Origin of the sequence: Nitrospirillum iridis (assembly GCF_014205765.1) — a bacterium.
GTDB classification, from domain to species: Bacteria; Pseudomonadota; Alphaproteobacteria; order Azospirillales; family Azospirillaceae; genus Nitrospirillum; species Nitrospirillum iridis.
The window spans coordinates 56,906-114,576 of the sequence record NZ_JACIIZ010000010.1 but is presented as its reverse complement, the minus strand read 5'-3'; the positions used below and the strand labels follow the sequence as shown (position 1 = coordinate 114,576).

Annotated in this window: 44 protein-coding genes and 1 riboswitch (2 of these 45 running past the window's edge); of the genes, 19 read left to right on the top strand and 25 right to left on the bottom strand. The window is 64.5% G+C overall.

The genetic code is table 11. The annotated features are described in order from the left end of the window. The 10 genes from FHS74_RS17800 to FHS74_RS17755 form a co-directional block, all read right to left on the bottom strand. Window positions 1-1,291, bottom strand: partial view of a terminase large subunit gene (locus FHS74_RS17800; RefSeq protein ID WP_184803028.1) — the 5' portion only. Its footprint begins 308 nt before the window's first position; only the first 1,291 of its 1,599 coding nucleotides appear in the window; its start codon is at window positions 1,289-1,291; its stop codon lies off the left edge, out of view. A 1-nt stretch (window position 1,292) separates the two neighbouring features. Beyond that, window positions 1,293-1,757 carry a hypothetical protein gene (locus tag FHS74_RS17795; protein WP_184803026.1) on the bottom strand — a complete coding sequence of 155 codons (465 nt, stop codon included), beginning with the start codon at window positions 1,755-1,757 and terminating at the stop codon, window positions 1,293-1,295. Window positions 1,758-1,952: 195 nt separating this feature from the next. Then, window positions 1,953-4,361 carry a hypothetical protein gene (locus FHS74_RS17790; RefSeq protein WP_184803025.1) on the bottom strand — a complete coding sequence of 803 codons (2,409 nt, stop codon included), beginning with the start codon at window positions 4,359-4,361 and terminating at the stop codon, window positions 1,953-1,955. Between the two features lie 7 nt (window positions 4,362-4,368). After that, window positions 4,369-5,841, bottom strand: coding sequence for a hypothetical protein (locus tag FHS74_RS17785; RefSeq protein WP_184803023.1), 1,473 nt, complete (start codon window positions 5,839-5,841; stop codon window positions 4,369-4,371). Further along, the gene (locus FHS74_RS17780) at window positions 5,841-6,980 is read right to left on the bottom strand and encodes a hypothetical protein (protein WP_184803021.1); all 1,140 of its coding nucleotides are present in this window, start codon (window positions 6,978-6,980) and stop codon (window positions 5,841-5,843) included. Before FHS74_RS17780 ends, FHS74_RS17785 begins: the two co-directional genes overlap by 1 nt. Before the next feature lies 1 nt (window position 6,981). Further along, window positions 6,982-7,425 carry a GNAT family N-acetyltransferase gene (locus FHS74_RS17775; RefSeq protein ID WP_184803019.1) on the bottom strand — a complete coding sequence of 148 codons (444 nt, stop codon included), beginning with the start codon at window positions 7,423-7,425 and terminating at the stop codon, window positions 6,982-6,984. Continuing rightward, window positions 7,422-7,820 carry a phage tail assembly chaperone gene (locus FHS74_RS31310; RefSeq protein ID WP_184803017.1) on the bottom strand — a complete coding sequence of 133 codons (399 nt, stop codon included), beginning with the start codon at window positions 7,818-7,820 and terminating at the stop codon, window positions 7,422-7,424. The genes FHS74_RS17775 and FHS74_RS31310 overlap by 4 nt, the downstream gene beginning before the upstream one ends. Further along, window positions 7,817-10,885, bottom strand: a complete 3,069-nt coding sequence (locus tag FHS74_RS17765) for a hypothetical protein (RefSeq protein ID WP_184803015.1) — start codon at window positions 10,883-10,885, stop codon at window positions 7,817-7,819. The genes FHS74_RS31310 and FHS74_RS17765 overlap by 4 nt, the downstream gene beginning before the upstream one ends. A gap of 2 nt (window positions 10,886-10,887) precedes the next feature. Then, window positions 10,888-12,039, bottom strand: a complete 1,152-nt coding sequence (locus FHS74_RS17760; protein ID WP_184803013.1) for a hypothetical protein — start codon at window positions 12,037-12,039, stop codon at window positions 10,888-10,890. Between the two features lie 471 nt (window positions 12,040-12,510). After that, complete coding sequence (locus tag FHS74_RS17755) at window positions 12,511-13,314, bottom strand: tail fiber protein (RefSeq protein ID WP_184803011.1); 804 nt, start codon at window positions 13,312-13,314, stop codon at window positions 12,511-12,513. Window positions 13,315-14,416: 1,102 nt separating this feature from the next. On the opposite strand from FHS74_RS17755, the gene FHS74_RS17750 reads away from it, so the two are divergent. The 10 genes from FHS74_RS17750 to FHS74_RS17705 all read left to right on the top strand — a co-directional run bounded on the left by FHS74_RS17750 (window position 14,417) and on the right by FHS74_RS17705 (window position 19,925). After that, window positions 14,417-14,782, top strand: coding sequence for a helix-turn-helix domain-containing protein (locus tag FHS74_RS17750; protein ID WP_184803009.1), 366 nt, complete (start codon window positions 14,417-14,419; stop codon window positions 14,780-14,782). 519 nt (window positions 14,783-15,301) lie between these two features. Continuing rightward, complete coding sequence (locus FHS74_RS17745; protein ID WP_184803007.1) at window positions 15,302-16,414, top strand: tyrosine-type recombinase/integrase; 1,113 nt, start codon at window positions 15,302-15,304, stop codon at window positions 16,412-16,414. Window positions 16,415-16,567: 153 nt separating this feature from the next. Beyond that, window positions 16,568-16,894 carry a hypothetical protein gene (locus FHS74_RS17740; RefSeq protein WP_184803005.1) on the top strand — a complete coding sequence of 109 codons (327 nt, stop codon included), beginning with the start codon at window positions 16,568-16,570 and terminating at the stop codon, window positions 16,892-16,894. 265 nt (window positions 16,895-17,159) lie between these two features. After that, window positions 17,160-17,363, top strand: a complete 204-nt coding sequence (locus tag FHS74_RS17735) for a hypothetical protein (RefSeq protein WP_184803003.1) — start codon at window positions 17,160-17,162, stop codon at window positions 17,361-17,363. Further along, complete coding sequence (locus FHS74_RS17730; RefSeq protein ID WP_184803001.1) at window positions 17,360-17,563, top strand: hypothetical protein; 204 nt, start codon at window positions 17,360-17,362, stop codon at window positions 17,561-17,563. The genes FHS74_RS17735 and FHS74_RS17730 overlap by 4 nt, the downstream gene beginning before the upstream one ends. Then, on the top strand, window positions 17,560-17,775 hold the full coding sequence (locus FHS74_RS17725) for a hypothetical protein (RefSeq protein ID WP_184802999.1): 216 nt from the start codon (window positions 17,560-17,562) through the stop codon (window positions 17,773-17,775). Before FHS74_RS17730 ends, FHS74_RS17725 begins: the two co-directional genes overlap by 4 nt. Before the next feature lie 10 nt (window positions 17,776-17,785). Continuing rightward, window positions 17,786-17,935 (top strand): hypothetical protein, encoded by a 150-nt coding sequence (locus tag FHS74_RS17720; RefSeq protein ID WP_184802997.1) that lies wholly within the window; start codon window positions 17,786-17,788, stop codon window positions 17,933-17,935. Between the two features lie 17 nt (window positions 17,936-17,952). Further along, on the top strand, window positions 17,953-18,438 hold the full coding sequence (locus FHS74_RS17715; RefSeq protein ID WP_184802995.1) for a M48 family metalloprotease: 486 nt from the start codon (window positions 17,953-17,955) through the stop codon (window positions 18,436-18,438). 254 nt (window positions 18,439-18,692) lie between these two features. Next, on the top strand, window positions 18,693-18,968 hold the full coding sequence (locus FHS74_RS17710; protein ID WP_184802993.1) for a helix-turn-helix domain-containing protein: 276 nt from the start codon (window positions 18,693-18,695) through the stop codon (window positions 18,966-18,968). 387 nt (window positions 18,969-19,355) lie between these two features. Beyond that, window positions 19,356-19,925 (top strand): MFS transporter, encoded by a 570-nt coding sequence (locus tag FHS74_RS17705; protein ID WP_211106376.1) that lies wholly within the window; start codon window positions 19,356-19,358, stop codon window positions 19,923-19,925. 32 nt (window positions 19,926-19,957) lie between these two features. Here the strand turns inward: FHS74_RS17705 and FHS74_RS17700 are convergent, their stop codons facing one another. The 3 genes from FHS74_RS17700 to FHS74_RS17690 all read right to left on the bottom strand — a co-directional run bounded on the left by FHS74_RS17700 (window position 19,958) and on the right by FHS74_RS17690 (window position 24,051). Beyond that, on the bottom strand, window positions 19,958-21,511 hold the full coding sequence (locus FHS74_RS17700; protein WP_211106375.1) for a carboxylesterase/lipase family protein: 1,554 nt from the start codon (window positions 21,509-21,511) through the stop codon (window positions 19,958-19,960). Between the two features lie 95 nt (window positions 21,512-21,606). Continuing rightward, window positions 21,607-22,830: an ROK family protein gene (locus tag FHS74_RS17695; RefSeq protein ID WP_184802989.1), complete on the bottom strand. Its 1,224-nt coding sequence runs from the start codon at window positions 22,828-22,830 to the stop codon at window positions 21,607-21,609. Window positions 22,831-22,968: 138 nt separating this feature from the next. Beyond that, a complete protein-coding gene (locus FHS74_RS17690; RefSeq protein WP_184802987.1) occupies window positions 22,969-24,051 on the bottom strand; it encodes a putative zinc-binding metallopeptidase in 1,083 nt (360 codons plus the stop codon). 122 nt (window positions 24,052-24,173) lie between these two features. Between FHS74_RS17690 and ku (FHS74_RS17685) the strand changes: the two genes are divergently transcribed. From ku (FHS74_RS17685) to FHS74_RS17675, 3 genes are all read left to right on the top strand, one after another. Next, on the top strand, window positions 24,174-25,001 hold the full coding sequence (gene ku, locus FHS74_RS17685) for a non-homologous end joining protein Ku (protein WP_184802985.1): 828 nt from the start codon (window positions 24,174-24,176) through the stop codon (window positions 24,999-25,001). A 3-nt stretch (window positions 25,002-25,004) separates the two neighbouring features. After that, on the top strand, window positions 25,005-27,560 hold the full coding sequence (gene ligD, locus FHS74_RS17680) for a DNA ligase D (protein ID WP_184802982.1): 2,556 nt from the start codon (window positions 25,005-25,007) through the stop codon (window positions 27,558-27,560). A gap of 63 nt (window positions 27,561-27,623) precedes the next feature. Further along, window positions 27,624-28,238 carry a glutathione S-transferase family protein gene (locus tag FHS74_RS17675; RefSeq protein ID WP_184802980.1) on the top strand — a complete coding sequence of 205 codons (615 nt, stop codon included), beginning with the start codon at window positions 27,624-27,626 and terminating at the stop codon, window positions 28,236-28,238. A gap of 6 nt (window positions 28,239-28,244) precedes the next feature. Here the strand turns inward: FHS74_RS17675 and ku (FHS74_RS17670) are convergent, their stop codons facing one another. The 5 genes from ku (FHS74_RS17670) to FHS74_RS17650 form a co-directional block, all read right to left on the bottom strand. Beyond that, window positions 28,245-29,060, bottom strand: coding sequence for a non-homologous end joining protein Ku (gene ku, locus FHS74_RS17670; protein WP_184802978.1), 816 nt, complete (start codon window positions 29,058-29,060; stop codon window positions 28,245-28,247). Between the two features lie 60 nt (window positions 29,061-29,120). After that, entirely contained in the window at window positions 29,121-32,360 is a 3,240-nt protein-coding gene (locus FHS74_RS17665) for an efflux RND transporter permease subunit (protein WP_184802976.1), read from the bottom strand. 11 nt (window positions 32,361-32,371) lie between these two features. Continuing rightward, the gene (locus FHS74_RS17660; protein ID WP_184802974.1) at window positions 32,372-33,553 is read right to left on the bottom strand and encodes an efflux RND transporter periplasmic adaptor subunit; all 1,182 of its coding nucleotides are present in this window, start codon (window positions 33,551-33,553) and stop codon (window positions 32,372-32,374) included. Beyond that, entirely contained in the window at window positions 33,550-34,785 is a 1,236-nt protein-coding gene (locus FHS74_RS17655) for a TolC family protein (protein ID WP_184802972.1), read from the bottom strand. Before FHS74_RS17655 ends, FHS74_RS17660 begins: the two co-directional genes overlap by 4 nt. A 77-nt stretch (window positions 34,786-34,862) precedes the next feature. Continuing rightward, complete coding sequence (locus FHS74_RS17650; RefSeq protein ID WP_184802970.1) at window positions 34,863-35,195, bottom strand: hypothetical protein; 333 nt, start codon at window positions 35,193-35,195, stop codon at window positions 34,863-34,865. A 142-nt stretch (window positions 35,196-35,337) separates the two neighbouring features. Here FHS74_RS17650 and FHS74_RS17645 point away from each other — a divergent pair, with 142 nt between their 5' ends. The 3 genes from FHS74_RS17645 (at window position 35,338) to FHS74_RS17635 (ending at window position 42,631) form a co-directional block, all read left to right on the top strand. Further along, window positions 35,338-36,876 (top strand): tryptophan halogenase family protein, encoded by a 1,539-nt coding sequence (locus tag FHS74_RS17645; protein ID WP_184802968.1) that lies wholly within the window; start codon window positions 35,338-35,340, stop codon window positions 36,874-36,876. 403 nt (window positions 36,877-37,279) lie between these two features. Next, window positions 37,280-40,918 (top strand): glycosyltransferase, encoded by a 3,639-nt coding sequence (locus tag FHS74_RS17640; RefSeq protein WP_184802966.1) that lies wholly within the window; start codon window positions 37,280-37,282, stop codon window positions 40,916-40,918. A gap of 75 nt (window positions 40,919-40,993) precedes the next feature. After that, entirely contained in the window at window positions 40,994-42,631 is a 1,638-nt protein-coding gene (locus FHS74_RS17635; protein WP_184802964.1) for a hypothetical protein, read from the top strand. 281 nt (window positions 42,632-42,912) lie between these two features. Here FHS74_RS17635 and FHS74_RS17630 read toward each other — a convergent pair whose 3' ends face one another. The 4 genes from FHS74_RS17630 to FHS74_RS17615 form a co-directional block, all read right to left on the bottom strand. Further along, the gene (locus tag FHS74_RS17630; protein ID WP_184802962.1) at window positions 42,913-43,920 is read right to left on the bottom strand and encodes a cupin-like domain-containing protein; all 1,008 of its coding nucleotides are present in this window, start codon (window positions 43,918-43,920) and stop codon (window positions 42,913-42,915) included. A 12-nt stretch (window positions 43,921-43,932) separates the two neighbouring features. Further along, window positions 43,933-44,646: a SapC family protein gene (locus FHS74_RS17625; RefSeq protein WP_184802959.1), complete on the bottom strand. Its 714-nt coding sequence runs from the start codon at window positions 44,644-44,646 to the stop codon at window positions 43,933-43,935. Between the two features lie 15 nt (window positions 44,647-44,661). After that, window positions 44,662-46,197, bottom strand: a complete 1,536-nt coding sequence (locus FHS74_RS17620) for a tryptophan halogenase family protein (RefSeq protein ID WP_184802957.1) — start codon at window positions 46,195-46,197, stop codon at window positions 44,662-44,664. Window positions 46,198-46,382: 185 nt separating this feature from the next. Then, window positions 46,383-49,265, bottom strand: coding sequence for a TonB-dependent receptor (locus FHS74_RS17615; protein ID WP_184802955.1), 2,883 nt, complete (start codon window positions 49,263-49,265; stop codon window positions 46,383-46,385). 722 nt (window positions 49,266-49,987) lie between these two features. Between FHS74_RS17615 and FHS74_RS17610 the strand changes: the two genes are divergently transcribed. Next, on the top strand, window positions 49,988-51,115 hold the full coding sequence (locus tag FHS74_RS17610) for a GDSL-type esterase/lipase family protein (protein WP_211106374.1): 1,128 nt from the start codon (window positions 49,988-49,990) through the stop codon (window positions 51,113-51,115). A 71-nt stretch (window positions 51,116-51,186) separates the two neighbouring features. Then, window positions 51,187-51,375, top strand: a riboswitch (cobalamin riboswitch). A 156-nt stretch (window positions 51,376-51,531) separates the two neighbouring features. Further along, entirely contained in the window at window positions 51,532-53,457 is a 1,926-nt protein-coding gene (locus FHS74_RS17605; protein WP_184802953.1) for a TonB-dependent receptor plug domain-containing protein, read from the top strand. A 33-nt stretch (window positions 53,458-53,490) separates the two neighbouring features. Here FHS74_RS17605 and FHS74_RS17600 read toward each other — a convergent pair whose 3' ends face one another. Continuing rightward, complete coding sequence (locus FHS74_RS17600; protein ID WP_184802951.1) at window positions 53,491-55,305, bottom strand: PHA/PHB synthase family protein; 1,815 nt, start codon at window positions 55,303-55,305, stop codon at window positions 53,491-53,493. A 115-nt stretch (window positions 55,306-55,420) separates the two neighbouring features. Further along, window positions 55,421-56,146 carry an acetoacetyl-CoA reductase gene (gene phbB, locus FHS74_RS17595; RefSeq protein ID WP_184802949.1) on the bottom strand — a complete coding sequence of 242 codons (726 nt, stop codon included), beginning with the start codon at window positions 56,144-56,146 and terminating at the stop codon, window positions 55,421-55,423. A 204-nt stretch (window positions 56,147-56,350) separates the two neighbouring features. Here phbB and FHS74_RS17590 point away from each other — a divergent pair, with 204 nt between their 5' ends. Further along, window positions 56,351-57,334: a zinc-dependent alcohol dehydrogenase family protein gene (locus tag FHS74_RS17590; RefSeq protein WP_184802946.1), complete on the top strand. Its 984-nt coding sequence runs from the start codon at window positions 56,351-56,353 to the stop codon at window positions 57,332-57,334. Between the two features lie 35 nt (window positions 57,335-57,369). Here FHS74_RS17590 and FHS74_RS17585 read toward each other — a convergent pair whose 3' ends face one another. After that, window positions 57,370-57,671: the 3' portion of a zinc-dependent alcohol dehydrogenase family protein gene (locus tag FHS74_RS17585; protein ID WP_184802944.1), read on the bottom strand. 736 nt of this gene lie beyond the right edge of the window; only the last 302 of its 1,038 coding nucleotides appear in the window; its start codon lies beyond the right edge, outside the window — the gene reads right to left on this strand; the stop codon is at window positions 57,370-57,372.

The window sequence follows — 57,671 nt, the reverse complement described above, 5'->3', positions numbered from 1 at the left end:
TGTAGAAGTTCGGATACGCTAAATCTTTACCCAACCGGGTACAGGTCAGCAGGCCGTGATTGTTGTTCTCAACGATAATTCGGGCTTCATTGAAGAAGCGGCCGATGGCGTTGAGGACTTCCGCGAAGTGATCGGGATGGACCCGATCACGATACACCGCGACTTGGCGGTGTTGGCTGTCCAGAACCTGGGCAACGCTGTAGTCCTGGGAAAACACGCCCGTGGCGCCCCCGGGGTCCGCACCCACATAGTAGGTCTCGCCCTCATCAAAGGGCAGGTAACAGGTCAGTGGCCCCCTTGAATGCGGTATCAGCGTATCCCCCTCGACCATCATGCGGCCATGGGGTTCCTCAGGGGCATCGTCCTGCATGTCCCGGATCACTTCCGGTTCAAAGACCGGCCGACCGCTGGTGATAAAGGCGTCCTCGGCGCACGCGGGGTATTCCTGGTTGAACAGGTCGATACCGACAGCAGCCACCTTCCGGCGGCGCCAGAACAATTGGGCGTCGTCCAGTTTGAACCCTGAGACCTTCAGGACCCGTGCGGCTTCGTCGTCTTCGGCCGGGGTACGGCTAAAGCCTTCGGGCGGTTCCTCACGGTATTCACCCATGATGAACCAGGGGATAAACACAGGCAGAAGGCCGTTGGTCCCGGCCACGGCGCCTTGCCACAGTTCATAGAACAGGCCGCTTACGCCGTCCGCAGTGGACTCGATAAACAGGCTGGTGTCGGGGGCTTTGGGGATGGCCTGGTCAAGGCCGTTGTAGATTTCCCGGGCCTTGTTCTTCGGCCAAAAGGCCACCTCGGATAGGTGGGCCTGCTGGATCGTATCGCCGCGCGACACGCTGTCAGACCCGGCGGTGGCGATCTTGTAAGCGCTATCCAAGCGGTCGAAAACCAACTCTTTCTTGGACGAATAGCTTGTGCTGGGGCGTAGGATGTCCGGCACGTTCTCGTGATACCGCCGGGTCATAGTGAAGAGCGTCTGGGTGGCTTCCGCTTCGTGGGTTACCACCAACGCCTTTTGGCCGCGCTTCTGGGACGTTTTGAAATAGATATAGCCGCCCACCATCGTTGATAGACCCTGTTGACGGGCCTTCAGAATGATGATCCGGATCATGCCGGTTTCCCGCAGCTGCTTTTCAATCGCAGCCATCAGGATTTCTTGTGCGGCATTCAGGCGAAGGTTGACAATCTCGCCCGTCTTGGTGCGAATTTTCAGCGCCTTCGCGGCGTAAAACCTGAATTCGTCCCGAAGCCGTTGTCGGATTACTTCGGGTGGTGTCTTCATGTTAGGTGGGGCTGGTGTCTTCCTCGGCGGCCAGCTGGTCCAGCCAGTCTTCGGCGCGCTTCACCTCAACCTTGCTGTCCACGATGCTGGGCGCGCGGCTGTGGGTGTAAGCCGCCAGTTCCTTCAGGGCCTGAAGGCGCTCCCGTGCCCCCAGGGCGTCCGCCCGCACCATCAATTCCATCTCGTAAAGGGGATTGATGGTCAGGCCTGTGCGTTCCTGGATATCGGCAGGTAGCTGTTTGCTCGCCTGGACCAACGGGGCGGCGTCGAACATGGCTTGTTCCGTCTCGACGCGGGTTGAACCGTTGCGCACCCCCTTACGACTGCCGCCGCCGCACTGCGCGCTTCCTTCCGCCGTCTTCACCGCCCTCAGGGCCTTCGCCGTCGCTGTCGTGAACCGGCCCGCCGGGTTCTTGCTGCGCCACTTCTTTACGCGGGCCTTCGGCCGTTCCGCCGGTACTTCCATGGTCTTCCTTAAGTGCTTCTTCGAGGACCCCCAGGACGACACCGCGCAGGGACATGGCCGAAGCGTGGTCGTATCGGCTGGGGAGGTTGGTGCGTAGGTCCCGAAGGACCGCGCGGCGTTGCTCGGGGGTGAGGTTGGGGTTGTCCCGCACGCTCAAGGCCGCGTTCAGGTGGTCCAGTAGGATCAGGGTTGGGGTCATTTCTTCCGGGCTGCTTCAGCCTTCTCAGGGGTATCGTGTCGTATCTGCGCCACGAGGGGCGCAAGGTACTGCTGGGCGGCTTGCAAGGCCTCGGGGGTGACCTGGCCGCTTAAGCCGTCAAGCACGGCCTGGGCGTCCGCCTTGTTATTGCTGGCGCCGATGCGCAACGCCGCGACCTTCAGGGCCGCTAGGTCAGTGCTGGGCAGCTGTACGCCGTCCAGTGCGGCCGAGGCCTGGGTTACCCGCGCCTGGTTGGCATTGGCCTGGGCCATGGCGGGGCTGTAGGGGTCCCCTGCGGTCGCTTTCGGGGGCGGTGGGGCGAACTGCTGGCGTTCGTCCGGGCTGTAGCGGGGCTGGACACCGGCCTTCGTAGCGGCCAGCGGAATCAGGTTCTGCAAGGCATAGAAATCGCCTTGAGGCAGACTCTGCGCGGTGCTGAAGCGATCCATGAGGGACCCCAAGGCGGCCTGGTCCTCAGGGGTTCCGCCATGGGCCACGATGTGATCCCGCAAGTCCCGCACCTGGGCGGGGCTGAAGCCCAGCCGGTGGGCAATCTCGCGGTCCACACCATTAGCCGGGGTGTCGGCGTCAATGGTCGCCTTGCGGCCAATGGCGTACACGTCAACGGGTTTGGGCGGGCCTGTCGTAGCGGGCGCGGCTGGGCCGGGCATCTGGGGCGCCGTTCCGGCCGTGGGTGTCGCAACGGTTGGCATGGGGGGACCACCCACGGCCCACGGGGGGATTGACCCGCCAGGCCAACCACCGGATGCGGGTGCAGCGGCGCCCCCATAGAGGCCCTGAGAGAGGGCCGCAAGGTTGTCGTCCAGCGATCCGGGGTCAATGCCACGGCGCTCAAGGAACGCGGCATTACGGTCCTTGTTCCGAAGTGCGGGTGGCCCGCTTTGTCCGGTCATGCGATCGGTGATAGCGCCCAGGGCCGGGAGAATGGCCCCAGCGGTCCCGCCAACCACGTTTCCGGTGATACCACCGGCCCACCCACCCATCACGCTTCCGGCACCGGTACCTATGGCCCGGCCAAGAGCGGGGGCGAACTTCGCGGCGGCCCGTTCAACAGGCCCCACCGCGTTCTTCTGAAGCCCGGAATAAGTCATGGTGTTCAGGTCAACGACGGACGATTTTAGGGCCGCCACTTGATCCCCAGGGAGATTCAGACCGTCGATAAACGATAGGTCATCCTTGGTGATCGCGCGTTGCCCGGAACCCGCCCGGCGTACGATTTGAGACAGCTGACCGGCTTCCCCGTCGTCAACGACGCCCTGCGAGCGAAGCCCCTCAACCGCCGTGTTCAGCTGAGCCCGCGTGTTGTCCGCCATGGTCCGGAAAAGAACGGACGGGGCTGTGTCAGCACCAGGGGCGCCAGGAATGGCGGTGGGGTTGTAATCGCTGTATGCTTGACCAACGCGGTTGGCGCTTTCAAAGGCCTCGGGGGACGTGGCGTAATCCTTGGCGGCCCGGTGGTTCGCGGGGAAGGCCGCAGCGGCACGGACGGCGCCGACACCCGCAGCTGTAGCGCCTGAACCAACCGCGTCTGCCAGCATGTCGCCAGGATCAACGCTAAGGCCGTCCGCGGTCCCGGCCGTGGAACCGGCCTGGGTTACTGCCGAGGACGCCGCACCGCCGATGACACCGGCCGCGCTGGACTTCGCGATGCCTATGGCGCTGGACCCGGCGACATCGCCCAGGCCCGGAATGAACTTCAGGGCCGCCGCACTGATCAGCCCGGAGGCCGCAGCGGTGACGGCGGCTTGCTTCAGGTCGTCGCGGGACACCTGGTCCCGCCCGTCATGGGCCGCAATGCTCTTGGCGATAGGCCCCAGGGTTTCCATCACGTTGAGGGCGGCGGGGGCAACGATAGCCCCAGCAATGGCGCCACCAGAAGCCCCAGTGGCGGCACCTGCCGCGTTCCCGAGACCGGGCACAACGGAACCCACGACACCACCAGCAGCACCGCCAAGGGCGCCACCGGCCACGGCCCCCGCACCTCGCGCGGCCAGGTCACCAGCCATAGCACCCGCGTTCTCCGCAACCATGCGCGGCACCGCGCCGACACCATAGCCGAATAACGTGGCGTCCCCGTCCCGGGGATGAAGGAACTGTTCCTTGGCCGGTTCGTAGTTCGACGGCGCGGGAACCCCCTGCATCACCTTGCCCCACTCGGGGGCCAGGCCGGTGACTTCAAGGGTCGTGCCGATGCCCTTTACGGGTCCCGCGACCCCAGACATGAGCGCTGAACCCCAGGACCGGTCAGGTTCGGGGCCAGCGGGGGCATCGGTGCCGGTGGGTAGGCTCTTGATGTACTCAGCCAGACGGCGGGCGTCCTCAGTGTTGCCTGCCGCGTCTGCGGCCCGGAGTGCTTGATAGAGCCGCGTCAAATCGTCAGGCATATTGCTGCTACTTCGTGTACTTGTTTATGAGATTTGGGATGTCTGCGAAATCATCGGGCGTCTTACCAGGGGGGCTGGCACCAGGGGACTTTCCGCCGCCCAGAAGATCGCCGTACGTTTGCTGATAGTATTGCTGATCTTTGTCCGCAGCATCGCGATAGACCTTCGCTTGGTATTCCGCGAAGGACCCGCGCGTTGACGGATCAGCGCCTTGGTAACTTGCGGTGGCGTCAATCTCACGTTGGATACCTCTGCGGCGCACGTCCAAGAGGAACTGAAGGGCCTTGGGGTTGGTATCGATGGACGCCATGGCCTGGCTTGCCAACTTGCGCTCGTAGTCGCTGACGGCGCCTTGGCCCTTGAAGAAGGCCGCGCCGGAACTGAGGCCCAGCTGTTTGAACAAGGCGCTTGCGGTCCCCAACGAAGCCGGGTCCACGTCGCCCCATGGAATGCCGGTCATACCGACCAATCCGCGTGTCAGCCTTTCGTCCAGCCTGTTGCCGATGCCGGCGGCAGGATTTAACGCCAGTTGCTGAAGTGTCTCAGTCTGTTCCCGTTGAGCTAACAGGTTCCCGGTGTTCTTAAGGGCCGCGTTGTAGTCCTTGGCGCTCAGATTGTTCGTCGCGCCTGCGCCTGACTGGTAAGCCAGCGCGGCCCCCGCAGGTAGGTGATCAGTCGTGTCCCCGGTCGTCAGGTTCTGGAATGCCGTCTTCCCCTGAAGGGGCAAATAGGACGCCTGAAACATCGTGCCGTCTGGCGCGGTGTAGACCTGCCCGGCCTGGGCGGGGTGTGACAGTGACGCTGTAGACCCTGCCATGGCGCGCTTCATCGCTAAGGCCGCTTGGAACCCCGGGGACGACAGAATAGAGGCCATAGGGGACCCGGAGGCCGCCGGACTGACACCAGGGGCTGAGCCTGAGGTTGGCGCGGGGGTAGTAGCCTGAGGGCCGCCGGAGGCACCCACAGTGCCCCCAGACGCGCCCGCCTTGGTGAACTGCTGGGTAAAGCTGTTGTAGGTCCCTAGGGTCCCATCGCTCCCCATGATGAAAATGTTGCCGTAGTCGTCCTGACCAACGACCTTGCCTTGTTTGGCCTGATCCTGGGCAAGCTGAAGGCCACCCCGGGCCACTTCAGCCGCCGCGTCCTTGTTTCGGCCTTCTGCGGCCTTATAGTCGGCGTCCGCTTGGTTCTTCCCGACTTCCTGACCGTAGTTCAGGGCTGACAGGGTATTCGTGAAAGCCTGCTGTTGGTCCTGCTGCGCCTGCTGCTGCTGCTGTCGTTGCGTCTGCTGGAAAGCCTGATTAGCGCCCGCCGCCGCCTGCCCAAAGGACTGACGGGAACTTAGACCAGCCCCCAGCGCCGACAAGGCGGCACTAAGGGATTGGTACGGGTCCGGCGAGGCTTGCGCCTGGTTAAGCGCGTCGGGGTTCCCCGCGATGATTTGTGAGATCACCGAGGGGTCTAGGAACTGCGAGGCCACTACTTCTTTTCCTTGTCCGCGTCATTGAAGGCTTTACCGATGGACAGGCCCAGGCCCGCGCCCGAAGACGCACCGCCAAGCACACTCGCCAAGGTGCCAGCGCCCGGCGTGGTGCCCGTGGTGGTCGATTGGCTTTGCGTATTGCTGTTGCTGGTGCCGTTGTTGGTGGTGGTCGTGCTGCTGCCGTAGTTTCCGCCGATAAGGCCCTGGTACTGCGCCAGAATCCCAAGGTCGCGAAGGTCGTTGTTGTTGTATTTCGTAACGTTCGCGTCGAGGGTGTTCTGTTCCTGCTGATTTTGCAGTGCGCCAGCACTGTAGATACCACCAGCAGAACTAAGCGCATTGTTCGTGCCTGCCGTTGTGGCGTTTACGCCAGCACCATAAAGTCCTCCCATGCCCGCCGCTGCGGTCGCCTGGGCGGTCATGTTGGTAGAGCGTGCTTGCTCAGCCAGGCTCAAGCCCTGCTGATAGGCCTGCCCCCGAAGATTAGCGGACTGCTGTGCAAGCTGATCCTGGGCGCCCCGTTGGGCGATGCCCTGGGCGATGGCCGTACGGGTACTGTTGGTGTTGCCGGTAGCCGTGGCGCCGCGTTGGATGCCGGGTAAGGTGTTCTCGTTAAAGTTCCGGCTGATATCCGCGCCGATGGCGTCAATCTGCCCGTTCAGCACATCATTGTTGACGTACTGGCCCGCGTCCGCGACGTTCTGCGCCGTGGGGTTCGTCGTGGCGGCCCCATACAGTCCATTGTATTGGTTTGTCGCCGTCTGCCCGTTCGCCAGCAGGCCCGTTCCGCTGTTGATCGTGGACGTTGCCGCTGCGCCACCTTGCGTACCAGCGCTCACAAGGGCGTCAGCCCCGTTCTGCTGGTTGGTGTTCCAACTTGCCGTCATCTGGCCGGGGTCCCAAGTGGACCCTAGAGCGTCATTCGTCGCCGTCTGGGCTTTGCCAAACAGATCAGTCAAGTAGGGCGACTGAGCCGCCCATGGGTTGGTGACTGAACTGCCGTTGCTGCTGGTGCTGGCGTTGGTGCTGGAATTGCTGTTCGTGTTGGTGGTGCTGGTCTGGTCACCGCCACCGAACAGGCCAGCCAGCCCACCGATTGCGGAAGCACCGAGGGCCGCTGCGCCTGTAGAAATCATGTCAGGTACTCTTGATGTAATGAGTTTCCGCCGGGCGGTACCCCATCCGTCTAAAGAGCATCCCCACGGCTTCCGGGCGGATTTCCATGGTGTTGGCCATAATGACCGTCTGGGCGCCCTTCGTGATCAACTCGCGTTCAAGGTCACGAAACAGGGCGACACCCTGGCCGCGATAGGAGGGGTCCACCCAAACAAATGCCTCTTGGCCGATGCGGTGGGAGGCGTTGAAGATGCAGGGGAACAGGACACCCCCCGCCATGCCGACAGGTAAGCCACTGTCGGAAACGAGGACACGCAAGGCGCCGTCCGGGCTGGCGGATAGGTACGTCAGGGTGCGGGTGATGGTTTCTGGATCGGGATCGATCCCCCAGCGGGCGGCCTTAATGAACCGGTCGGCCATTGCGGACAGCTTGGGGAAATCGTCCGGGATGGCGTCACGGATCATGGGGAGAGGGGCCAGATTGGATTGAAGGGGTCAGTGCAGGTTTCGGGAAGGTCCCTGAGGGCTTGTCGGTAGGTTGCCCACGCTTCTTGCCGGGCGGGCGTCATCAGCTGCCAACGGTCGCCCGCCACCTCGATATCCGAGGACGCTAAGCGCCGGAAACGTTCAGCGCGTAGCGCGTGCCAAGCCGTGCTGAGCGCGTCCGCGTCCAGGTCGGCTTGCGGCCGGAGCACCCAGGCGCCATCAACGAGCCGGTGTTGTGGCCCGGGTTCATCCGTGCCGGTGAATTCGACACATGAGAGGCCAAGCGGGGTCACAGCCTCGCTTTGACATGCAAGGGCGCGCACCAGCCACCGGAAGTCACCGGAAGCGGTGTCATAGACAATGAAAGTCTTCATTTGTATTGAGCCCAGACGGCCAGAGATAAGCCGCTTGCTTGTACGCTGCCCTCGGTCTTCCAATACAAGACAGCTTGGTGACTTCCGGCGCCGAGATTCATAGCGTAACTGTAGGTTGGCGTATCGTTGACCGCGCCCATTGTCCTGCTGATCTTCGCGGCCGAATCAACATGAAGCTGTGCATCAACGTTTTTCTGACCGCTGGAATAACTCTGCTGCCAGTTCGCGATGATCAAGCAGTTTGCCGGATGATCCAAAGTGAATTGAAACACAGTCAGCGTCTGGTACTGGTTGTTTCCGGACCATGGCCCGGGGGCCGACACAAACTGAGGGGCTGAGGCGGAGTTTTGGGCAAGGGACTTCCATTTGACAACCTCGACACCCATTCCGTCCACGTCCATGATGGTATTTCCACCATGGTCTGAGAATCGAAATCTAAAGGTATCGTCGTTGCTGTTGAATGGGTCTTGTCCAAGGTAAGCAATCACGCTGCTTCCATCGTATAGGGCGATGTAACAGTGATTGTTTACGGAGGTATTATTGCCGTTGACACTGATCCAGCCGGTACCATTCTTTAGCTGAAGGTCGGCGTTGAACTGTCCGGTAGTCAGGGCGCTGGCGTTGATCGCGCCGTTGAAATAGTATCGGCCGTCAGAGAATGAGACGATCGGCGTCTTTTCAGCCTTTCCGGGCTTTACCATGTACAGATTATCCACGGTAAAGATCATGTTGCCCGTCTGACCATTGTTGTTGGTCTCCCAACCGGTCAGGTAACCGTCACCGTCCAGGCGTAGCGCAGCGCGGGCCAACAAGGTGCCGTCCATGTTAACGCGGGCCTGTGTCTCTGAATCCACCCGGGCGTTGACGGAACCGACATCCTGGTTTGTGCTGTCCACCCGGCCGTTGACGCCGCTGATGGCGTCGTTCGCAGAGTTCACCCGGCCGTCCAGGTTCTGCCAGTTGGACGCGACGGAGGCCTGAACGCTGTCTATGCGGGTCCCTACGGCGCCCGTGGCGTCCGATGCGGCCTGAATAGCACTATCCACCCGGGAGTTGACGGCGGTAATGGCCTTCTGGCGATCCGACGATTCCTGACCGATCTTCCCATCAAGGGTGCCATAGTTCAGCGTGACGGTGCTGTTAACGGAGTCGATACGGGTGCTTAGGGCGCTAACGGCATCCGTACGGGCCCTAATCTCAGAGTCCACGCGGGCGTTGGTGTTTACGCTGTCCAACTGGCGAGTGGAAATCTCACTGTCCAGCTTCGCGCCCACGGTGCCCACCTGGTCGAATACGTCAGATATGCGGCCGTTAGCGCCCGTGATCTGCGTGCCGATTTGCCCAAGCTGGCCACTGATGCCGCCAATCTGGGAATTGATGTCCCGAACCTGGCCGCCAACGCTGCTGAACTGCGCATCCGTCGAGGCTGTCACGGAGTCGATACGGGATGCTAAGGCGGTCTGGGCTGTCGTCAGCGCCTGGGACACACTGTCCACGCGGGCGTTGGTCGCTACGGTGTCCGCCTTGCGGTCCTTAATCTCCTGTGTCAGGTCCCCGCTCAAGTCCGACAACTGACCGCCCACGTTGGAAAACTGCGTGGTCATAGAGGCGGTCAGGGTTTCCGCCTGCTTGGCCATGGCCGAATTGGTGTCGGCCACCGCCTGGGATACGCTGTCCACACGGGCGTTGGTGTTAACGCTGTCTATCCGGCGGTCGCTGGTTTCCTGCCCAATCTTGCTGCCCAAGTCAGCATAATTCTTGCTGACGGTTGCGCTGAGGGCCTTGTGGTCTTCTGCCAGTGCCGTATCAGCGGCGGCATAGGCAATCGCGATTTCATCAATGCGGGCGTTGGTGGCGGTGTCGGCGGTGTTGAAAGATACCTGAAGGGCGTCAGTCCGTTCCGCAAGCGCATGATTGGTGTCCGCCAGGGCCTTCGACACGCTATCGATGCGCGCGTTGGTCGTTACGTCTTTCGCTGTCACGGTGGCGCTGAGAGCCTGGGTAGCCTCGGCAAGGGCGCTATCGGCTGTCGCGTAGGCTGTCTGAACGTCATCGATACGGGCGTTTGTCGCCGCATCTTTGGCCTTAACGGTGGCCTCAATAGTGTCCTGCCGCTTGGTCAGGGCCGTGTCGGCCGTCGCATAGGCTATCTCGACATCATCAATTCGGGCGTTCGTCGCCGCGTTCTTGGTCGTGACGGTCGCTGAAAGGGTCCGCGTTGCTTCAGCAAGCGCGCTATCGGCTGTCGCGTAAGCAATCGCGATTTCATCAATGCGGGCGTTGGTCGTCGCGTTCTTGGTCGTAACGGTAGCTTCCATGCTATCCATCCGTTCCGCCAAGGCTTCGTCAGCGTCCGCGTAGGCTAATTCTATGTGGCTGATCCGCGCGAGCGATTTGGTATCCGCCGTGTTGAAGGCGGCTTGCAGCACGTCAACACGTTCAGCCATGGAATACGTGTCCGTCGCTACCGCTGTCACGGTGTCCCGCACGGCGGCGAAGCCGGAATCCATGCGGTCCCCAAGGTCCACGATGGTCTGTGTCACCCCGTCCGTGATGCTGTTCACGGCGGCGGCCACGCGGCCAAACTCGGTGTCCGTGTAGCGCTTCAGGCTGTCCACCAGCTGTGGCGCCTGCTGACGCTGATAGCGGATCACCGGCAGTAGGTCGGCGGTCGCGTATGTGGTGAACGTATAAGCCCCTTCGGCGGTGGTCCCATCACTGGCGGTGACGTTCAGGCTAAGGCTGGTTGCGGTGTCGGGCTCCAAAGGCGTGAATAGCATCGTCCGCAACGCTATGCGGGTCATCGTCAGCGAGGCTTTGATGGTAACGTGGTCACTTCCCGTGCCGGTGACGCCAAGGCCCCCACATTCGATATGGCCGTTCGTGGCCGTAATGGTGGTCGTGTAAGTCAGCGCACCGCCACCGATGACGGGAAGCTGGCCATCACCACCCGGGACGCTCACGGGCTTATCGGCTGGATTGTCGAAGTCTATCCCGGGGAAGAAGATCGGGACACCGGCCCTGACCTTCGATTCCACTTCGGGAAGGGTCAGGGTCGGCCCCATCGTTACCTTCTTCCTAGTATTACAACGTCGGCGTCAAAGCCGGAGAAATGAAAATCGCTCGGTTCATCGCAGTAGAGGCGATAAGATAGGAACCTGCCTGATGAGCGAAGGTCTATCTGATAGTCCGTATCGACATCGTAGGGTATCGGTGGGTCCCATGTGACTGATCCATTCGGAATATCGGACGTTCCGAATCGGAAATAAACCCTAACGCCGGTCTTTATTGCCGTGATTTCAGGCCACAGCTTGCGGGCATACTTGTAGCCGGTGAGGGCTGGCCCCACGACGGCATCAAGGTCCACATAGGTTCGCTCAACGAAAGCCCTGGGCATCACTGCCAAGTCCGCCGGGGCCGTCACCACGCCATCGTCAACGCGGTCACTGGCATACATGATGCCGGTCAGGCCCGCGTCTGATGTGTCGCCGTTCTTGCACAGAAAGACGCTATGGGCCTGATAGCCGTCGTCTTGGGATGCCCAAGAACCGCCCAGGTTATCCCAGGTTAGGTTCGCAGCGCTTTCCCATGTGTGAATGGTGTTGGTGTCCATGAACGCGGCCCCGGTGGCGTCGGGGAGGTCCACGAAGGACCATTGACCGGTGTTATAAGCGAACACCGCAGCGCGGTTACATCGGTCGGGGTTCTTGTAGGCGGTCTGCCCGTCACTGCTGGGATAGCAGAACCAAAGGAGGTTCATGGCCTGGTCGTGGTGGACGAAACACCGGTCAGCCTTGGACATGTTCAGGCTACTGAAGATGTACCGCCGGACCTTGTTGTCACACACCGACAACTTGGAAATCCCGTCGTGGGTATAGATATCCGTGGGGCCGAATACGAAGTGCTTACGGTCCACCTCGACCGAACAATTGCTGTTGATTATCCCCTGATCCGTGAAGATCGCCCGAAACGTGAAGATGTCATTCCCACCCACATATTCGGCGGCCCACACTTCATTGCGGGCGTAAATCACAAAGGCGTCGCCCAGCTGGCAACCGTCTATGATCGGGGATGCCAGGTTTGACAGCAGGTTTTCACCAGCGCTGTTGGTGGTGGACGCGGGGTCCCATGATGGGTCCACGTTGTCGGCGGACACGATGTCCGACCATTTGACCATGGTCCCATTGACCGTACCGTTCGCGGTGACGTTCAGGGCCACCAGGAAATCCCGGAAGGTCCTGAGGGACCGCGCGCGGTAGCCCGTGGGCCAGTTCGACAAAACCCTGAAGGCGGCTGTCGTTGGGCCGCAGGTAGGTAGGTAGGTCTTCCGCCCGGTTCAGATAAAGGACGCTGTTCAGGAACCCAGCGGTCGGCGGGGTTACACCCGGGACCGCAGGATGCCCATTCGGGTTGATCGGAACTGAGGTTCCCGATTGCGTCTTGAACCATCGTCCATCGGTGCCAACGCTGATCAGTGAATCATAGTCGTTCGGCGGGGTGACGCTGGTGCACCAGTAGGTCGGCGCGGGGATCGTGGCAACACGGCGCAGCACGGGCGCGCGCTTGATCTTGCCGTTCTCAAAGATGACGTTCACGGCCATGGAGAGGCCGGGTGTAGGCATGTTGTGTGGGGCGAGGTCCGCCAGCACCCCGCCGGAACCGATGTCCCGAATGGGGAAGATGGGCATGCTCAGGTCTTCATGATGTAAACGAGGGTGTAGTAAGGCGGCAGCACGCTCACGGTATGCGTATGGGCGCCGTCCTCGGGAATCGTGTGGGTGTGGGCCTTGCCACCCCCTGCCGCATCGGTGGTCAGGTTCTGAAAGGCTGGGCCGTTCTGGGCGTTGGCGGCGAAACCAGACTGCAACGTCTGTTCCCCGGTGCCCGTGTGGAACCCATGGGAGTGCGAGGGGATTTGATCCACGGTCAGGGCGGTTCCACCCGTGCCGCCGCTATGTGAATGCTGTCCGGCTGAGCCGGTGGTGGCCGTCGAGGCGCCGCCGGTCTTCCCGATGTCCGCGGTCGAACCGCCCAGGATGAACCGGCCGCGAAGATCGGGTGTCCCGTTGCTGCCGTCGCACAGAACCCACCCGGTGGGGATGCTGGACCCGGCCCACATGAGGATTGACCCGCTGGGTATCCTTGCGGCCTTGAGGGTCGTCACATCGGTGCCCAGGCCCGCCACAGTGGTGCCTAGGGTGGCCAGCGTGGTCCCCAGGGTCGCCACCTGGGGGCTTAGGGCTGCCACAGTGGTGCCCAGGGTGGTTACCGTCGAGGTGACCGAAGACACCGAGGAATTGAGGGCGGTGATGCTGGCGGGCAGGCCGTTCAGGTCGTCTTGGGAGACATTGAGGGCACCCGACAGTTTCGGGAAGGTGGCCAGAAGGACCGCCTTCAGCATTCGGATATGGTCATCCCCCTGGGCCGTGGGGTCGGTCGGGTATGGGTTGGCCGCGTCCAGGCCGGTGACGTAGGACGCACTTTCGAGGGGCATATTGTCGCATTCTTGACGTCTGTTCCCGTTCTGTTCTACAACTGCCGAACCCAAGGGGGTGTTAGTGCCGGAACAATCGGGGTTGCATATGTTGGGTAAATGTGTGCCGGGGATGGTGGCCCTGGGGGGTGAGATTGAGAAAATCCGGCGGGGTCTTAACGGTACCCTGCGGCCGAACAACAACAACAACGACAAACCCCAAAGGAACCTCGAAAGGCTCTCTTTATAGACCCCCTGGGGGCCGGTTTCGGTGCTGCGGCGACGCGCTCGCGGCACGACACATCTTGTCTAGATATTAGAGTATGTGGGGGAACCCCAGGGAAACCAAGGGACTGACACCGAAGGCGCCCCGACTATGCCGTGAATGTGCCAAGTGATTAGTATGAACCACGGGCGTGGGACTGTCCTAAGCCGCTGTACTAAGCGGTACAGACTAGATATGGGGTCACACTTGGCAAGCATCACAACCTATCCCGATGGCGAAAATCAAGCCTAACAGAAAAAGGGCTATTGCATCGCCATAGGGAACCCCCTAAGTTCCCCAAGGAGAACGCCATATTAACGAAGCGATATGCCCTCAGGTTATGGGGGCCTAGCGTTCGGATAGGTCACTTCTACCGAAAGGACGGCGTCATGCCCTACGTAGGCTTAGTTATGGGACGGGATGGGGGATGCGTTGGGATAGCTTAGCGGTACGCCTAGCAAGACCTGCGCCCCTTGCGGGCGCCCCCGCGATGCCTGCAAACCGGCTGGTGTGGCGCTACACGAGTAGTGCTGTTGACCGTGGGTTAAACCTGAAGGCACAAAGGGCAAAAGGTCGCACCATTGCGTTAACGGATTGCAAACAAGGGACAACAGCACCGTGTCACAGGTTCAGGATACTAACGACGAACTAACAAAGGTCGTGGGCTGGCTTCAGCTTGCACTAATCGACCGCCTTTCCGACGCGCAGTTTGAGGACGTTATGGCCTACCTCGCAGCACGGGAGGGTTTAACCTTCGGTGATGATTGATCCGGTTCGCCACGGTGAACTTTTGGGGTACACAGTGCCAAAAAAGCATGTTAGAAGCGGCCCACGACAATTTAAGCCGCTTGGGACATCATGGCAATCATCATACGTGAACACCAAGAACAGCAGCGGAAGACATCCGGCGCCTATCTGGCGCAGTGCCGTCAGGATGCCGGATTGGTCACATCACAGGTCGCAGAAGCCCTAGGCTATCAACAGCGGTCAACCATCAGCCAGATTGAGAATGGTCAGGGGAAACTGCGGCCCGACCGCTGGGCACCCTTCGCTAAGCTGACAGGCGTCAACCCGGGAAGTCTTATGGCTCGCCTACTGTTCTGGGACTACCCAGAAATTTTCCAGGCGTTATTCCGGGATGCGTCCATTGAGGCGGCTGCCGAGGTGATCAATCAAGGTCAAGAGCGTGGGACGCTTCTGCCAATGATAGACGCGCGCCCTTGATCACCTCAGACTTCATGATGGAAAACTAAAAGGACCGAAGATCCTTCATCATGAATCGTAAAGTGTACCTAAATATTGTATATTAATATAATAATATATCATTTTATCTTAAGTTACATCATAGAAATATTTATAACTTTAGATAATATATGACGTATATTTAAGTAATACGTCGTGGCTTTCTTATAAGCCCGTTCCAAAATGGTCGGTGGTTTATGGTGACGGTGCCGTGTGGTATGCGTCAGCGCCCTTCGGGATGGCACAGGGGTGGCCCCGAGGGTGAGGCAGGCGGTTGCTGTCTTCTATAGGCGGGAAATTTGGACGTACTAGGGATTGTGTGTCGGCACACAACATGTTGTGTATCGTCTATGGTTCCCCATAGGGAACTTTCCCCTTGCGTCCCCATGGGGAACTTCTTACAATCCTCAAGAACATAAAGACGCCATAGGGGCAGGCTTCGGCGAAGGCCGGTTGCTGTCTTCTATAGGCGGGAAATTTGGACGTACTAGGGGTAGCGTCATGAAGCTCTATAAGCCACAAGAAAGCGTATTCTGGTGGGTTGATTTCTCTGTCAACGGCAAGCGCCTTCGCAAGTCCACCAAGCGGACGTCCAAGACCGAAGCCCGTGAAGTGGCCCAGGCCATGCTGAAAAAAGAGATGGATCGTGTTCAGCTAGGTGCCGCCGAGGAATTGACTATCAAGGATGCTCTTGAGCGCTACCTAAAGACTATCGAGGGACGGCCGTCGTACGGCCCCCGAAAGGTCCTTAAGGGGAAACTAATTGGCGAGACTAGGCCGAACCCTAAAAGCTGGTTTATTCCCCCAACGACATTGATGTCAGAAATCACCACCGCCACCGCGCTAACATTGTGGAAGGAGCGGGAAGGGGAGGGCTTCAAGGGGAACTATATCGGTAATGAGATTGGCTTACTAGGGCGTGTCTATAACTTATGCCGTGATGTTTGGGGCGTGGCGGTGGCCCCCAATGTTCGTTTTGCCGCGCCTAAGTATGAACCGAAGACACGATATCTGACCCTGGACGAAGAACGTCGCCTGTTAGAAGAACTGCACCCCGACAAACTGCCGCCGATGGCGCGGGGTGTCGTGGGGCCAGCCCGTCAGGACCTATGGGACTTTGCTGTGTTCCTGCTAGACACAGGATGTCGTCACACCGAGGGCGCAACTATGACGTGGCATGACGTGGATTTCGAGCGCGGTGTGTTGCACCTTTACCGCAGCAAGGTCAAGAATCGATCGGTGTTGGCAATGACCGCTCGCCTTCGGGCTGTCCTTGAGCGTCGCTATCGGACCCGCCGAGACGAAGCCAGCCCCTACATATTTCCCGGCCGGAAGGATTCCAAGACTCCACGGGGGTATTCGGCGGCGGCCTTCACGGCGGCAATGGAACGGGCGGGGATCAACGACCCCGTGGTAATCGCACGACGTGGAAAAGCTACCATCCACACCCTGCGCGACACCTTCGCCACCAAGCTGATCATGAACGGTGTGTCACTGTTTGAGGTGTCCAAACTGCTAGGTCACTCAACAATGAGCATGACTGTAAAATATGCGCACCTCGAACATGAAACGGTTAGCCGTAACGCGGTCTCTGTCTTAGACAAGCTCGCTTGACGAACAGCCCCGCCCTAACCCGGCGGGGTTTTTTTTTGAGGGCCATCGGGGGCGTAAAAAAGTTCCCCGTGGTGAACTTACCGCTTGCATCTCCATGGGGAACTATCTAAGGTCTACCTCAACGCCGCAACGCGAACCGAGGGAAACCAACCCATGACGCGCCGCTTTTACGAAGTCTTTGATGTCCGCACAGGCCCCACCCTGGGGTACGCCCTTGCCGAGACCCCTGAAGCCGCGTGCGCGGCCTTCGCGGAAGACAACGGGATCACTGACAGCTTCCTGGACGCTGAGCACCACGCGGCTTCCCCGGCCCTGAACGATGCCCCTGAAGCCGTGCGGGTGCAGCGTCTGGCGTGGGTGCTTGACCACGATTGGGGGAAGTACGCCCGCGTCACCAACGAAGGCTTGGAATGCATCAATTGGGATGGCCAGCCGGTCCCGCAGACCTGGACGGAACTGCGCGCCTGGGCGGGGTACTGATCATGGCGACCCATGCGACCAAGGCCCTAGAACTTCGCACGGCCCTACTAGACGTGCGCTATCGGCGCGGCGACGCGGCGGCCCTACTCGCGCGCTGCAAGGACTGGCAGGCGCAGGTTGAGGAAGAAGAGTGGCGCCTTCGGGACGCTCTCCGAAGCGGGCAGATGCTAGAGAGCGCCTTAGATCTATTGGACAACGCAGCACAGGCTATTCGTGGTGTCGCCCGGAACTGCGAGGAAATCCTGACCAAGCCGGGGTACCGGCCATGACCACTCGCCCAACCTTCACGGTCCGCTTCGACGCCGAATGGCACGAATTCCAGGTTCACTACCGCTATCGCGGACGCCCCACATCCTGCCCGGCGGCGGACTACGCGGACGCCATGGGGACAGCCCAGCAGATGGCCCAGCGGTTCAACGGGGAGGTGGTCGACAAGACCCCCAAGCGCCTGCGGAAGACGGAGGAATGACCATGATCACTCTGACTATCCCCGGGCAACCCCCACGGTCCTTCACGTCACGATGGGCCGCCCACGAAACCCTTGTACGGGAATTCCGTCTCAGCGAGATGCGCGCCGCGAACGCGCTGTGCGCTGCGGTGTCAGCGGAGATGCTGACCAAAGACGGCGATGTGCTGACCCTTATCCACGAAGGGGAGACCGAGCTATGACCGCCCCGACCATCAATCACTTTTACGTCACCGCCGTGAACGGTTCCCGCAAGCACTTCGTTGCCGGGCCGTACCCTGACCACGCCACCGCGTTGGACCGGGTGGAAGCCGTGCGCGCCCACGCGGATGAGAAAGACCCCCGTGCCTGGTTCATGGCGTGGGGCACGGCGGGGGCTTCAGCCATCATCAAGACGCCCTTAGGCGCATTCTGAGGGGGCCGCCGTGTTCCACCCCGGTCAAGCCATCAAGTCCACCCTGTACGCCACCCTCACCGGCATCGTCCTGTTCGCCTACGGCGCGCGCATCGTCGTCCGTTGGGACAGCAACGGCGCGGTGTCCACCGCAGGCCCACTGGACATCTTCGCGGCCTGAAACCGAAAGCCAATCACATGCTGAGCAAGTCCCGTGGCGCGGCCCTTGCCGCCGCCCTAGCCCTGTCCGCGTGCGCAACCGATGGAACCCCTGAACAGTACGCCTATGCCGCCCGGGTGACCCCCGGCATTTCCCAATGGATCGCGGGGCGCCTGGGCGTCCCCCAGCTGGACGACATCCGCGTTGTCATTGACGATCAACGCATGTACGGGGCGATGCGCGCAGCGGGGGAGCGGCCCCGCCCTGATCAGACGATCAATGGCGTCTATGTCTGGGCTGATCATACGATCTATCTAAACGCCTGGACGTTTACCCCGGGCACCCAAAGCCGCGCTGTGTTGGCCCATGAGATTGCCCACCACTACCAAGCTCGGTACCACGGCGGGGTGCTTGTGGGGCCGTGCAGGAACCTCTTGGAAGCCGAAGCGTATAACCTCGAAAACGCGGTGCGGGTAGCGGCGGGGGAGCGGCCTGTACCGGTGCCGGACCCGGGGTGTGAATAAAAGGGCGCGTACCGATTTTCGGTATTGCCTGTGTGCCGACTTTCGGTACATACTCCCCGCGTGGACAGGGACGGAAGGGCCGTCACCTGCCACACGGAGGAGAAAAAAGGATGTACAAGACCATCCGTAAAGTCCTCCGAAAGTTCCGTGTCCTGATCGAGATTTCCATCAAGATCAAGTACGGTAACTGACGGACCCCGGGGAGGGCTGCAACTCTCCCCGGGTGTCCCAATCATATAGAGGGCGGTATGGTCATGCAAGAAGACGACGCGCCGTTCGACTTTAAGGCCTGGCGGGAAGCTAAAGGACTGTCCTACCGCGCTACGGCCCGGGTATTCGGGGTGGCCTTAAGCACCATCCAGGAATGGGAAAAGCGGGGAGCGGACAAGCCGATTGAATGGGCGTGCTATTGGCTGAACCTGCACCCCGAAACGATATCCCAGCGCGCCCCTGCGAAACCCCCCTTGTTCACGCGAGGCGGAACACCCGGTGTTCTTGATGGCCTGACAGGGGCGCTTAAGAAGTCCTGACCGCTCACGTCCGATCCCTGGTTACGGCCGGGGATCGTGGTGAACCGTCAGAAACAACCTGATCCATTCCGGGGCCGCCGCCCTAGGCCTTGTGCTGCCCGGAATGGTTCTCCTTAGGGAACCCTTCGTATGTCCTCACATTTCACCTGTACTGACGACCGTTGTCCCCTGAAGTCCGCATGTCTGTGGCAAGCAGGTATCGCCGGGAGTGCGCCCGCGCCGATGCGGACAAACAGCGGGTGTTCAGAATACGTCCCTGCCAGCACGGCAGGCACCGCCCGCCGGAGCCGCGCCATAGCGGCGCTCGTCCAGTATGGCGACTGAGAGAGTCGCGGTAGGAATACGACATAGTTCCTTGTGGGGAACCTATATATCTCCTGTAACTTGTTGAAACAGCGTGAAAAAATACGGAGTAATCACGCTATCAGTTACCTCAACGACATCTTCGCCGCCGCCGGCTTCGGCAAGGTCTCGGCCGACCTGCAATCGGTGGCGGTGGGGGCGACCAACCTGTTGTTCACCGGCCTTGCCATGACGGTCATCGACCGGGCGGGGCGCCGGACCCTGCTGATGATCGGCGCGGTGGGCATGACCATCAGCTTGGGCGCCGCCGCCCTGATCCTTTCGGGCGTCGGCGGCGGCGCCTACCTGATCTGGGCGCTGCTGGGCTTCATCGCCTCATTCGCCTTCAGCCAGGGGGCCGTCATCTGGGTCTATATCGCGGAGATTTTCCCCACGGCGGTGCGGGCGCGGGGGCAGAGCCTGGGCAGCGCCACCCATTGGCTGGCCAACGCCTTCCTGTCCGGGGTGTTTCCCCTGGTGGCGACATATTCCAAGGGCGCGCCCTTCTATCTGTTCGCCGCCATGATGGCCGCCCAGTTCGTCGTGGTGCTGCTATTCTTCCCCGAGACCAAGCGCGTGTCGCTGGAGGAGATGGCGAGCCGGCTGGAGACGTGACGGCGGTCCGCCGCGCCCTTGCCCTCTGACGCTCAGGGCATGGGCGGGCGCAGGGCGCACAGGGGGCCGCGCAGGCCTGTCCTGGCCTCTGGCCCCGCATCCGTGAAGGCCAGATAGGCGCCCCCGGCGTCAAACGCGGGCCAGCGGGCCAGGCCGGCGCCGTTGGGGTCGCCGGTGCGGGCGAAGTTGACCCAGTAGCGTTGCAGGGTCGGGGTGTCGTCGCCCGGCGCCCCCGCCGGCCGGCCATCGAACAGGAAGGGCAGGTCGCTGCCGTGGCTGACCACCCCTTGCGCCGGGCTGCGATCAAAGTGATAGACCCAGGTGGGGTTGCCGGTGGCCGCATGCGCCGCCGCCACGTGCAGCGATGGGCAGCGGAAGGTGAGATCCGCGGCCAACTGTGTCGCCACATCGCCCAGGCGCGGATCGGGCGCGGGCAGGATGCCGTCCTTGATGCCGTAGAAGGCCAGCGCCTCCGCCGCATGGGCGCCGAAGGCCTGGCGGATGGTGGGGACCACCGCGTCCGCGCCGCCGTACAGGGTCAACTCACGCGCGTTGCTGCCGATCATCAGGGGGACGGGTGCCGCTTGCGCCAACAGCGCTTCCGGCGCCTGGGGCAGGATCCAGCCGTCGATGACCGCCTGCAGCCAGATGAAGCTGTCATCGGCGATGGTGGCGGGCTTCAGCCCATCCGTGGCCGCCAGGATGGCCGACCCGGACAGGACTCGCAGGTGCGCCAGGTCCGGCACCCCCGCCTTGTCCAGCAACTGCCGGCCCAGCGCCTCATTCTCCGCCAGGGTGCGGGGGATGACGCCAAAGCCGGCGGTGCCGCTTTGCCCGATGGCCTTCGCGAACAGCCCGCGCGCCTGTGGCGCCAGCATCAGCTGTCCCACATCCTGGCCACCGGCGGACTCCCCGAAAATGGTGATGTTGTTCGGATCGCCGCCGAACCGGCCGATGTTGGCGCGCACCCAGGCCAGTGCCGCCATCTGGTCCATCAGGCCATAATTGCCGGAGGCGTGGTGGGGCGACTCATCCGTCAGCTCCGGCAGCGACAGGAAGCCGAAGGTGCCCAGCCGATACTGGATGGCCACCAGCACCACGCCCCCGTTGGTGCCATGGGGGTTCGCCAGGCTGGACAGGACGGTGCCGTCGGCCGCCCCCGCCCGGTTGGCGCCACCATGGATCCAGACCATGACGGGCAGGCCGGCGCGGGGCAGCATCGCGGAGGTGCGGATGTCCAGGTACAAGCAGTCCTCCTGGCTGCGGGCGGCCAGGGCGTCGTTCCAGCCATAGCCGCGTTGCAGGCAGGGGGGCGAGGGATGGGTGGCCTCGCGGATTCCGGGCCAGGTGATGGGCTGGGGCGGCCGCCAGCGCAGCGGGCCGACGGGTGGCTGGGCGAAGGGGATGCCCTGGAACAGGGCGCCACCCTGGCCCGTGTCCTGGCCTTGCACGGCGCCGGTGGTGGTGTGGACCACCGGCCCTGCCGCGCGCGCCGCCGAAGGGCCGCCCAACAGCAGGGCGAGCGCCACCACCCAGCTCAATGCCAGGCGATGCATGGATCGTGTGCGAAACACCCGCCGGACCATGGGGGCCGCCCTCCCGCTTGTTGTTCTGACGGCCAAGTAAAGGAATTTGTTTTAATTAATCAAGAGGGACGGTTTGTCCTGGGGGGCGGCCCCCGTCAGTTATCCGCCGTTTTCATCAGGGCGGCGTGGCTGGGCAGCAGGCGGTCGGTGAAGGGCAGCATGCCGGCGCCGATGGCGGGGGCATCCGCGGCCATGGCGGCGCGCAGGACAGGCGCCACCTGGGGCACGGTGTCCTGATGACCACCCAGGCGCTGGTTCAGGGCGGCGGCCAGCCGGTCCACCAGGGGGGCGGGCAGACGACCGCCCAGGAAGATGGCATCGGGATTGATCAGGCAATTGGTGGCCACCAGCGGATCGGTCATCAGGTCCGCCGCCAGCTCGATCCATTCGTCCACCACGGCTACGCCCGGCGTGCCGCTCAGTTGGCACAGCTGTTCAGGCTGCGCCACGGCGCAACCGGCGGCGGCCAGGCGGTCATACAGGGCGGAGAGGGACACGGCCTCCTGCAGGGTCCGGGCGGTGGTGCGGTCGGATCGCACGGGCAGGAAGCCGATCTCCCCACTGCGGCCCCGGGCGCCGCGGAACTGGGTGCCGTCGACGACGATGCCGCCGCCCAGGCCGCCGCTGATCAGGATGTAGAAGAAGCTGCGGTGCCGCAGGCCGTGGCCGAATTGCAATTCACCCAGTGCGGCGGCGGTGGCGTCGTTTTCCACGAACACCGGCAGGGGCAGGATGTCGGCGAACAGGCCGGCCACATCCACGTCGCGCCAGGCGCCAGAGGCTTCTGGCCAGCGCGCCAGATTGATCCGGCCGATATCATCCGGCAGGGCGACGCCGACGCCGATGAAGCGCGATAGCGGCAGGCGCGTGCGCCCCAGGATGGCCGTGATCTCCGTTCGGAAGAAGTCGGCCACCGCCATCGGCGGGGCGAACTCGATCTCGCGCGAGGCCCGCGCCCGCACGGTGCCCAGCAGGTCCATCACCACCAGGGTGATATGGTCGCGGTCTATGTTGATCCCGATGGAGAAGCAGCCGTCGGGGTTCATCTCCAACAGGATGGCCGGCTGGCCCCGGCCACCGTGTTGGCGCCCGGCCTCGAGGATCAGTCCCTCGGACAGCAGGCGCTTGGTGATGTTGGCGATGGCGGGCAGGGTCAGCCCCGTCAGCTCCACCAGCTCGGCCCGGGTGGTCTGTCCGCTGACGCGGATGGCCTGCAGGGTCACGCGCTGGTTGTGGTCGCTGGCCCGTTCCAGGTTGGTGCCGGACAGGCTGGCGGCGATGGCGTGTAGGGCATCAACGTGTGTGTGGCCGTCGAGCATGGAGCTGCCGCCTGTCCCTGCCTGTCCTGGGGAATGACATCCGGGGTGGGATGACGCCGCAGTCTGGCCCGAGATGGGCGACAAGTCACAAGAAAAGTGGGGTTCTGTCCTGACAAGACAGAATCCGGACCACCGAAATCAGGCCCCCGACCCAGTGCCGGCGGCCGTCACCCTTCCGTCCGCGCCGATCAGGTCGTGGATGAAGCCCAGCTTGGCGATGACCGGCTCGGTGAGGATGAAGGGATAGACGTCGGTCTGGCCCATGCTGCGGTTGATGTTGTTGACGGCGAAGGCGATGGGCAGCCAGGCGTCCACCATGGCCGCGATGGTACAGGGGCGGTAGGGGTTGAAGTCGACCCGGGTGGACAGATCACCGGTGCGGTCCCCCGCCGGCCGGACATGCAGGCCATAGGCGTGCGCGGTCTCCAGCGTATCCACGATGTGCAGGTAATGCGCCCAGGTCTCGGCGAAATCCTCCCACGGGTGGCTGGCGGCATAGGCGCTGATGTAGGTCTGCTGCCAGTCGGCCGGGGCGCCCTGGTCGTAGTGGCGCTGCAGGGCGGCGCCATAGTCCTGGCGCTCATCGCCGAACAGGGCGCGGGCGGCGTCCAGCCGCCCCGCGTCGCGCACCAGCCGGTCCCAGTAATAGTGGCCGATCTCATGCCGGAAATGGCCCAGCAGGGTGCGGTAGGGCTCATGCAGCCGGGCGCGGCGCGTCTCCCGCTCGGCATCATCGGCCTCTTTCAGGGCCAGGGTGATCAGGCCATTGTCATGGCCGGTCATGACCGCCCCTTCGGGCGGATCGTCCAGGAAGTCGAAGGCCAGGCCGCCCTCGGGGTCGTCTGTCCGGTTGGCCAGCGGCAGGCCAAGCTTGAGGAGGGTGTAGAACAGCCGGTGCTTGGCCAGTTCGATCTTGCGCCACTGGGCCATCGCCTGGGGGCAGGAGACGTCGGGGATGGTGCGGTTGTGGCGGCAGGCGGCGCATAGCGTTTCCGCCGCTTCGGCCGGCAGCAGCCAGTTGCAGGCATCCGGTTCCGCGTTGTCGCAGAACTTGTAGAGCCGCTGGGGGGCGCCCAGGGCATGCCAGGCGTCGTCCTCCCTCTCCACGGCATGCATCGCGTCGTCATCGGGCAGATAGCCCAGACGATGGCCGCAGCGTTCGCACACACGGTTCTCGAAATACAGCATCTGGCCGCAGGCCTGGCAGTTGAACAGCTTCACACCCGATACTCCCGTGACGCGTTGCCCGCGCTTAACCGGTGACGGCCGGGGGCGGTTCCCGGAACTGGCGCGGCATGGACGGCGTTGTATCCTGGTTTCATCGCGAAAGAGGCGCGCGTGCCATGGCAGCCAAGGCAAATTGGAAGGGCTTTCTGAAGATCGGCGAGGTCAGCTGTCCCGTGGCACTCTACACCGCCGCGTCCGCCTCTGAACGCATCGCCTTCCACACGGTCAACCGCGCCACCGGCAACCGCGTCCAGCGTCAATTCGTGGACGGTGAGACTGGCCGCCCCGTCGACCGTGACGACCAGGTGAAGGGGTACGAGGTGGGGCGTGGCGATTATGTGATGCTGGAGGCGGACGAGGTGGCGGCGGCCTTGCCGGACAGCGACAAGACGCTTTCGGTGACGGCCTTCATCGCCTGCGGCGACATCGATGACGTCTATTTCGACAGGCCATATTACCTTGCGCCCGTCGACCGGCACGCCGACGAAGCCTTCGCCCTGATCCGCGAGGGTATGCGGGCCAAGAAGGTGGTCGCCCTGGCGCAGACGGTGCTGTTCCGCCGTGTCCGCACCGTGCTGATCCGCGCCCATGAGGCCGGCCTCATCGCCACCACGCTGAATTTCGATTACGAGGTACGGTCCGCCGTCCAAGCTTTCGAGGACATCGCCGCCGTGAAGATCGGGGATGAGATGCTGGATTTGGCCAAGCACATCATCGCTACCAAGCAAGGCGCCTTCAAACCGGAAGAGTTCGATGATCGGTATGAGGCCGCGCTGGCCGACCTGGTGAAGGCCAAGCTGGAGGGCAAGGCCCTGCCGGCGCGCCCGCGCGCGGCACCGCCCAAGACCACGGACCTGATGGCCGCCCTGCGCGAAAGCGCCGGATTTGGGGCGAAAGCGGCGGCAAAGAAGCCGATGGCTCCCGCCCGGCGCAAGGCCGGTTGAACCATGGCGCTGGAGACCTATCACAAGAAGCGGGACTTCGCCGCCACGCCGGAACCCCGGGGACGCAAGGCGGGCGGGGTCGGGCACGGCTTCGTCATCCACAAGCACGACGCCACGCGCCTGCACTATGATTTCCGGCTGGAGATGGACGGCGTGTTGAAAAGCTGGGCCGTCACCCGTGGGCCCAGCCTGGTGCCAGGGGAAAAGCGCCTGGCTGTGCACGTCGAAGACCATCCCCTGGATTACGGCGATTTCGAAGGCACCATCCCCAAAGGTGAGTATGGCGGCGGCACCGTCATCGTCTGGGACAGGGGAGAATGGGCCCCGGTTGGCGATCCGCACAAGGGCTACGCCAAGGGCCACCTGGAGTTTGAACTGCGCGGGGAAAAGCTGACCGGCCATTGGCACCTCGTGCGTATGCATGGCCGTCCAGGGGAGAAGCGTGAAAACTGGCTGCTGATCAAAAGCGAGGACGCGGCCGCCCGCGCGGAAGCCGATCCCGACATCCTGGAAGAGCGGCCCGACTCCGTGAAGACCGGCAGGGGCCTGGATGAGGTGGCGGGGGAGGCGCCCGGCTGGTCGTTCAAGACCGGCAGAATTGGGAAGTCCAAGGCGACGAAGACGGGGGCGGCACCTGACCCGCGACCGGCCAACCCCAAATCGGCGGCCACGCCCGAATTGACGGGGGCCAAGGCCGGCCCGTTGCCGGATTTCGTGGAACCGGCGCTGGCCACCTTGCAGGCAAAGCCGCCCACGGGCGAGCGCTGGATGCATGAAATCAAGTTCGATGGCTACCGCCTGCAGGCGCGTATCGAGGCCGGACGGGTCAAGCTGTTGACCCGCAGCGGTCTGGATTGGACCAGGAGGTTCGGCAAGGCGGTGCCCGAGGCGCTGGCGGCCCTGCCCGTGGGCAAGGCGCTGATCGACGGCGAACTGGTGGTGGAGAATGCGGCCGGCGCTTCCGATTTCTCCGCCTTGCAGGCGGATCTCAGCGAAGGGCGGAGTGACCGCTTCCACTTCTACGCCTTCGACCTTTTGCACCTGGAGGACCAGGATCTGCGGGGCGTGGCGTTGGAGGAACGGAAGAAGGCGCTGGAGGTGCTGCTGGCGGATGCCGGCGTCCCCCTGCGCTACAGCGCGCATTTTGATGAGAGTGGCGGCCTGGTGCTGAGCCACGCCTGCCGGCTCAGCCTGGAAGGCATCGTCTCCAAGGTGCGCGACGCGCCCTACACGTCCGGCCGGGGACGGGGCTGGGTCAAGTCCAAGTGCGGCAACCGCCAGGAATTCGTGGTGGCCGGCTATGTTCCCTCGACCACGGCGCGCAAGGCCATCGGCTCCCTGGTCCTGGGTGTCTATGACGGGGGCAAGCTGCGGCATGTCGGGCGCGTCGGCACTGGCTATACCGTTTCGATAGCGAAAGAACTGTTCCGCCGCCTGGAGCGGATGCGGGTGCAGGACAGTCCCTTCGACGATACCCTGACGGCGGAGGAGCGCCGCCTGGTGCGCTATGTCCGGCCGGACCTGGTGGCGGAGGTGGATTTCCGCACCTGGACCGGCGACGGGAACATTCGTCACGCGGCCTTCCGTGGCCTGCGTGAGGATAAGGAGGCGAAAGACGTGGCGCGGGAACCGGCCGCCAAGGCCCCGGCAGGTGCCGCCCGCGAGGTCGCCAAACCCGTGCTGAAGCTGACCCACCCGGACCGCGTCTATTGGCCGGATGAAGGCGTGACCAAGGCGGGCTTGGCCGACTACTACACGCAGCTGTGGCGCTCCATCGCCCCCTTCATCGTCGGCCGGCCGCTGGCCCTGCTGCGCTGCCCCAGTGGCATCAATGGCCAGACCTTTTTCCAGAAGCATGCCTGGAAGGGCCTGAGCAAGACCATCGTCCAGGTGCCCGATCCGGCGGAACCGGGTGGGGAGCCGCTGATCGCCGTCAACGATCTGGACGGCCTGCTGGGCCTGGTGCAGGCGGCGGTGCTGGAGATCCACCCCTGGGGATCGACCCTGAAGGAGTGGGAGCGGCCGGACACCATCACCATCGACCTGGACCCGGGTGATGGCGTGGCCTGGCAGGCCGTCATCGACGCCGCGCGCGAGGTCAAGGACAGGTTGGGCCAGTCGGGCTTGGCCGCCTTCGTCAAGACCACGGGCGGCAAGGGCCTGCACGTGGTGGCGCCCCTCAAGCCGGCGGCCGATTGGACGGCGGTGAAGGCCTTCTGTAAGGGGTTGGCGGAGGACATGGCCGCCGACAGCCCGGACCGCTTCGTGGCCACCATCACCAAGGCCAAGCGCGCCGGCAAAATCCTGGTCGACTACCTGCGCAACCAGCGGGGGGCCACGGCGGTGGCGCCCTATTCCACCCGCGCCCGACCGGGGGCCGCCGTGTCCATGCCGCTGGCTTGGGACGAATTGAGCCCCGCCATCGGATCCGCCTATTTCACGGTCATGACGGCCCCCACGCGGCTGGCCACGCTGGCGGCCGATCCCTGGGCTGATTTTCGCGCCGCCGCCAAACCGCTGGAGGGGGCGAGGACGCCACCGCGCAAGCGTGCGCGTTAGGGGCTGGCGGCGGCCGTGGTTTCAGGCAGAATGCGCCTCCCGAAGTGGAAGGAGACTGCGGTCATGCGCTTGATTGGAATGCCGGACTCCCCTTATGTCCGCCGTGTCGGCATCTCGCTGGTGGCGATGGGCGTGGCCTTCGAGCATGAGGCCGTGTCGGTTTTCCGCCATTACGATATCTTCGCAGCCATCAACCCGGTAGTGAAGGCGCCAACCCTGGTGTTGGACGACGGCACCGTGCTGATGGACAGCACCCTGATCCTGGACACCCTCGAACGTCTGGTGCCGGCGGACAAGCACCTGATGCCGGTGGACCCGGCGGCCTTCATACGTGCCCAGCGCATCATCGGTCTGGCCTTGGTGGCGTGCGAGAAGTCGGTTCAGGTGGCCTATGAGTTGAACCTGCGGCCGGCGGACAAGCAGCACCAGCCCTGGCTGGAGCGCGTCCGCGCCCAAGCCGTCACCGCCTTCGACCTGCTGGAGAAAGAGGTGGGCGATGGGGCCGCGTGGATGGGTGGCGACCGTCCCAACCAGGCCGACATCACCACCGCCGTCGCCTGGTATTTCACCCAAAACATGACGCCAGGCCTGGTCGATCCCGCCCTGCACTCCGGCCTGGTCCGCCTGTCCGACCGGGCGGAGGCACTGCCGGAATTCCAGGCGGTGCCGTATGCCTGACCCGTCCTAACGACGCTTGGGTGCGGCCTTGCCCTTGGCGGCGAGGCTTTTCTTCAGCGCGTCCATGATGTTGATGACATTGCCGGGCGTGTCGGCATCAGGTGTCGCCTTGGCTTTGGCCGGGCGTTTGCGGCCCTTCTTCTTGGCGGCGATGAGGTCCAGCAGGCGATCCTGCACCGGGTCGCCGACCAGGGAGGGATCCCAGCCCCGCGTACGCTCCTCGATCAGGGTCTTCACCAGGGACAGCAGCTTGGGTGCCGGCTTCTCCGCGCGGATGTCGTCGAAATAGGCCTGGGCGTCGCGCACCTCGTCGCCATAGCGCAGGGTCCAGACGATGATGCCCTTGCCGCGCGGTTCCAGCATCACCGCGCGTTCCCGCCGGTACATCACCAGGCGGGAGATACCGACCTTGCCCGTGGCAGCCATGGCCTCGCGGATGACGGAGAACGCCTCCTCGCCCACCGGATCGGCCGGCGTCAGGTAGTGGGGGGTGTCGTACCAGATCCAGCCAATGGTATCGCGGGGCACGAACATCTCGATATCGATGGTGCGCGTGCTTTCCAGGGCAACGGCGTCCAGCTCGTCATCCTCCAGGATCAGATGGTCGTCTTCCCCCCGGGGATAGGCCTTGGCCTCGTCCTCCTCTTCCACCGGGTCGCCGGTGACGGCGTCGACATAGCGGCTGACTACCCGGTTGCCGGTCTTGCGGTTCAAGGTGTGGAAGCGGACCTTCTCATTCTCCGACGTCGCCGGCACCATGGCCACCTGGCAGGTGACCAGCGACAGCTTGAGATAGCCTTTCCAGAACGAACGCGGCGCCATTCCGGCGATCTCCCGATGCGTGTGACATCAGGAAACCGCCGGAACGGGCACCGGGTTCCGCTATTCCGCCAACCGGGGCACCGCCACCCTTGCCGGCACCGATCCCGGTACGGCGAACCGGCGGTAGAGTGCCGGCAGGACGACCAGGGTCAGGGCGGTGGCGCTGATCAGGCCGCCGATGACGACGGTGGCCAGCGGCCGCTGCACCTCCGCCCCCGATCCGATGGCCAGCGCCATGGGCACGAAGCCCAGCGAGGCCACCAGCGCCGTCATCAGCACCGGCCGCAACCGCGTCAGCGCGCCTTCGCGGATGGCGGCCAGGGGGGCTTCACCGTCCGCGATGGCCTGGCGGATGAACGACACCATCACCAGGCCGTTCAGCACGGCGATGCCGGACAGCGCGATGAAGCCCACGGCGGCGGAGATGGAGAAGGGCATGCCCCGCAGCCACAAGGCGGTGATGCCGCCCGTCAGGGCCAGCGGCACGCCGCTGAACACCAGCACGGCGTCGCGGGCGGAACCCAGGGCGCCGTACAGCAGCAGGAAGATGGCGACGAAGCAGGCCGGGACCACCACCGCCAGCCGGTCGCGCGCGGCCGCCAGGTTTTCGAACTGCCCGCCCCATTTGGTCCAATAACCGGCGGGCAGGGGCACGGATGCCAGCCGCGCCTGCGCCTCCGCCACGAAGGAGCCGATGTCCCGGCCCCGGACGTTGGCCTGGATGACGATGCGCCGCTTGCCATCCTCCCGCCCGATCTGGTTGGGGCCCTCCGCCAGGGTGAAGGTGGCGACCGTGCCCAGGGGGACGAAGCGCGGTGCGCCGTCGTCTCCCTGCCGTGGCAACGGCACTGGCAGGGCGCGCAAGGTGTCCAGGTCGTTGCGCGCGGCGTCGGCCAGGCGGACGGTGACGTCGAAACGGCGGTCGCCCTCGAACAGCTGGCCGGCGGCACGCCCGCCGACGGCCATGCCCACCACGTCCTGGATGTCCTGGGCGGACAGGCCGAAGCGGGCGGCGGCCTGCCGGTCGACGCGGATGTCCAGGGTGGGTAGGCCCGCCGCCTGGTCCACCCGCACGTCGGCGGCGCCCGACACCCCTTGCAGGACGCCGGCGATGCGGGCCGCCGTGGCCTGCAAGGCGTCGAAATCGTCGCCATACAGCTTGACCGCGACGTCGCTGCGCACGCCGGAGATCAGCTCGTTGAACCGCATCTGGATGGGCTGGGTGAACTCATAGGCGTTGCCGGGCAGGCGGGCCAGCGCGGCTTCGATGCGGGCCACCAGTTCCGCCTTGGGCAACCCGGGATCCGGCCACTGGTCGCGGGGCTTCAGGATGATGAAGGTATCGGAGGCGTTGGGCGGCATGGGGTCGGCCGCCATTTCCGCCGTGCCCGTCTTGGAGAAGACCAGGGCCACCTCCGGCAAGGCGCCCACGGCCTCCTCCACCGCCCTCTGCATGGCGGTGGACTGGGTCAGTGACGTGCTGGGGATGCGTACCGCCTGCACGGCGATGTCCTGTTCGTCCAGCGTGGGAATGAACTCCTGCCCCAGCCGGGTGAACAGGCCCAGGGAGGCCAGGAACAGGCAGGTGGCGCCGAAGATCCAGGGTGTGGGCGCGGCCAGCGCCCGGTCCAGCATGGGGGCGTACCAGCCCTTGGCCTTGGCGACGATGCGGCTCTCCTTCTCCGTCACCGGGCCGGTGATGAACAGGGCGATCAGCGCCGGCACCAGGGTCAGCGATAGCACGAAGGCCGCTGCCAGGGCGGCGATGACGGTCAGCGCCATCGGCCGGAACATCTTGCCCTCCACCCCGGTGAAGGTCAGCAGCGGCACATAGACCAGGATGATGATGGCCTGGCCGTAGACCGACGGGCGTATCATCTCCTTCGATGCCGCCACCACTTCGGCCCGGCGCTCCGGCGCCGTCAGGGTGCGGCCCAGCGCCTGCTGGTGGTGGCCCAGGCGGCGTAGGCAGTTCTCGGCGATGATGACGGCGCCGTCGACGATCAGGCCGAAATCCAGCGCGCCTAGGCTCATCAGGTTGGCGCTGACGCCGGCCCGCACCATGCCCATCGCGGTCAGCAGCATGGTCACCGGGATGACGGCGGCGGTGATCAGGGCCGCCCGGATGTTGCCCAGCAGGGCGAACAGGACGGCCACGACCAGCAGGGCGCCCTCCGCCAGGTTGCGGCCCACCGTGCGGATGGTGGCGTCCACCAGCTTGGTGCGGTCCAGCACGGCATCGGCGCGGATGTCCGGCGGCAGGCTGCGGGCGATGTCCGCCAGCTTCGCCGTCACGGCCGCCGCCGCCGTGCGGCTGTTGCCGCCCAGCAGCATCAGGGCGGTGCCCACCACGCCCTCGCGCCCGTTCTCGCTGGCGCTGCCGCTGCGCAACTCATGGCCCAGGGCGACGGTGGCGACATCGCGCAGGAAGACGGCCGTCCCCCCCTGGACCGTGTCGGGCCGGGTGGCGACGGCGACGGACCCGATCTCCTCCAGGTCGCGCAGGCGGCCGTCGGCCCGCACCACATAGGCCTCTCCCCGCCGTTCCAGATATCCGGCCCCGGCGCTGGTGTTGTTGCGCTCCAGCGCCTGGACCACGTCGCCCAGGGTCAGGCCCCGGGCGGCCAGGCGCAGGGGATCGGGTTCCACCTGATATTGCTTCACATAGCCGCCGATGGCGTCCACCCCGGCGATGCCGGGCACGGACTTCACCTGCGGGCGGATGATCCAGTCCTGGACGGTGCGCAGGTAGGTGGCGCGCTGCGCCTCCGTCGTCAGCACGTCGCCCTCCGGCGTGCGATAGCTGCCGTCGGACTGCCAGCCGGCGGCGCCGGGCCGCACCTTGGTGGCGTCGAAGGGGGTGTACGCCACCGTCCACATGGCGACCTCGCCCAAACCGGTGGATAAGGCACCCATATGGGGCTCGGCGCCGTCGGGCAGGGCGGCCTTGGCCTCCGTCAGCCGCTCTATCACCTGCTGGCGGGCGAAATAGATGTCCACCCCCTCGGCGAACAGGGCGGTGACCTGGGAAAAGCCGTTGCGCGACAAGGAGCGGGTACCCTCCAACCCCGGGATGCCGGCCAGCGCCGTTTCGATGGGGAAGGTCACCTGCTTTTCCATTTCCACCGGCGACAGGGCCGGCGCGGTGGTGTTGATCTGCACCTGTTTGTTGGTGATGTCGGGCACGGCGTCGATGGGCAGCCGCAGGACGGCCCAGCCGCCCAGCGCCGCCGCCAGCAGGGCCAGGGCCACCACCATCCAGCGATGGCGGACGGACAGGGTGAGGATGCGCTCAAGCATGGATCAGCTCCTCACTCATCATGGCCGGCGTCGCCCTTGCCGGCCTCCGCCTTCAGGATGAAGGCGTTGCCGGCGGCGACACTGTCGCCAGGCTTCAAGCCGGCCAGCACCTCGGCATGGACGCCGTCGCTGCGCCCCACGGTGATCGGCCGTCGGGCATAGCCGCCGGGGACGGGCACGAAGATTTGGGATTGGCCGTCCAGGGTGACCACCGCCTCTTCCGGCACCAGCAGGGCCGCTTCCTGTGCGTCCGCCTCCAGTGTGCCGGTGGCGAAGTCGCCGGGGCGCCAGGTGCCGTCGGCATTGTCCAGGGTCGCGACCACCGGGGCCGATCCCGTGGCCGGATCCAGCACGGGACCGACATGGGTGATGCGGGCCGTCGCCGTGCGCCCGTCCGCTGTCGACAGGGGCAGGGTCCCGCCCACGGCGACATAGGGCAGGTCGCGGGCGTAGATGGGGAAGGTCAGGGACAGCCGCGCCAGGTCGGCCACGACATAGGCGTCGGTATCGGCCGCCAGGCGGTCACCCCGGGTGGCGCCGCGGTTGATGACCTGCCCGGCGATGGGGCTGCGCAGTTCCAGCCGCTGCAGGCCGGCGCCCGACTTCAGGGCCTTCACCTCCGCCTCGCTCAGGCCCAGGGCCTGCAGGCTGTGGCGGGCGCGGCCGGTGCGGATGCCGGCTTCCATCGCCGCCGCCTTGGCTTGCAGATAGTCCCGCTCCGGCGAGATGCGTTGGCGCCACAGCGCCTCTTCCCGCGCGGCGGTGGTGCGAGCCAGACCCTCGTTCTCCAGCGCCGCCAGATATTCCGCCCGGGCGTCGGCCACCTCCGTGCTGTCGATCAGGGCCAGGACCTCGCCGGCCGCCACCGGCTCGCCCAACTTCTTGCGGGCCTCCGCCACCACGCCGGGGGTGCGGGCGGCGATGTGCACGATATGGTCCTGGTCGGCGGTGACCGTGGCGGTGACGCGCACCCGGCGGACCAGCCGGCCGGGGCCGGCCGTCACCGGGACGATGCCGGCGGCCTGCGCCTGCTCCGGCGTCAGGTGAACTATGCCTTGGTCGTGGGCGGCTTCCGGTTCGGACGCTTCATGCCCCTTGGGTGGCTGGCCGGTCACGATCCAGATGGCCAGGCCGCCCAGGGCCAGGGCGCCGGCGCCCAGTCGCGCCAGGCTGCGGGTGTTCAGCGGCTTCATGGTTGATCCTCCCCGGCGCTGCCGGTCAGCCGGTCCAGTTCGGCCCGGCTCTGGTGATAGTCTTGATAGGCGGCGATCAGGGTCAGGCGGGCGGCCAGCAGGGTGCGCTGGGCGTCCAGCACGTCCAGGTAGGGGAACTTACCCTGCCGATAGCCTTCCCGCGTGGCGGATGCCGCCTGTTCGGCCATCGGTACCACGCTATGGGCCAGGGCTTCGGCTTCGCCCCGGGCGACGGCAACCCGTTCACGCGCCGTGGCCAGGGCCGAGTCCTGCTCCCGCGTGGCGCGGTCCAACTCCATCTCCGCTTCCACGCTCTCCTGATAGGCGCGGTGGATGTTGCCGCGGTTGGCGTCGAAGACGGGCAGGGGGATGGTGACCCCCACAACCAGGGCGGTGTCGCGGCTGTCGTTGAAGCGGCGCACGCCGGCGCCCACGGTAACGTCGGGCACGGCGCGGGCCCGTTCCACGGCGATGGCGGCACGGGTACGTCCCACCTCCACCCGCCAGCGGGCGATGTCGGGCGCGTTCGCGGCGGTGGTGGGTGCCGCGGGGGCCGGGCCCAGGTCCCGTAAGGCGGCCGGGTCCAGGGTCGGAACCGGCCCGCCCACCAGCAGTTCCAGCGCGCGCCGCGCCGACGCCTCATCCCGGGCGGCGCGGGCGGCCTCGATCTCCGCCTGCCGCAGGTCGGTGGCGGCGCGATCCTGCTGGATGGCGCTGTCGTGGCCGGCCTGCACGCGGGCGGCGACGGCGCGGGCGGTTTCCTCCGCCACGCCGCGCTGTTCCGCCACGATGGTCCGCCGGGCGGTGGCGGCCAGCAGCGTCGCGTAGGCGACGCGGACGTCGCGCGCCAGATCCAGCCGCACGATATCGGCGTCCAGGCGGGCGCGGCCTTGGGCGGCGGTGGCCACGGCCTGGCGGGCGTCGCGCTTGCCGCCCAGTTCCACCAGTTGGTTCAGGCCCAGGGTGGTTTCCATGGCCCGCGTGCCGCGATAGGGGCCGGACCCCGCCAGGTTCTCGGTTTGCAGGGACAGCTGCGGATTGGGCAGGACGCCCGCCTGCATGAGGTCGCCTTGGGCGGCGTCGGCCCTGGCCCGCGCCGCCTTCAGGCGGGGGGAGGTGGCCATGGCCTGGGCGACCAGGCTGTCGAGGACGGGCGGCGGCGTTTCAGCCGTCGCGAAGGCGGGCCAGGCGGCGACAAGCGCCGCGGCCAGCCCCAGGATGGGGATGCGCATGATGGCTCCGGACAAGATCGATCATGCCGCCTGTGGGGCAGGCGGCATCGGGGCGCGAAAAACGCGCGGCGGATCGATCAGGCGGCCGGGGGCCGGTCCGGCGGAGCGAGGAAGCGGGTGGTGTAGGGCTGGTGCAGGGGCGGGAAGTCCGCCGCCCGGGCATAGACGCTGGGCCCCGGCACAAAGGCCGGGCCGACGGCGTCGGCCACATGGAGATGACCGCAGGGGCCCTGGCCGGCGTGGAAATGCACGACGCTGTGCCGCAGGCCGTCAGTGGGGTCGGGGGCACCCTCCACGACCACATGCTCCTGGATGACGCCACACGTCGGCGCGCCGCCTGCCATCTCGGTCAGGGACGGGCCGTCGAACACCGCCGTGACCAGCAGCAGAAGGGCGAGCAACCAGCGCATGGCCGCCAATCTGGCGACGAACGCCCGCCGCTTCAAGCCCCGATGTTCGGCCTTGATATTCGGGCGCCCGAAAAAGTTGTGACGCGCCCCAGCCGCCGCGATAGAAAGGAGGGACAGGGAGACATCGCCGGGACAGCAACGCATGACCGCGCCGCACACCAAAAATGATACCGCTACCAACGCGCCCTTGCGCCGCATCGCCATTGTCGGCGGGGGCACCGCCGGATGGATGGCGGCGGCCAGCCTGGCCAAATTCCTGCACAACCTTAAGTGCGACATCCAGCTGGTGGAATCCGAACAGATCGGCACTGTCGGCGTGGGTGAGGCGACCATCCCGCCCATCATGAACTTCATCCGCGTGCTGGGGTTGGACGAGGATGATCTCATCCGCCAGACCAACGCCACCTTCAAGCTGGGCATCCGCTTCCAGGATTGGACCCGCGTCGGCCATTCCTACTTCCACCCCTTCGGCCACACCGGTTTCGAGATGGAGGGGATAGGTTTCTCCGCTTACTGGATGCGCATGGCGCTCGCCGGTAACGCCGCCCCGCTGGAGGAATATTCGCTGCAGGCCATGGCGGCGGCGCACAACCGCTTCATGCGGCCGGTGAAGGCGCCGGGCTCCCCCCTGGAGGGTATCACCTACGCCCTGCACTTCGACGCCGCCCTGTTCGCCCGCTACCTGCGCTCCTATTCCGAGGCGCGTGGCGTCACCCGGGTGGAGGGCATGGTGGCGCGGGCGGAGCTGCGGCCGGAGGACGGCTTCATTACCGCCTTGCAGTTGGAGGACGGGCGCCGCATCGAGGCGGACTTCTTCATCGATTGCAGCGGCTTTCGCGGTCTGCTGATCGAGGAGGCCTTGCAGGCGGGCTATGAGAACTGGCAGCGCTACCTGCCGTGCGACAGCGCCGTGGCCGTCCCCAGCGCGGTGGCCGGGCCGCCGCCCTCCTACACCCTGGCGACGGCGCGGGAGGCCGGCTGGCAATGGCGCATTCCCTTGCAGCACCGTGAGGGCAACGGCCTGGTCTATGCCCGCGATTTCCTGAGTGACGAGGTCGCGCGCGGCACGCTGCTGGCCAACCTGGCGGGCAAACCCCTGGCGGAACCGCGCGTGCTGCGTTTCACCACCGGTCGGCGGCGGGAAAGCTGGAAGCGCAATTGCCTGTCGCTGGGCCTCGCCAGTGGTTTTCTGGAGCCCCTGGAATCCACCAGCATCCATCTGATCCATCGGGGCCTGGCCCTGTTCATCCAGATGCTGCCCGACCGGCATTGCGAACCGGCGGACATCGCGCGCTATAACAGGATCCTGGCGTTCGAGTATGAGCGGGTGCGCGACTTCCTGGTGCTGCACTACGCCACCGGCCAGCGGCGGGACAGCGAATTCTGGCGCCACTGCGCGGCCATCGAGCGGCCTGACAGCCTGAAGGCCAAGATCGACCTGTTCCAGGGTTACGGTCGCATCCAGCGCGAGGATAGCGAGCTGTTCCCGGAGCAGAGCTGGCTGTATGTCTTCACCGGGCAAGACATCCGCCCCCGGCGCCACGACCCGCTGGCCGACCTGCTGGATGCCGACAAGGTGCGCGGCGCCCTGGCCAACATCCATGACGTGATCGCCAGGGCGGCGCACTCCATGCCAACCCACCAGGCTTTCATCGACCGCCACTGCTCCGCGCGGGATTGAAAACGCGGTTTGCTGCCATCGTCTTGATGATGGGCGTTCCGCTGGGGGCACATCCCCAAATGAATTGGGGGAAGGCAAGCCGCCAATGATTGACAGCTTGAGCCCAATAAGGCGATTGAAAGGACGGCCTGGACATTGCGCATTCGGTTTCTGGATCGGCTGCTGTGCACAGACCGTGAAGGACCCCGATGGGGGGTATGGCAACGAATGGAATCATATGCGCAGACCGATCTATGTTGGGCTAATTTCGGCTCGCTGCCAAAGATCAACCGAATCATACGTTGGAGACCCGATAGCCCGTATATGAGATCTTCCTTGGTTCTGGTGGGTCATGATTTACAATTCCATTAAGCCTTACATAAATTAAATTTGTATTAGGCTTTCGGTTTGGGGGATTTTTCAATTGAAGCAGAAGAAGAGTCAAGTTGATGCGGGCGCACGCAAGCGCGGTGGATTCCCTAATGTGTCAGAACGACTTCGCGCACTAAGAGACGCTGGTCCCCATCCCGCCCCAGAAAGCCGGGTGCAGTCGGCTGACTATGCGCTGCTGTCTTCTTCAGACCTGTTCAGCCGGGATTGGTACCTCCTTACCTACCCGGATGTTGCCACGGTGGGCATGGATCCGATTCATCACTATCTTGAATATGGTTGGCGCGAGGGGCGCCAACCGGGGCCGGATTTCGATGCTCAACAATATCTGGATGCAAATCCGGACGTGGCGGCCGCCGGCTTGCCCGCCTTGGTTCATTATCTCCGGCATGGCGAAGCTGAAGGACGGAGATTTTACGCTCCAAAGATTCAATACAACAGCCGCAAATTCTGGTTTCACATCGGCGACAGTGTCGAATGGCTGAAAGAGCGCCCGCAAATTACTGGCGTGGGGCGTGTTTCGACGGAATTGCTGTTCGCGATTCTTGAAAATTCAATTGGCAGGGAGGTTCGCCCCTGCGTTTTTGGAGATTCGCCTACCGGCATCGTAGCCGCGTCAATGGCCGACGATATCCAATATCTGTCTAAAAGAATGGGCCGCAAATTGTCGGGGCAGCGGCCGGCCGCTTCATCCGCCTCGGCGAGGGCGTTTCCCGTCCCTGGTGACCATATCCTGTTCACTGGCCTCGTCTGGACGCCGACTTACACTGAAAAATTCAAGTATTTTTCATCAGTTGGCATCGATTTCAGCGTACTGGTTCATGATATCATTCCCATCGAGCATCCAGAAATGGTGGGGCCTGATTATCATAAGGCGTTCACGGAATGGATGACCACGGTTCTTATGACCGCAAGCGTCATCTATGTTTCAAATGAACACGTGAAGCAGAAGATCCGACGTTTCGCGATGCTGCGGAAGATCCGGACCGAACCGACTATCGTTGACATCTCCTTCGGTCTCCGCGCTCCTGAAAGTAACGCCGCGACCGCGGCCACCGTTGTGGAAATGCCCGACCGCCAGGACTTCGTGCTGTGCGTCGGAACCATTGATGAACGCAAGAATCAGCGCTTCCTCTGTCAGCTTTGGGTCAAGTTGGCGAGCCAGTTGGGCGAAGGGGCTTTGCCTCGGTTGGTGTTGGCCGGTCGGGATGATCTGGGCGTGGTCCAAAGCGACAGCGCTGTCCGGGCGCTTGCCGCGCGCGGCAAGATCCAGGTGCTGGAAAACCTGACCGATGCGCAGATCAGTGACCTCTATCGCCGTTGCCTGTTCACCGCGTTCCCGTCGCTGAGTGAGGGTTATGGCCTGCCGGTCGCGGAAAGCCTGCTTTATGGCAAAGTCTGCCTGACGTCGAACCTGCCTGAAATTCGCGCCCATGCTGGCGATTTCGTCTGGTACTTCGCGCCCGGTGACATGAAGGGCGCCCTTGAGGTTTTCACTAAGGCCATTGGTGATCGTACCGCTCTGCGCAAGGCGGAAGCCCGAATTGCCGAGGGGTTCGATCCGCCCCAATGGCGCGACACCATCCTTGATATGCTCGAGGCCGCCTCCGCCGCCGATAGGAATAGGGCGCGGTCCGCTGACGGCAGGAATGAGGTCTGCTTTGCCGGCGCCCGGGAAATCGACCCTGTGGCGACCTTGATCAAGGCGACGCGGTACTGCACGGACCAAAAGCCGGACGTGTCCATTCTGATCATCAACTGGAACGCCGCCGAGTTGACACTGGAATGCCTGAGGCAGATCTGGTCCCAGACCGACGGTCATACCTACGAAATCATCATTGTCGATAATGGCAGCGCATTGGACGATGTGGCCAAGCTGCGCGATCTGGGACCTGGTGTCCGGCTGTTGGACCTGGGCATGAACAGGTATTTTGGCGAAGCCAACAATATCGCCGCCGAGGTTGCGACCGGCCGCTACCTGTGTCTGCTGAACAACGACGCGTTCGCCCAGCCGGACTGGCTGACCGCGCTCGTGGCCCCGCTTCGGACGGATCCGCGTGTCGGGGCCACCGGCCCGATGTTCCTCTATCCCGATGGCGTGATCCAAGAGGCCGGCGGTGTTATCGATCCCAACGGCTACCCAATCCGCTTTGGCCGGGGTGAGCGCCAGGCGTCCGATGAGGTGTTGAAGCCCAAGTTCGTCGACTACATTTCGGCGGCGGCCCTGGTGATCCCGCGCGATGTCTTCATGGAGGTGGGCGGCTTCGATCTCGCTTACGAGCCCGCTTATTATGAAGATACGGATCTTTGCATGAAAATCCAGGCAATGGGCAGGAATGTTCTTTACTGCCCGGACGCGCGGATCATTCACATCGAAGGCTCTTCCGCCAACGGCAACGCCGAGGCTGAAGCACGCCGCAAGGCCCTGGGGGACCTGAACCGGGACAAGTTTACGGCCCGGTGGGGCCAGTATCTGAAAACCCGTAGGGAAGCCCGCTTACTGGCCGTGCGCAAACAGTTCCTGCCTTCGGCCCCGCCGTTGCCGCCCATGACCGTGCCGGCGGCGGGAAAGGCGCGTCCGAAGGCTGTGGTCTGCACCCCCTATGAACTGACACCGGGCGGCGGCGAACGCTATCTTCTCACCCTCGCCATGGCTCTGAGCGAGGATTACGACGTTGCGGTCGTGAGCCCCTGGCGGTACAGCCGGCTGAGGCTGCGAAACCTGGGGTGTGAATTCAATCTTGATTTGTCTCGCCTGGACATCATGGCGGAGGCGGAATTCCTGCAAGCCGACCCGCCAGACCTCATGGTCTCGATGGGGAATCACATCATTCCGCCCATTGCCGCCCGAGGGAAGCACAACATTTATCACTGCCAGTTCCCATTTCCTATGGGGCGGTCCGCTATTGGTCTTGCTGATCGTGAGATATTCTCAGGCTATCAGCAAATAGTGGTTAATTCTCATTACACAAGCACTCATATTCTGGCCAACTTGAGTGCGTATCAGCTGCCGAACATACCAATCAAGGTAATCAATCCGCCGGTGCCGCTCATCGACTGCGGTACTCCGGTTAAAAAGCGTATCATTTTGTCGGTGGGGCGCTTCTTCGCCGGTGGCCACTCGAAACGCCATGACGCGCTGATTGATACGTACAAAAAGATTATGCCGATGTTTGGCGAACCGGTTGAACTTCATTTGGCGGGCTCGTCCATGCCGGGGTCCATCCATATGGATTACCTGGCCAAAGTACGTGCGGCGGCGGAGGGGTATCCGGTCCATCTGCATGTCAATATTTCAGCGGAAGACCTGCATAAGCTCTACTGCGAGGCGCCTGTGTACTGGCATGGAACCGGTATCGGTGCGGACCTAATCGAGAACCCGGCCAAGGCGGAGCATTTTGGCATCGCCATCGTGGAGGCGATGTCGGCGCGTGCCGTACCCTTCGCGCTGAATTCCGGCGGCCCGCGGGAGATCATCGCGGACGGCGAGACGGGCTTTCTCTATGACACACCCGAGAGCTTGGCGGAGAAAACCTTGTCCATTTTCTCCAAATCAAATGCCAGCCACCTGACGCAAATCGGGCTGGCGGCAGGTCGTCGGGCACAGGCCTTCTCCCAGCAGGCCTTTATCGACAATGTGAAGGCGTTGATCCGTTCCAGCGCGTCGGCCTGACGCACATTCATCCAACCCGGGCGGTTCCCGGCCGCCCGGGCTCCAATTCAATCCATCGCTGCGGAAAGATTGCCTATGTCTGCGCCCGTCAACGGGGGAACCATCCCCGCAGTAGCCAGCGCCACCCAGATTCGCCTTTTGGGCTGGCTGGTTTTGCTGATCGCTGGCTTTGCTGTTTTCGCCGCCACTTTGGGCACGGACGGCACGCCGGATTTCAAAATCTACCACCATTACAATGGGTTCGCGGCGTTGCATCAGCGCTCGGCGCTCGATGTCGTCCCAGCCCAGATGCAGACGAATTTTTTCCCCGGCCTGGATCGAATTTATTACCTGCTCTTCGACGCGCTGAATAATCAGCCTGTCTTGTTGAACATGCTCCTGTCGGTGCCATACGGTGTCGCCGCCTTTTTGGCGTTTCTTATCGCGCGCCTTTTTGCTGGTCGGCCCTCCGTCGCCACGGATCTCGTCTGCGCCGCCTGCGCCGTCCTTGGCCTGACGGGGGCGGGAGGACTGCCGACCTTGGCGACCACAATGTCGGATATCGTGCCCGGTGTGCCCTTCCTGGCCGCGCTGACCGTCTGGCTCTATCTGGAGGCGGATAACCGCCACACGGTCTGGTCCGCGTTGGCGATAGGCCTGTGCGCCGGGCTTTCCGTGGGTCTGAAGCTAACCCTGGCCCCGCTGTTTGTCGGTCTGTTCGTCGCCATCGTGCTTCGCCGTGGCGTATCACAGGTCCGGGCTGGTGCGCTTCAGGCTTTCGTTTTTGGCTTGGGCGGACTTGCGACCTTCGCCTTCGTGGATGCCGGTTGGCTATTGGGGAACTGGCACGCTTACGGGAACCCCATATTTCCCTTCATGAACCAGGTCTTCAAATCGGACTACGTCGACCACTCCCCCTGGTCTGACCTGCGTTTCATGCCCAAGACCGTGAAGATGGCACTGTTCTATCCGGCGTACTGGGCCTTTTTGACCACGCATCTCGCCATAGAACTTGATATGCGCGATGGGCGGATTCTGGTTGGTCTTCTGGGGGCCATCATCCTTCTCGCCGGTGCGCTTTTTCATATGGTACGCCGCCCGGCGGGGAACGATTTGAATGGCAAGGTCACCGCCGGCCTCGCCTTGGCCCTGACGTTCCTCATCAGCTATGTGCTGTGGGAGAAGCTTTGGTCGATCTATCGTTATCTGTCCGTGACGGAAACCATCAGCGGCGCCGTCCTGCTGGCCGGGTTGGTCCAATGGGGAGGGGCGCGCCCGAAATGGTTTTGGCCGTTGATTCTGACCACCGCGACCATCGTGACGGTGATGACCACCACCCGCTATCCGTGGTGGAGCCGGGCTCATCGCGCCGATCAGGCCATCGCCATCACGCTACCCCCCCTTGAACCCGACGCCATGGTCGTCTTCCTTGATTCCTATGCCTACTCCTATCTGGTGCCATCGTTCCCTGGCAGTGTCAAAGTGGTTGGCGCCAATAACAACTTCATCCGGCCAGGGAGTTGGGGGAAACTGCAAGCCCTGGCGGAGGCGACGATCAACGGCCACCAGGGCCCTTTCTGGGGCTTTGAATTCCCCAAGGCTTTCCCAGGCGACGCGGACAAGACGCTGGCCTTCTACCACCTTGAAAGGGACGGCGCGTGCGTGCCGTTGGTATCCAATATCGAGGACCAGACGGTCATTAACATTTGCCGTTTGAGGCGGACGCAAGAGTAGGGCTGATCGCTTCCGCAAAAGGGATCCGAAGATCAAGGGAACCCGCTCATGTCATGAAACGGGGGCCTGCGGCCCAGCCATCAGGTTGAACATCCAACCGCGTCCGGGAGTCTGGATGCGATTCAATGGCGACCCAGCGCACTCCGGCGCCGGGTCGCCAGGGCCCGTATATGCCGCACAGTCAGCCCCCCAGGGCGTCAACAAGGCTGTATATGTGCCAAAATGACAGACCGGGATTTCTACATACTTAAAAGTTGTTTGTGTTGGTTGGAGATGCCCGATCATCCCCCGCGCAGCAGTTGCATCACCCGGGCGCGGATGCGGCCGTAGTTGCCCGCCTTCAGCGGGCCCATCACGCCGTGTTTTTCCTCCGGCAAATGGGCCAGGGGGTGGCCTTGGTCGCGGAAGACGTAATGGTCGAAGAAGGCACGCCAGGCCTGCCGCTCGGCCTCCGGCCGTTCCGCCATCGTGATCATGGCCAGCAGCAGGCTGGTGAAGGGCGCGTCGGGGCCGGCGGCGAAGGCGTCCCACCAGTAGTTGACCAGGCCGTTGAAGGGGGCGGTCGCCTCCACCTGGTGCCACCACAGCTTGGGCAGGAACAGGGCGTCACCGGGCCCCAGATCCGCCGCCAGCGCCTGGGCGCGGACGGCCTGGAAACGGGGATAGGCGGGGTTGTCCGGATCCGATGCCGCCAGGCTGACCGGCTGGCCGGAAAGGGTGTTGTCGATGGGCCCGACATACAGGCCGGCCACCGCCGCCGGGGGATATAGTGTGAAGCGGCGGCGGCCGGCGACGACACAGGCCAGGTTCTCGAACGCGTCGTAGTGGGTGGCGACGGTGGACGCATGGCCCAGCCAAATGCGGCCATGGATGTCCGGCGCCAACAGGGGCATGGGGTTCTCATCCGCGAAGCCCGGCAGATGGGCGTCCAGGGTCAGCGATCCGGCGTAAAGCGTGGGGCCAGCGGCATCGTCCAGGCCCCGCACCATCAGGTCCAGCGCCTCACCCAAGCGCAGGGTGCGCCGCTCGAAGTTGAAGCCCTGTAGGTCGGCGCCGTAGAAATACCGCCCCCCGATCCCCGGCGGGCCGACAAAGGTTTCCATGGCGGCACCGGGGCCGAAACGGGCCAGATAGTCCCGTAACGCCGCTGGGCCGCCTGTCCGCGCCACCGGCCAGTGCGCCACCAGGCCGCGCAGCACCAATGGCCGGCAGGCATCAACCACCTCGCGCTGGAACTGCCCGCGGGAGATGATGTCGCGTCCGTCGCGTTCGTCCACCGGGCTCGCCATGGGGACGGTCCGTCAGCCCCAGGTGGGGGCGGAGGACAGGCCACCCGTCAGCCGGCGGTTCTTGCGCTCCGCCATCAGCGGGATGTGCTTCAGCGACGCGATCATCAGGTGGATCAGCTGCATATAGCCTCGGCGGAACAGGTCCAGCACGGCGGCGTCGGGCAGGGCGCGCAGCGCCTCGCGATCGATGGTGTAGAGGTCGGTCAGCTCCCGCTGGGTGCCATCGTCGAAGCCGAGGCTGATGTCGATGGGCTCGATCAGCTTCAGGGTCAACAGCGTGTCGATGAAGCGTTTCGTGCGCTCCAGCCCCGGGCGCAGTTCCTGCATCGCCGCGATGATGCTCTTCAGATAGGGCGTCATTTCCCCTTGCGGGGAGAATAGCGGCTCGCCGACATCCCGGCCCACCCGGGCGTCGTCCAGATCGATGGCCAGGTCGTCGCCCACCGTATAGAAGGGCCCGCGCTGCAGGTTCAGCGGGCGATAGCCCTGCCAGCCATCCGGCGTCAGGAACAGGTTCTCCCCCTGCTCAAAGCCCAGCACGGCGCCGCAGACGAAGGCGCCCGTTTCCGCGTCCTTGGACAGCAGGATGGGGCACTGCACCGCCAGCAGCGCGAATTCGCCGACGATGACGGTGACGAAATGGCGGGCGTCGAACGCCGGGTTGGCCTTGGCCTTTACCTGCAGGTCGCGATGGGCGTGGTTGTTGACGATGGCGATATTGGTCATGGGCGTCCCCCAGGCTCAGATCGATTGCATGCCGTGGTCGCGGATCTTGCGCACCAGGTCTCGGTTCTTGGGTAGGTTCGCCCGCATTTTCTGGGCCATGGCCGCGTTTTCCTCCAGCATTCGGCTGGCCAGCATGGCGCTGGCGCCATTTTCGAGGGGGTCGACCTCGGTGCGGAAACCCATGCCATACAGCACGTATTGATAGCTGGCGGCGGGGAACACCTCTTCCAGGCGATCGAACTCATCCAGGAACCAAGGCGCCCGGTACTTCCACAGCCGCAGCAGGTCAGCCAGGCGCTCGGGTACCGAGGCGGGATCGACATTGTCGCGCCAGAACGCCGTGTCGGTGCGCTGGGTCAGGACGTAATGCAGCTTCAGGAAATCGATGATGCGGCCCCAGCGGTAGTGCGTCACCTCGTTGAAGCGGCGGGCGACAATGTCCATGACGCCGCGCCGGGCCGGCAGCTGTTCGGCGATGATCTTGGCTGACAGTTCGATCAGCATGATGGCGGAGGCTTCCAGGGGCTCCAGGAACCCCGCCGCCAGGCCCACGGCGACGCAGTTGTTCTTCCAGAACTGCTCGCGGTGGCCGCCGCGGATGGGGATCTTGCGCGCTTCCGCCTTGGTGCCGGCGTAGCGCGCCAGTTCCGCCCGCGCCGCCTCCTCATCGATATGATCGCTGGAATAGACGTAGCCCAGGCCGCGGCGGGTGGGCAGGGCGATGTCCCAGATCCAGCCGGCAGACTGCGCCGTGGCGATGGTCTGCGACGCCATGGGCGTGTCCTCCGCCTCATGCGGCACCTGGATGGCCAGCGCCGTGTCGCAGAACAGCACGTCCCGGCATTCCTTGAAGCCCACGCCCAGGGTCTTGCCGATCAGCAGCGCGCGGAAGCCCGTGCAGTCCACGAACAGGTCGCCGGCGATTTCGCCCGCCTGCTCCGTCACCAGGCCGGTGATGTCGCCGGTCTCGTCCTGCTTCACCTGGGTGACATCGGCCAGAACGTGATGGACGCCCAGTTTCTCCGTGCAGTGCCTCTGCATGAACCCGGCGAACTTGCCCGCGTCCAGGTGATAGGCGTAGTTGGCCACGCCCCGGTATTCCGGGGTGGCGATGGTCTTGGGCGCCAGACCTTCCTCGCAGATGGTTTCCTGCGGGCAGACGGCGGCGGAGAAGGTGCGCCCGCGCGCGTCCTGCAACCAGTGGGGCACCAGGTTCACCTGGGACCAGCCCTGGGGCAGCATCAGCGGGTGATAATAGGCGTCATTGGCGGCGCCCGTGGTCCAGCCCACGAACTTGCCGCCCTGTTTGAAGGCGGTGTCGCAGTGGCGGAAGAACTCCGTCTCCGACACGCCCATCTTTTCCAGGGTGGTCCGCAGGGTGGGCCAGGTGCCTTCGCCCACGCCGATGATGGCGACATTGGGGGATTCCACCAGGGTGATCCTGAAGCCGGCGGGCATGCGCGCCTTGTGCCGGGCGGCGATGATGCCCGCGGTCAACCAGCCGGCGGTGCCGCCGCCGACGATGACGATGTGCTGGATGGGACGATCCATAGGGGCATCCTGGTTCTGGAACGGCGGTCGCTTCTCCCTGAAAGGCGCCTGTCCCGGTCTGATTTTTTTGCAGTGTAAGCCGTTTTCCCGATCCTCCCGCGGGAAAAAATGGGGCCGCCACGTGCCACGGCGGCCCCAGGAGTCAGGAGGAAGGTACGCTCACACACTCAGTGCCCGAACCGGGCTCAGTACTTGAAATGCGCGCCGATGGTGTAGCGCTGGCCATAGGCGACGGCATCCAGCAGCTGTTCCTTGTACCGACCATGGGTCGAGTAGGTCTCGTTGGTCAGGTTCAAGGCCTCGAAGTAGACGCTGACATACTCGTTCACGTCGTAGCTGGTGCTGAAGTCCACTTCCCAGGCCGGATCGACGAAGGTCGGCTCGGACCCGTAGATGGACCCGCCCTGCGCCTGGCCAAAATGATCCAGGTACTCATCGCGCCAGTTGACCGCGATACGCGCCTGGAAGCCGTACTTGTCGAAGAAGCCGACAAAGTTGGCGGAGTTGGCCAGACCGGTGACGGCGAAGTTGCTGACCGCCAGGTTCAAGGGATCGTAGGGCTTGTTGGTCCCGACGACGGTGGCGTTGGCCTGGAAGCCGAAACCGGTGTCGTCGAACACGTGCTGGATGGACATCTCCAGCCCGTAGACTTCGGCCGTTGGTCCGTTGACGTAGGTGCTGTAGCTGTACTGCACATCCTTGCCGGTGGTCGGGTCGATGACGCCGGCGAAGGTCTTTTGCGACGTGCCGCCGACCACGAAGTTGCTGACACTCTTCATGAAGCCATCAAGGGCGACATAGGAGTTGCGCTGGTAGTAGTACTCCGCCCCAATATCCAGGTTATCGGACAGGTACGGCATCAGGTTGGGGTTGCCGCCCGAGGCCGACACCGTGCCGACGCGCTGTGTGCTGATGCTGTAGACCGGCGTCATGTTGTTCAGCGGCGGCCGGGTCAGTGTGCGCGAGGCGTTGAAGCGCACCTGCAAATCGTCCGTGACGCCCAAGGTCAGGTCCAGGTTGGGCAACATGTACTGGTAGTTGTTGGTGCCCTCGACCGTGGTGACGGGACCGTAGGCCACCGTGAACGCGGTCTTGTCGCCCGGGGTTACGGTGAAGGCGGTCGGCGTCTGGCCCAGGCCGGACGATGTGACATGGGTGATTTCCTCACGGACACCCAGATTGACCTTCAGCGGCATGTTGGCCACCTGGGTCTTGAACGTGGTCGAAAGGTACGGCGCGAAGGTCTCTTCCTCGATGTTGCGCTTGGAACCGGGGGAGAGCATCAGGGTGTAGGTGCCGTTGAAGGGCGGGGTGCAGCAGCCGGTGTTGAAGCCGGGGATGGTCTTGGTCTGCGGATTGCCCAACGATTGCAGGTAGTTCAGGATCTGGCCCGGGTTGGCCATTAGGATCTGCGAGGGCAGGTTGCCATTGTTGGCGAAGCCCGGGATGAAGTTGGCGGTGCTGAAGGTCTGATTGAACCAGCTCTGCGGCAGCGCCACGCCGGTGGGCGAGCCCGACGCCGGGCCGTAGCCGCTGTAGGCCTGCCAGTCGCTGTTGGTGAATGTGTCGTAGCTGCTGAGATCTTCCTTGTTGTCGATGTACTGGGCACCGAAGCGGATGGTGGTGTCGCCGCTCTTCCACTCGCCCTCGACCTTGCCCTGGTCGATGACATTGTAGTTGCGGGTCGACGTCATGGGCAGCACGTGCGACCCGATATAGCCGTTGGTGAAGTGCGACGTGTCTCCACCCGGACCATAGACGGTGGGATAGGGCAGGGAACCGGCGGCGACGCCGACGATGCCCACGTTGTTGGTGTTGATGCAGGTGCCGCTGGCGCAGGAACCGTACCCCACGTCGGCGTCCAGGCTGGTCAACTGGTTGCCCGGGTTCTGCCAGGATTCCGAGCGGGCGGCGTCGACCGTAATCTTCCACTGGCTGGTCGGCGTCCACTTGACGTTCAGGCCGTACAGATTGTTCTGCAGCACCTGGCTGTTGTACTGAGCCTGGAAGTCGGTCGGCGTGTTGGGCTGGACGAAGCTGGTCACCGAGCCGTTGCTGTTCGTCTTGACGTTCTGCAGGCTGCCGGAATTGAACCAGATGCTATAGCCATACTGGTTCTGGTGGGCCTCCTCACGCTGGAAGTCGTCGTTCAGCGTGATTTCGATCTGGTCGGACGGCTGCCACTGCAGGGCCAGGCGGCCGGACTTGCGGACGGTGTCGCTGTGTTCCTGATAAATGCCGTAGTCCTGGATGAACCAGGCCGGGGCGTTCTTGGGCGTGGACGGATCCAGGCTGCCGAACTTGTCGGTGGTGGTGCCGATCCAGCCCTGGTTGTTCACATGGTTGCCCAGGGTCTGGGTCTCGTTGTAGCCCGCCGCCACCAGGATGCCGAAGGTGTCATGGGCGAAGGTGTCGCTGACCAGCAGGGCGCCGTTGGGTGAGGCGCCGTCGGCGTCGCTGGCGTAGGAGCCGGAAACCGAGCCCGCGGCCCGGAAGCCGGAATGCTCCAGCGGCTTGGGGAACTTGATGTTGACGGTTGCACCGATGGCGCCGGCCGACATCGAGGCATCCGGCGACTTCAGCACGTCGATCTGGCCGACGAAGTCGGAACTGACCGAGCTGAAATCGAAGCCACGGCCCGAACTGGCGGCGGAGGCGGAGACGCGGCCGTCGAACAACGTCTCATTGAAGCTGGGGCCGAAGCCGCGGACCGTGATGGCGGTGGCGTCACCGGTGGATGTGGGCACGCCGCCCATGCTGCTGGTGCCGCGGCTGATGGACACGCCGGGAATGCGCTGCATCGACGCGGCGACGTTGGAATCGGGGAACTTGCCGATGTCCTCGGCCGAGATGGCGTCAACCAGGCCGTCGGCCTCGCGCTTGATATCAAGGTTACGTTGCAGCGAGCCGATGATGCCGGTGACAATGATGTCTTCCATCGTGTCGGAATTGGCACCGCCCTGCGCCGGGCTCGTCGCTGATGTTTGCGAAAGTGCTGGTGTAGCCAGGCCCGCTATTGTGACCAGAGAGACGCTGGCCAGGATGGCTTTGCGGAAATCCGCGACCATAGACTTGGTCGCTCCCTTTTTTGTTTTGAATCTCACCATATTTTCCCTCCCTAGCTTTCAGATGCCGGTTTTGTTTGTGGTGTTTTTTGCGGGGCAAAGAAATACGGCAACGCTAACAAGGTCTGTTAGCGCTATCATATTTATATGAGAATACCCGCTTGATATAATCCCTGGCAGGCAGGCGGCATGATCTGCCTGCCAGCGTACTTCCTCCCGTTTGCTAGAGTAATTCTAAAGCCATCACTGTCGCGTCTGGCCCCCAACCCTATGCAATGGTAACGCTACCACAGGGTGCGGGAATGGGCGACAAAAATTTGAACATTGCGTTTATGAGACCGTAAGTGTGTCATTTGTACCAGCCGACAGGGCTGATACCGGTCTCAACCGGGGAGGGGCAAGGGGCGCCAACTCGCCGTTTCAGCCACTTTCGGCCGAATCCCATAGACTCCGGTTTGCTCTTGTGCGGTGCGTCAACCTTGGCGGGTGGGAAGGCGGCTTGACCCGGGACATCACGAGGCCGGTGACGTTCTAACCACGGGAGAAGCATGGGCCCGTCGCGGCTGCGACGACGGGCGTGGGCTACATCGCATCCAGGAAAAGCTGGATGGCGCGGGGCTGCGATCATGAAGCCGCCCGCCCCGGGGTAGGGCTGGCGGCCGGCCGGCGATCCCGCTACCCTGGCGCCCATTTCGCATATAAGTCCGATTATGGGAGTGCGGGCGGTGAAGTCCTTGTTCGTCTTGTCGATGATGGCCCTGCTGGTCACCGGTCCCGCGCTGGCGGGGACGGCAGCCCCCAAGGTGGAACCGGTGGCCGACCTGCCCGCCGGCGCCAAGGCACTGCCCAGCCATGTTGGCGGCCGCGTGTTGGCGGAGGGGGGCGACGGCGGCTTCCGCCGACAGTGGCCGGGCACTTACGTCGAGACCCGGTTCAAGGGCACGATGGCGCTGTTCCGCGTGGGGCCTGGCGATGTCAGCTTGCGCGTCAGTGTCGACGGCGGCGCGCCCGTGGCACTGGTCAAGCCCAAGGCCGGCGCCTATCGCATCGCCGGTCTGGCGGCGGGCCCGCATACCGTGCGCATCGACACCGCCAGCGAAACCCAAGCCGGGCCCAGCGGTTTCGGCGGCTTCTACGCCCCGGCCGGCACCAAGGCGTTGTCCTTGCCCGCCCGGACGCGGCAGATCGAATTCATCGGCGACAGCCACACTGTCGGCTACGGCAACACAGCGGACCAGGCGGCGTTCCCCGCCACCTGCACCACCGCCGAGGTGTGGGACACCACCGACACCTCCCAGGGCATCGCCCCGCGTCTGGCCCGCCGTTATGGCGCGGATTATCAGGTGAACGCCATTTCCGGCCGGGGCATCGTGCGCAACTATAACGGCTTCGCCGCCGATACCCTGCCGCAGGCCTATCCCTACACCCTGTTCGACCACGCCACCCGCTATGAGGACACGGCGTGGAAGCCCCAGGTGATCGTCATCGCGCTGGGCACCAACGATTTCACCACCGCCCTGAACCCGGGGGAGAAATGGGCGACGCGCGACGCCCTGCACGCCGACTATGAGGCGACGTACGTCAGCTTCGTCACCTCCCTGCGGGCCCGCAACCCCCAGGCCTACTTCCTACTGTGGGCGACCGACATGGCCGGTGGCGAAATCGCGGCGGAGGTGGCCAAGGTGGCGGAGCGGCTGCACGCGGCGGGCGAAAGCCGCGTCGCCTTCCTGCCCATGCATGATATCGCCTTCACCGGCTGTCACGCCCACCCCAGCCTGGCCGATGACGCCAAGATCGCCAAGGCGCTGGGCGACTACATGGGGACCCATCCCGAGGTGTGGGCCGGCCGATAAGGGAAACCCCGTGCCGCTCCAACCATTGTGATCCCGCCACCGCGATTGGATCTTTGGGCGGCTTTGCGTATGCTCCGCCCCAGGTGTCAGGTTCCCGCAAGGGATTTCAAAAGGGAACACGGGTTCAAGACCGTGGCTGCCCCCGCAACTGTAGCCGGCGAGCGATCGTCCGATATGCCACTGAGGCCCCCGGGCCTTGGGAAGGTGGACGAAAGCGTTGACCCGGAAGCCAGGAGACCTGCCTAACACCGTCGTCCTGTTTCCGGCCGGGGTGCGCCGGGGACTGCGGGGGTAACCGTCGCGACGACAGTGTTGGAGTCGTCGCGGGGGGCCCACGGGATGGGATGGATCGATTTACCGAGACCGTCGTGCTCGCCCGCCGACTCCTGGAGTCAACGCCAGGAGAACGCAACGCCATGCGCATGTCTTTTTTGCTCTCGACCATTCTGCCTACCAGCGCCGCCCTGATCGCCCTCTGCCTGCCCGTCGGGCGTGTCCGTGCGGCGGCGGCATCCGCCGACCCGGCCGGGGACCCGCTGGGCGATGTGGTCATCAGCGCCACCCGCCTGCCCACGCCGGAATCGCAGGTCGCCAATAGCGTCACCGTCGTCACCGCCGCCGACATCGCCGCCCGGCAGGCACAGACCCTGCCCGACGTGCTGAAGGACGTGCCGGGCCTGAACGTCGTGCAGACCGGCGGGGCCGGGGGGCAGGCCTACGTCTTCATGCGGGGCGCCAACTCCAACCATGTGAAGGTGCTGGTGGACGGCATCGACATGGCCGACCCGAGCAGCCCCACCGCCAGCTTCGATTTCGGCCAGTTCCTGACGCCGGACATCGATCGGGTGGAGGTGCTGCGCGGACCGCAGAGCGGCCTTTATGGGTCCGACGCCATCGGCGGCGTCATCAACATCATCACCAAGGGCGGGAACGGCCCGACGGCCTTCACCGCTGGCATCGAGGGCGGGTCCTTCGACACCCTGAACCAGAACGGTGGTATCAGCGGGTCGACCGGGCCGCTGCACTACCGCGCCACCATCGCCCATTTCCATGCCGGCGCCACACCGGTGACGCCGGAGAACCTGCTGGCCCCGGGGGAGGCGCGGAACGACGATAGCTACGACAACGTCACCGCCTCGGCGAAGCTGGGCTATGACGTCACCGATACCATCGATCTGGGGCTGGTTGGCCGCTACACCAGGACCGATCTGCGCTTCACCGGCGACGACTACTCGACATATCCCGCCACGCCGGCGGCCCAGCGGAGCGCTGGGGCCACGCTGCAATACTACACCCGCGGCACCGGCCACCTGTCGCTGCTGGACGGCCGGCTGAATCAGACGCTGGGCGTGGCCTACGGCAGCACCAAGTCCTCCTCCGCCACGCCGGGCAGCGCCAACAGTTATTATGCCGGCGACCGGGTCAAGGTGGATTGGCAGGCCGACTATGTCGTTACCAGCGGCCAAACGGTGGTTGTCGGGGCCGAGCATCAGCGCGACGCGATCCGCCAGCCCATCACCGCCGGCACCGATCTCAATTCAGGGTATGCCGAGCTGCAGTCCACCCTGTTCGAGAACTTCCACGACACTGTCAGCCTGCGCTATGACGACAGTGGACGCTTCGGGGGCAAGGCGACCTACCGGGTGGCGCCAACCTACTTCATCGCCGCCACCGGCACCAAGCTGAAGGCCAGCGTGGGGAGCGGCTTCAAGACGCCGACCTTGAGCGAGATGTACCAGGACTATCCGGCCTACGGCTTCTTCGGCAACCCGGACCTGAAGCCCGAGACCAGCGTGGGCTACGACGCCGGTTTCGAGCAGGCGCTGCCGGGCGGCCGGCTGCGCCTGGGCGTCACCTATTTCCACAACGACATCCGCAACCTGATCACCAACAACGCCAGCAACACCTCGTACGCCAATATCGGCCGGGCGCGGACCAAGGGGGTGGAAAGCTTCGTCGCCTACCAGCCTACGGACACGGTCACCCTGCGCCTGGATTACACCTATACCCAGGCCTATGATGCGATCCTGAACCAGGAACTGCTGCGCCGACCCCGGCACAAGGGCAATGCGGATGTCCGCTGGCAGGCGACGGACCGGCTGTCGCTGGATGTGAGCCTGCTGGCCGTCGGCTCCTTCATCGACGGCAACCGCGACTTCTCCATCCCCCGGCTGAAGGCGCCGGGTTATGTGACGATGGACATCGCCGCCAGCTATGACCTGAATGAGATGTTCACGGTCTATGGCCGCATCACCAACCTGATGGACCGGGACTATCAGAATCCCACCGGCTTCCTGCGGCCGGGGCGGGGCGTGTTCGGCGGCGTCAGGGCGCGGCTGTAGGGGGCCAGCGGTGTTGGCCCGCTTCCTGGCCCGTCAGCCTTGATGCACATATGAACCCGGCGCCGCCGCCAGTCCGGTTGACAGGGCGGGCGGTGCTGTCTTGGCGCGGGCCCCGGTGCCGCACAGCCACTCCTCCCACGCCGGCCACCAGGATCCGGCGTGATGGGGTGCCTGTGCCGCCCAGGTGTCTGGATCGACGTAGCGCTGGTCCGGATGCCGGGTCATGAGCTGATAGCTGCCGCGCTGGAGCGCCGGTGGATTGACGATGCCGACATTGTGCCCGCCGGACACCAGCGTGAAGGTGACGTCGGTGTCGCTGAACAGGCTGATCTTGTAGACGGAGCGCCAGGGCGCCACGTGGTCGCGCACGGTGCCCAGCGCGAAGATGGGCACCTTCAGGTCGCGCAGCGCGATCACCCGGCCATCCACCGCGAAGCGGCCCGCCGTCAGGCGGTTTTCCAGGAACAGGCTGCGCAGATACTCACCATGCATGCGCGCCGGCATGCGGGTGGAATCGGCGTTCCAGGCCATCAGATCGGTCATGGGCTCCCGGTCGCCCAGCAGATAGTCGCGGATGACACGGGACCAGATCAGGTCGTTGGGCCGCAGCAATTGGAAGGCGCCGGACATCTGGGCGCCGCTGAGATAGCCCTGCCGCCACATCAGGTCGTCCAGCAGGCTGATCTGCCGTTCGTCCAGGAACAGCATCAGTTCGCCCGCCTCGGCGAAGTCGGTCTGGGCCGCCAGCAGGCTCAGGCTCGCCAGGCGATCGTCGCCGTCGCGGGCCATGGTGGCGGCGGCGATGGACAGGATGGTGCCACCCAGGCAATAGCCGCAGGCGTGGATGCGCCGGCCCGGGACGGCGGCGCTCACCGCGTCCAGCGCCGCCATGACCCCCAGGCGGCGATAATCGTCCAGGCTGAGGTCACGGTCGTCGGCGACGGGGTTCTTCCATGAAACCATGAACACGGTATGGCCTTGGTCAACCAGCCAGCGGACCAGGGAATTCTCCGGCCGCAAGTCCAGGATGTAATACTTCATGATCCAGGCCGGCACGATCAGGATAGGCTCGGCGTGCACCGTGGGCGTGGTCGGCGCGTACTGGATCACTTCCATCAGACGATTGCGGTGAATGACGGTGCCGGGCGTCACCGCGACGTCCCGGCCGACCTGGAATTCCTCCGTGCCCACGGGGGGCGCGCCCCTCGCCAGCCGTCCGGCATCCTCCAGCCAGTTCAGGCCGCCCCGCACCAGGTTCATGCCGCCTTCCTGCAGCGTCCGGCCCATGATGACGGGGTTCACCCAGGGCAGGTTGGTGGGGGAAAGGATGTCCACCCATTGGGTGAAGAGGAAGGCCAGTTCGTTTTCATGCTGGCGGGCCACGCCGGGGACGCGACGCGCGATATCCACCAGCAGCTTCTCTCCCAGCAGATAGGCCTGCGCGACCGCCACGTGGGGCCATTGATGCCAGACCGGGTCGGTGAAGCGGTGATCCCCCGCGGATGGCTCGATCAGCGGGGCAGGCTTGCCGCCCGCCGCCGTGTCGGCCAGCCACACGGCGAGGCGTCCCGCCGCGTCCGCGACCGACAGCGTCCAGCCCAGACGCCGCCCCGGGCTGGCGGACAGGTGGACCACCCAATCCGTCCATGCCTCCATAATGACGGAGGGGGACAGCCCCTGGGTCAGCCGCGCGGCGGTGGCCCGCAAGGCGCGGTCAAGCGACCGGAAGTCGGGATCGGAGGGCGTGGTGGCCAGCGGCGGCGTCACGGCGGGCCCGGGATCGGGCCGCTTCGGCGTCGCGCGGTGCCGCTTGCGGGGCAGGGTGTCGGGCGGGGTGGCGAGGGTCATAGTTTGCCTCCAGTCGCCGGCCCCTTCGCGGGGCGGGCCACGATGATCATGGCGGCCCCAACCCGCCGCCGTTCCTTAGTCGATGGGCCGTCAAGCCGCCGAACCGGCCCATCGACTATTGCATGTACTTGCCACCGTTCACCGACAGGGTCTCGCCGGTGATGAAGCCGGCCTCGTCCGCCGCCAGGAACGTCACGGCGCGGGCGATCTCCTCGGGCTGCGCCAGGCGCTTGGCGGGAATGGCGCCGACGATGGTTTGCAGGATGTCGGCGGGCACGGCGCTAACCATGCTGGTGTTGGTGTAGCCGGGCGCCACCGCGTTGACCGTGATGTTGCGGGAGGCCCCTTCCAACGCCAGCGCCTTGGTGAAGCCGATCAGCCCCGCCTTGGCGGCGGCGTAGTTGGTCTGGCCCGCCTGGCCCGAAAGGCCGTTGACGGAAGTGATGTTGATGATGCGGCCGAAGCGGCGTTCCCGCATGCTTTCGATGACCGCGCGGCACATGTTGAAACAGCCGCCGAGATCCACGTCCAGGACCGCCCGCCACTGTTCCGGCGTCATCTTGTGCAGCATGGCGTCGCGCGTGATGCCCGCGTTGTTGACCAGGATGTCGATGGGGCCATGCGTGGCGGTGACGTCGGCGACGCCGGCGGCACAGGCGGCGAAGTCCGCGACGTCCCAGGCGGCCGTGGGCAGCCCGGTGGTCTGCCGGAAGGCCGCCGCGATCGTCTCGTCCGCCGGGGAATAGGTGGCCACCACCGTGTGGCCGGCGGCCTGCAGGGCCAGGCTGATCGCGGCCCCAATGCCGGTGACCCCGCCCGTGACCAAAGCGACGCGTGCCATCAGAACCTCCATATCGGTGAGTGCGAGGCGCACAGGGAACCATCGACGCGGCGTCGCGCGATTGTCGTGCGTCAAGACGACGGGGCGGTATCCGGTGCGGCCCCCGGAATTGCGATCGCTCAATGCCGAACGGCGGCGGATGTGATCTGCTGAAGGTTGGCCCGCCGGAATCGGGGCGGCCGAAATCCAGGTGGAGGTTCCATCATGCGCGCGATGGTGTTGGGGGTTTCGGGCATCCTGACGGAAATGGCGCTGCCCGATCCGGAGCCCGGGGCCGGCGAGGTGCGCATCGCCGTCCGGGCCTGCGGCGTCTGTCGCACCGACCTGCACATGATTGACGGGGAGTTGCCGCCCGGCGGCCTGCCCCGGATACCGGGTCATGAGATCGTGGGCGTTGTCGATCGTGTCGGGGAGGGGGTGTCCGATCTGGGCGTCGGCCAACGGGTGGGCGTCGGCTGGCTGGGGCACAGTTGCCAGCGCTGCCCCTACTGCGTGTCGGGGCATGAGAACCTGTGCGACGCCCCGGGCTTCACCGGCTACACCCGGGATGGTGGCTTCGCCACCCACATGGTGGCGGAGGCGCGCTACGTCTATCCCCTGGATGGCATCGATCTGGACGACGCCACGGTGGCCCCGCTGCTGTGCGCCGGGCTAATCGGCTGGCGGTCACTGGTGATGGCGGGGCCGCATCGCAAGCTGGGCATCTATGGCTTTGGCGCGGCGGGTCACATCATCCTGCAGGTGGCCTGCTGGCAGGGGGCCGAGGTGTTCGTGTTCACCCGGCCCGATGATCTGGCCGCGCAGGAGTTCGCCTTGTCCCTGGGGGCCGTCTGGGCCGGCTCCTCCGACGAGCCGGCACCCGAACCGCTGGACGCCGCCATCATCTACGCGCCGGTCGGGGCCCTGGTGCCGGCGGCGCTGGGCGCCGTGCGCAAGGGCGGCCGGGTGGTCTGCGCCGGTATCCACATGAGCGACATCCCGAGTTTCCCCTACGACCTGCTGTGGGGGGAACGGCAGCTGGTGTCCGTCGCCAACCTGACGCGGGCCGACGCCCTGGACTTCCTGGACATCGTGCCCGTGGCCGGCGTCCGGCCCCAGGTCACGACCTATCCCTTGACCCAGGCGAACCAGGCGGTGGCCGACTTGCGCGCGGGTCGCGTGCAAGGGGCCGCCGTGCTGGTTCCCTAAGGACGGGGCCGCCGCGAGGTGGCGGCCAACCGGGATCACGGGCTGATGATCACCTTCAGGGCCCGGGTGTCGGCGGCGTGGCCGAAGGTGTCGTACGCCGACAGGATGCCGTCCAGGGTGAACCGGTGGGTGATGAGCAGGGCCGGATCCAGCTTTTTCGCCTGTACCGTCTTCAGCAGCATGGGCGTGCTGACCGTATCCACCAGCCGTGTGGTGATGGCGATGTTCTGCGCCCACAGCCGTTCCAGGTGCAGGTCGGCCTTCTGGCCGTGAACACCAACGTTGGCGATGATGCCGCCCGGGGCCACCAGGTCCTGGCACAGCTCAAAGGTGGCGG

Bases quoted from the DNA above. Each gene is read 5' to 3' on its own strand.
- FHS74_RS17795 (WP_184803026.1), bottom strand. From the start codon at position 1,757: ATGGAAGTACCGGCGGAACGGCCGAAGGCCCGCGTAAAGAAGTGGCGC.
- FHS74_RS17790 (WP_184803025.1), bottom strand. From the start codon at position 4,361: ATGCCTGACGATTTGACGCGGCTCTATCAAGCACTCCGGGCCGCAGAC.
- FHS74_RS17780 (WP_184803021.1), bottom strand. From the start codon at position 6,980: ATGATTTCTACAGGCGCAGCGGCCCTCGGTGCTTCCGCAATCGGTGGG.
- FHS74_RS17775 (WP_184803019.1), bottom strand. From the start codon at position 7,425: ATGATCCGTGACGCCATCCCGGACGATTTCCCCAAGCTGTCCGCAATG.
- FHS74_RS31310 (WP_184803017.1), bottom strand. From the start codon at position 7,820: ATGAAGACTTTCATTGTCTATGACACCGCTTCCGGTGACTTCCGGTGG.
- FHS74_RS17765 (WP_184803015.1), bottom strand. From the start codon at position 10,885: ATGGGGCCGACCCTGACCCTTCCCGAAGTGGAATCGAAGGTCAGGGCC.
- FHS74_RS17755 (WP_184803011.1), bottom strand. From the start codon at position 13,314: ATGCCCCTCGAAAGTGCGTCCTACGTCACCGGCCTGGACGCGGCCAAC.
- FHS74_RS17750 (WP_184803009.1), top strand. From the start codon at position 14,417: ATGGCAATCATCATACGTGAACACCAAGAACAGCAGCGGAAGACATCC.
- FHS74_RS17745 (WP_184803007.1), top strand. From the start codon at position 15,302: ATGAAGCTCTATAAGCCACAAGAAAGCGTATTCTGGTGGGTTGATTTC.
- FHS74_RS17740 (WP_184803005.1), top strand. From the start codon at position 16,568: ATGACGCGCCGCTTTTACGAAGTCTTTGATGTCCGCACAGGCCCCACC.
- FHS74_RS17735 (WP_184803003.1), top strand. From the start codon at position 17,160: ATGACCACTCGCCCAACCTTCACGGTCCGCTTCGACGCCGAATGGCAC.
- FHS74_RS17730 (WP_184803001.1), top strand. From the start codon at position 17,360: ATGACCATGATCACTCTGACTATCCCCGGGCAACCCCCACGGTCCTTC.
- FHS74_RS17725 (WP_184802999.1), top strand. From the start codon at position 17,560: ATGACCGCCCCGACCATCAATCACTTTTACGTCACCGCCGTGAACGGT.
- FHS74_RS17715 (WP_184802995.1), top strand. From the start codon at position 17,953: ATGCTGAGCAAGTCCCGTGGCGCGGCCCTTGCCGCCGCCCTAGCCCTG.
- FHS74_RS17710 (WP_184802993.1), top strand. From the start codon at position 18,693: ATGCAAGAAGACGACGCGCCGTTCGACTTTAAGGCCTGGCGGGAAGCT.
- FHS74_RS17700 (WP_211106375.1), bottom strand. From the start codon at position 21,511: ATGGTCCGGCGGGTGTTTCGCACACGATCCATGCATCGCCTGGCATTG.
- FHS74_RS17695 (WP_184802989.1), bottom strand. From the start codon at position 22,830: ATGCTCGACGGCCACACACACGTTGATGCCCTACACGCCATCGCCGCC.
- ku (WP_184802985.1), top strand. From the start codon at position 24,174: ATGGCAGCCAAGGCAAATTGGAAGGGCTTTCTGAAGATCGGCGAGGTC.
- ligD (WP_184802982.1), top strand. From the start codon at position 25,005: ATGGCGCTGGAGACCTATCACAAGAAGCGGGACTTCGCCGCCACGCCG.
- FHS74_RS17675 (WP_184802980.1), top strand. From the start codon at position 27,624: ATGCGCTTGATTGGAATGCCGGACTCCCCTTATGTCCGCCGTGTCGGC.
- ku (WP_184802978.1), bottom strand. From the start codon at position 29,060: ATGGCGCCGCGTTCGTTCTGGAAAGGCTATCTCAAGCTGTCGCTGGTC.
- FHS74_RS17665 (WP_184802976.1), bottom strand. From the start codon at position 32,360: ATGCTTGAGCGCATCCTCACCCTGTCCGTCCGCCATCGCTGGATGGTG.
- FHS74_RS17660 (WP_184802974.1), bottom strand. From the start codon at position 33,553: ATGAAGCCGCTGAACACCCGCAGCCTGGCGCGACTGGGCGCCGGCGCC.
- FHS74_RS17655 (WP_184802972.1), bottom strand. From the start codon at position 34,785: ATGCGCATCCCCATCCTGGGGCTGGCCGCGGCGCTTGTCGCCGCCTGG.
- FHS74_RS17650 (WP_184802970.1), bottom strand. From the start codon at position 35,195: ATGCGCTGGTTGCTCGCCCTTCTGCTGCTGGTCACGGCGGTGTTCGAC.
- FHS74_RS17645 (WP_184802968.1), top strand. From the start codon at position 35,338: ATGACCGCGCCGCACACCAAAAATGATACCGCTACCAACGCGCCCTTG.
- FHS74_RS17635 (WP_184802964.1), top strand. From the start codon at position 40,994: ATGTCTGCGCCCGTCAACGGGGGAACCATCCCCGCAGTAGCCAGCGCC.
- FHS74_RS17630 (WP_184802962.1), bottom strand. From the start codon at position 43,920: ATGGCGAGCCCGGTGGACGAACGCGACGGACGCGACATCATCTCCCGC.
- FHS74_RS17625 (WP_184802959.1), bottom strand. From the start codon at position 44,646: ATGACCAATATCGCCATCGTCAACAACCACGCCCATCGCGACCTGCAG.
- FHS74_RS17620 (WP_184802957.1), bottom strand. From the start codon at position 46,197: ATGGATCGTCCCATCCAGCACATCGTCATCGTCGGCGGCGGCACCGCC.
- FHS74_RS17615 (WP_184802955.1), bottom strand. From the start codon at position 49,265: ATGGTCGCGGATTTCCGCAAAGCCATCCTGGCCAGCGTCTCTCTGGTC.
- FHS74_RS17605 (WP_184802953.1), top strand. From the start codon at position 51,532: ATGCGCATGTCTTTTTTGCTCTCGACCATTCTGCCTACCAGCGCCGCC.
- FHS74_RS17600 (WP_184802951.1), bottom strand. From the start codon at position 55,305: ATGACCCTCGCCACCCCGCCCGACACCCTGCCCCGCAAGCGGCACCGC.
- phbB (WP_184802949.1), bottom strand. From the start codon at position 56,146: ATGGCACGCGTCGCTTTGGTCACGGGCGGGGTCACCGGCATTGGGGCC.
- FHS74_RS17590 (WP_184802946.1), top strand. From the start codon at position 56,351: ATGCGCGCGATGGTGTTGGGGGTTTCGGGCATCCTGACGGAAATGGCG.